Raw genomic sequence first — 56,329 nt, 5'->3', positions numbered from 1 at the left:
GTAGGAGATCGGGGATGCCAGCCGGCACGTAACGGATTTTCGTGCCGGCCGCCTCGGCATGCCAGCGCGCGAGCAAAGTGTGGTTGCGGTCGTTCGACCCTTCCTCGATCTCCAGGCTTTCGCGGATTTCGCCGGTCAGTCCCTCGTCCTGGCTGAGGCCGAGAAGCCAGTCGAGCGACACCTTGTGCTCGGCAGCGATGTTGAGCAGCGTTTCGGCCCTCGGCAGGCGGGTCGAGGCGCCGGCCAGCAGCTGGGACAATGCGGAGCGGTCGATGCCGACCGAGGCAGCGAAGGCGGACTGGTTGGCGCCGGAGCGCGTGAGAAGGATTTTGAGCCGCTCGCGGAACAGGGTGGAAAGGTCTCGCTTGTCCATTCGTCGGCCTTCCTGAAAGCTGGTCGTGCAGCCGGTCTAAACCCGCCAAAAGCGGTCGAAGCCGGCAAAATGTTAATTTTTACCCAAATATGTTCACTAAGTATAACATTTGCGACTTAAGGTGCGCAATATCAACACTTCAAGCGCATTGTCGCGTTGAATCTCCGCTTGCTTACTGACAACGTCTTGTCAGGAGCTTGGGGAAGCTCCAGCGATTCGGAAGGTCGTTGAGGTATATGGGATCGAAAGCAGACACAAAAAGACGCGGCGCCACGCCAAAGATCGAGTGGCCCACAATACTTCTCATCATCGCATGTTATGTGGCCTGGGCGGCGGCCGGTTTCCTGATCTGGCCTCACTATCCGATCACCGCGCTCGCCTTGCTGATTCTGACAATCGCGCTGCAATCGTCGCTGATGCACGAAGTGCTTCACGGGCATCCGACGCGCGATGCCCGGGTCAACGAGGCTTTCGTATTCCTGCCGATCGGCATCGTCTGGCCATTCCGCCGCTTCAAGACCATCCACCTCAGGCATCATGCCGACGAACGGCTGACCGACCCGCTCGACGATCCCGAAAGCTATTATCAAGCGATGTGGCAGCATGAAGAGCTGCCTGCGACGATGAAATGGCTGCTGCGCATCAACAACACCATGGTCGGGCGCTTCTTCATCGGTCCCTGGCTCTCGGTCGTCGGCTTCATCATCGACGACGCCAAGCTGATTGCCGCCGGCGACCGCACCATCCGCCAGGCATGGCTCGTGCACGCAGCGGGCCTGGCCGTTGTCATTCCCGTCGTCACCTATGGGTTCGGCATGCCGCTCTGGCTCTACGTGCTGGCGCCTGTCTGGTTCGGGCAGTCAATCATCGCCATCCGCACCTTCGCCGAACATCAGTGGTCTGAGAACCCGGAAGGGCGCACGATCATCGTCGAGCGCACGCCGCTGTCATTGCTTTTCCTCAACAACAACCTGCACTTCGTTCACCACAAGAGCCCGACGGTTGCCTGGTACAAGCTGCCGAAGCTCTTCCGCGAGCGCCGCGACGAATGGGTGCGGATGAACAACGGCTATGTGTTCCCGAATTACTTCGCGCTGCTGAAGAGCTTCGCCTTCCGCGCCAAGGAGCCGGTGGTGCATCCCGTGCTGCGGCGCACCCAGGAAGCGGGCCGGGCATTCCGGCCGCGGGTGCGCGGACATGCCTCGACCTACGGCGCCGGCACCGTGCCGGTTCCCGCCGAGCCGCCCAAGGAGTGAGAGACTGTCTGAAACAGGTGATGGCGGGCTGCAAATGGCAATTCCTGCGCTTCCGGTGCTCACGTACCCGAATGTACACTCCGCTCCGGTTCTCGAAATCACCATTTTCGCCACGCCCTGACCTGTTTCAGACAATCTCTGCGCGCCGCTTGCATTCTTCCGCGCAATCTCCAGATGTGACGGCATGACCGAATTTATCGCAGCGCTTCCCATGTATGAATGGCCGGAGACCGGTGCGGAGACCGACGCCGAATGGGCGCGGCTTCGCGGCGCCCTGCGGGACCACGGCATAGACGCACCGGCGCGGATCGTGCGGCGCAACGCCGACCTGCCGGCTGTGCCGGGCGGCATCCGCGATGCGAACGGCCGGGTGATCGCAGCCGACCCGGCGACGCTTGCGCCCGACGAACTCGATTTCCATGCGCTGTGGCTGCATCCGCAACTGCTGTTCACACAGACCTGCTGGGGGCCGATGGAGCTCGGCCTTGCCCGGCACGTGCAGGTGATCGGCCAGCCGAGCTACGGCGCGTTCGAGGGCGGGCAGGGGGAGTTTTACTCGAGCGCGCTAGTAATGCGGCGCAGGAATAGCCCTCCTGCGGGGGATGTAGCAGCGCCTGCGAACGGCAAGGCCGCGATCCCGCTCGATCTCCTGCGTGGCAAGCGCCTGGCCTACAACAGCCTCGATTCCATGTCGGGCATCATCGCGCTGACGCGCGACCTGGGGGCTACTGGCGAGAGCCTCGATATCTTCTCCGGAAAAATCGAGAGCGGCGGCCACCGGCAGTCGATCATGTCGGTGGCCGAAGGCAAGGCGGACGTCGCGGCAATCGACTGCCGCAGCTTCGCGCTGGCGCAGCGTTTCGAGCCGGCGGCGGCAAGGGTCGATGTCGTCGGCTGGACCGCCCGCCGCAAGGGCCTCCCCTACATCACCGCCCGTACGACGCCGGACGCGCTGGTGGCGAAACTGCGCGCCGCGGTTGCCAGCATATCTGAGGCCGAGGCTCTGGTAGGTTAAGGCGGACGCCCCGATCCTGAAGCGCATGGCGCTCCAGCTATTGAGCTGATGTTTCCAAGCTACTGCGCCGGCACGCCCTTTTCCCATTCCGCCCAGCCTTCGATCACCGCGTCGGCGAATTTCGAGCCGACCCGGTAGGCGTTGGCGGTGGCCGGTCCGAAGCCACCCGATTTGGCGCTGAGCGACTCAGCGGCGGTCATGCCCTCGGGCTCGCGGTCGAAGTTCGATGCGGTGCGCAAAAGTGCGATGCGGTCGAACTGGAGCAGCCCGGCCTCGGCGCCGCGCTGCAGCGACGTCAGCGTGGCGTTGTCCTCCATCTGGGTCGTGCAGTAGTTGCCGGCGCCTTCGGTCAGCAGCGACACCCAGTCGCCCATGCTCTTGGCGGTCATCGAGCCGTGCCAGTAGGTGTCGGTCGACAGGGTATCGCAGATGCTGACCGCCGGAGCGGCGTTGCCGGGCGCGGTCTTGTAGGCGGCGCGATAGGCCTTTGCCTCGTCGCTGTCGGCGAGTTCGACCTTGGCGGTCAGCGCCAATGCCTTGTTCGCAAGCTTTTCGTTGAGCTTGTAGATTTCCGTTGCCGAGCCCCAGCCGGCCTTTTCGCCCGGACGCTTGGCGCCGAGCGCGACGACGCCGTCCGGCCAGTCAGCCGGAATCTGGCGCGGGTCGATCTCATGGCGCAGCCCCCCATCGACCGCGAAACGCGCCCAATGCGCGGAGCCCAGCGTGCCGTCGGCCGGGTCGACGCCGGCAATGCCGGCAATCAGGATGTAGCTGTTCTCCAAGTCGAAAAGGCCGCTGTGGAGAACAGCCGAGACTGAGCTTGCCGCGTTGGCGTAGCCCATCGCAGTCGTCATCACGCAAAGCCCGGCGTCATCGCAGGCGACCTCGGGATACTCCTTGGGCAGGCCGGGTATCTCCACCTTGGTGTCGAGCTTGCGGCCTTCGAGCCAGGGTTTCGTCTCGCCGCCGAACATGGTGATGACCAGCACTTTCGGGGCCAGGGTTTCTTGCGCGAAAGCGGCGGGCGCTGCGAGGCTGGCTGCAAGCGCCAGGGCGGAAAAACCGATGCGGGAAATCTGTGACATTGTGTGGCTCAATCCGGGAGAGGGAGGAAGGGGCGCTATAAAGCACGTCCACTATCCGTATCAGCGGCGCGGAGGGCTACCGGCCAAAGCGCCGTTTCTACATTAAACCGATATGCCAGACGGCGAAAAGGCCGGAGAAAGCTCAGTCGGCCAGCAGCCTCGCATCCAGCGGATAGGCCGAAAGCTGCCTGTTGCCGGTTTCGGTGATCAGCACCTGCTCCTCGATCTTCACGCCTTCGTGGCCGCCGAGCCGGCCGATATAGCTCTCCACGCAGAGCACCATGCCGGGTTCGAGCACGCCATCCGGCGTGTCGGCGGTCCAGTCGGCGGCGTGCGGCAGCGTCGGGTATTCGTCGGCCAGCCCGACCCCATGATAGAGAACGCCGTAGCGGGCGGGAAAACAGTCCTCCGGCGGGTTCTTCGAGCGCTCGGCGAGTTCGCGGAAGCCGATGCCGGGCTGCATCAGGTCGGTGTTGTGGGCGATCTGGTCGGCCGCGATGCGGTAGAGGTCTCGCTGCTCGTTGCTCGGCTTGCCGTCACCGCAGAGCCAGGTGCGCGACAGGTCGGCGCAGAAGCCGTAAGGGCCGATGAGGTCGGTGTCGAACGCGACGAGGTCGCCGGCCTCGATTTTTCGCGCTGAGCACTCCTGGAACCAGGGATTGGTGCGCGGACCCGACGACAGCAGCCGCGTCTCGATCCACTCGCCGCCGCGCGCGATGTTGCCGCGGTGCAGTTCGGCCCACAGTTCGTTTTCGGAAATGCCGGGCTTCAGCGCGGCTTCCATTTCTCCCATCGCGGCCTCGCAGGCGACGATGGAGCGACGCATGGCAAGGATTTCGTCGGGCGACTTGATCAGCCGCGCGTTCTCCATCACGGCATCGCCGTTGCCGATGGTGATGCCCAGTCGGGCGAGTTCCTCGACGCCTTCAGCGTCGAGGTGGTCGACGGCGATGCGCCGGTTGCCGCCGCCATGCTCGCGCACGAGATCGGCAATGCCACCCGCCCAGCGCTTGACGCGCTGTTCGCTTAACTCGCCGCCGTAGAGATACATCCAAGATACGGCCGGTCGCACCTCGTCGACGACACCGGAATGGTCCGACAGGTGCTCGCAGGAGAAATAATCGAACAGCACCACCGGGCCTTCCGCCGCAACGAAGCAGTGGCGGGTCGGGTTGTGGGCGACCCACAGCTGCATGTTGGTGGAATCCGTGGCGTAGCGGATGTTGACCGGGTCGTAGAGCAGCGCGCCGGCATAGCCGCGGCGCTTCAGTTGGGCGCGGATGCGCTGCAGACGGTATTTCCGCATCGCCGGCAGGTCAGGCGCAGGGATGCCGGCGGCGGCCCATTCGGCCTCTGCGGCTTGCCCGTAGCCCAGAACATGCTGGTTGAGGGAGGCTGCCTTGTCGCGGGCGCTCTCGCGCAACTGCTCGACCGAGCCCGGCTCGAAAGGCATGATCTTGCGATGGCGCCCGAAATTGGAAGTCAACGTCGTCCACCCGATCTGCGCTTTGACTCGGTTGCGCTCTTCAGCTTGATACGCGGCGCCTTGCCTTCGGCATGGTCGACGTCGAACGTGCCGATGTCCCTCACGAGGTCGATCAGCTTGCGAAAGCCGTATGTGCGGGAGTCGAAATCCGGCGCGAGGTTGGCGAGGCTCTTTCCGACCGAACCAAGAAGCACCCAGCCGTCGCCGGACTCCAACTGCTCCACGACCTGCTCGACCGCCTTGCGCAGGATCGGAATGGCTTCCTTCGGCTCGACAAGGGGCTTCTTCGCGGCATCGGGCCTTGGTTGACCACCGGAAGCCGCCTGCAGCAAGTTTTCCGTGTAGATAAACCGCCTGCAGGCTTGGCGGAAACTCTCCGGCGTTTTTTGCTCACCGAAGCCGAACACGTCTATGCCATGCTCGCGAATTCTCGACGCCAGCCGCGTGAAATCGCTATCGGAAGACACGAGGCAGAAACCATCAAACCGGCCGCTGTGAAGAAGGTCCATCGCATCAATCACAAGCGTGATGTCGGAAGCGTTCTTTCCGCTCGTGTAGGCAAACTGCTGCTGGGGGATAATCGCGTGCTTTGCGAGAATGTCAGCCCAGGACTTCATTCGCGTGCTGGAGAAGTCGCCATAGATGCGCCGAACACTCGCTTCGCCGATCTTGGCGATCTCCTCGAAGAGGCCGTCCGCGATCTTTGCTGACGTATTGTCAGCGTCGATCAGGACCGCGAGCCTCGGTGAGCGGCTTTCAATCGCCAACGACATCAACCCCGCATCTTTTCGCCAGCAGGGTCGAAGGGTGGGGCGACGTTGATGCGGGCGGGGCGGCGGCGGCCGAGGATTTCGATCTCGAACAGGCCTTCGGCCTCGTTCTCGGCAAGCGCTGCCGGCACGTAGCCCTGCGCCATCGATTTCTCGACGTAATGCGCAAAGCCGCCGGAGGTGACCCAGCCGACGACGCGCCAGTCGCCGTCGACGATGCCGCGGATGCCGGAGGAATCGCTGCCGTTGGCGGCCTTCGAGCCGCTGACTTCCTTGCCACTCTCGTCGAAGCGCGGCGCGCCATAGCCGTGCGGCTTTTCCACCGTGCCGTAATCGGTCGGCACTTTCGCCCAGATCGGCTCGTCGCCCATCACGTCGGCATCCCTGGCGTCGACCAGGAAGGAGACGCGGCGCAGCTTCGGCCCGGCCTCCAGCTCCCTGGCTGCGGCATCGCGGCCGATGAAGTCGTTCTTCTCCATCTTGATGAAACGGTCCATCGAACCTTCGAAGACGCCATAGATGGGCCTCAGCTCGCGGAACCAGGTCGGGAAGTTCTTCTCCAGCCGCATCGACAACAAGGCGCGCATGCCGAAATCGACGATGCCGAATTCCTCGCCGGCCTGCTTGATCGCCGCATAAACCAGACGCTGGTAAGCCGGCGCCATCCAGATCTCGTAGCCGAGATCGCCGGTGTAGGTGATGCGGTTGACCATGCAGGGGGCGCCGCCGACCGCCATTTCGCGGAAATCCATGAAGCGGAAGGCTTTGGTCGAAACGTCCTCATCGACCAGCTTGGCAAGCAGCGCCTGCGCTTTCGGGCCGGCGATCGACAGGCCGACCAGCGTCTGGTCGAAGCGGTGGAGCCTGACGGAACCATCCTTCGGCAGCTGCTTTTCGAACCAGCGCATGTGGTATTTCTGCGCCGCCGAAGAACCCCAGATCATGAACTTCTCGTCGGCGGTCTTGGCGATGGTGAAATCGCCGATCAGGCGGCCGAATTCGTTGAGCATCGGGGTGAGCACCAGCCGGCCCTTTTTCGGCATGCGGTTGGTCATCAGCCGGTTGAGGAAATCTTCGGCACCTGGACCCGACACTTCATATTTGGCGAAGTTGGCGATCTCGGTGACGCCGACGCGTTCGCGCGTCGTCCGCACCTCGTTGCCGATATGCTCGAAATCGTTGGAGCGGTGGAAAGAGACAATGTCCTTCGGCTCGCTGCCCTTCGGCGCAAACCACAAAGGTGTCTCCAGGCCCCACGAGTCGCCCATGACGGCGTTGTTGGCGACCATCGTGTCGTAGAGCGGCGTGGTCTGCGCGGGCCTTGCCGCGGGCAGTTCCTCGTTGGGGAAGCGGATGGAAAAACGCCTGGAATAGTTTTCGCGCACCTTGGCGTTGGTGTAGCGCAGCGAGGCCCACTCGCCGAAGCGGGCGACGTCCATGCCCCAGACGTCGAAGCCGGGGTCGCCGTTGACCATCCAGTTGGACAGCGCCAGCCCGACGCCGCCGCCTTGGCTGAAGCCGGCCATGACCGCGCAGGCGCACCAGAAATTGGTGAGGCCCTGCACCGGGCCGACCAGCGGGTTGCCGTCCGGCGCAAAGGTGAAGGGGCCGTTGATGATCTGCTTGATGCCGGCCTTTTCGATGCCGGGGAAGTGGCGGAAGCCGACTTCCAGCGACGGCGCGATGCGGTCGATATCGGGCTGCAGCAATTCGTGGCCGAAGTTCCATGGAGTGTTGACCGGCGACCACGGCTTGGCGGCCTTTTCATAGGTGCCGAGCAGGATGCCGTTGCGCTCCTGGCGGGTGTAAATCTCGCCCTTGAAGTCGATGACGCCGATCATCTCGCGGCCGGTTTCCTTGTTGAAGGCCTCGACCTCCGGCATCGGCTCGGTGAGCAGGTACATGTGCTCCATGGCAAGCAGGGGCAGCTCAACGCCCACCATCCGGCCGACCTCGCGCGCCCACAGGCCGCCGCAGTTGACCACGTGCTCGGCTTTCACCGTGCCTTGCTCGGTGATGACGTTCCACGTGCCATCCGGATCCTGCGTCAATTCGACGACGCGGTTGCGCAATACTATCTCGGCGCCGAGGTTCTTCGCCGCCTTGGCGTAGGCATGGGTTGTGCCGGACGGGTCGAGATGGCCCTCGACCGGGTCCCACATGGCGCCGACGAAGTTTTTCTCGTCCATCAGCGGGAACATCGCCTTGGCCTCGGACGGGGTGATCAGCTCGGTTTCCATGCCGAGATAGCGACCCTTGGCGTGGCTGAGACGCAGGAAATCCATGCGCTCGGGCGTATCGGCCATCATCACGCCGCCGGTGAGGTGCAGGCCGCAGGATTGGCCGGAAAGCTCCTCGATCTCCTTGTAGAGCTGCACGGTATAGGCCTGCAGCTTGGCGACGTTGGGATCGCCGTTCAGCGTGTGGAAGCCGCCGGCGGCATGCCAGGACGAGCCGGAGGTGAGCTCCGAGCGCTCGATCAGCATGACGTCGGTCCAGCCGGCGCGGGCGAGGTGGAACAGCACCGAACAGCCGACGACGCCGCCGCCGATGACAACCGCTTTAACGTGGGATTTCATATGGTTATTTCTCGTTTATCAGAAGTTGATTCAATGGCCCGAAGCCCGGTCCTGCGATCGGCGGCGGGTTGGCTTGTGGGCTGTAGACAAATCGCAGGTCCGCTGCGGTAACGTCTTCGGCCAATCGCCCATCGAGCGCGGCCAGGATGGTTTCGCAGACGGAGACGCGGTGTTTCAGGACGTCGTGATTCCAGAAGCGAAGGGTCGAATAGCCTGCCAAGCGCATGAATTCGTCTCGGCGTCGATCGTAGGCGTTGTCGGCGTGCTGGCTGCCGTCGATTTCGACGACGAGGGATTTCTCCCGGCAAGCGAAGTCAGCGAAATATGGTCCGATCGGGAACTGACGCGTGAATTTGTAACCACCGAGTTGGCGACGCTTCAACTCGAGCCACAGCATTGCCTCAGCTTGGTTATCGCGCTGCCTGAGATCGCGCGCCCGGCCGGTAATACCTGGTTTGCGGCGGCTTCTGCTTTTGGAAAGGCCTTCCCCCACTCCGTCGCCGCTGCGCGGCGCCACCTCTCCCCCCTCCGGAGGGAGAGGAAGGATGCCAGGCGTCGTGAGTTCGCGCATTTCCTCTCCCCCGTCGAACGGGGGAGAGGTGGTCCGCGTAGCGGACCGGAGTGGGGGTCGATCCTTATCTGACATGACGGTCGACAACGCTCAAAAATCCGTCGGCGCTCCGCCTTCGGCGATGCGCTTGTCGACAAAGGCGTTGAGTTCCTCGCGGATCGCCGGGTCGATGTACGGCTCCTCGTAGGTTGCAAGCCGCTCCTTCCAGACGCGGTTGGCGCGGTCGATTGCGGTTGGCGAACCGGCCTCGGCCCAGGTCTCGAAATTGCGCCAGTCGGAGATGATCGGCGAATAGAAGGCTGTCTTGTAGCGGTCCTGGGTGTGCTGGGTGCCGAAGAAATGGCCGCCCGGGCCGACCGACTGGATGGCGTCGAAGCCCAAAGCCTCGTCGGAAAGATCGAGCGGCGTCAGGAATTCCGCCACCATCTGCAGGAGATCGATGTCGAGGATGGTTTTCTCGAAGGAGCAGCGCAGGCCGCCCTCGAGCCAGCCGGCGGCGTGCATCATCAGGTTGCCACCGCCCTGCACGGCGCCCCATAGCGAGAAGACGCTTTCATAGGCGGCCTGGGCGTCGACCGTGTTGGCGGCGCAGGTGTTCGAGGTGCGGTAGGGGATGTTGTAGCGGCGCGCCAGCTGGCCGCCGACAAGCTGCGCCTTCATGTATTCCGGCGTGCCGAAGGCGGGCGCGCCCGACTTCATGTCGACATTCGAGGTGAAGCCGCCGTAGCCGACCGGCGCGCCCTTGCGCACCATCTGCGAAAAGGCGATTCCGGCCAGCGCTTCGGCATTCTGCTGGACCAGCGCCCCGGCGATCGTCACCGGCGCCATGGCGCCAGACAGCGTGAAGGGGGTGACGATGACCACCTGGCCCATCGACGACATCTGGATGATGCCTTCCATCATCGGCACGTCGAGCTTGAGCGGCGAGTTGGTGTTGATGATGGTGAAGACCGACGGTTCGTCCATCAATTGCTCGCGGGAAATGCCGCGGGCGATGCGGGTGATCTCGATGCCGTCGACATTGCGCTCCTTACCGAGCGAATAGATGTGGAACACCTTGTCGGTGAGCAGCGCGAGGTCGCGTATGCATTCGAGGTGGCGGATCGACGGATGGATGTCGATCGGCTCGACGGGGTAGCCGCCCGTGCAGTTGAGAATGTTGTGCATCTGCGCGAGCTTGAGGAAATTGCGGTAGTCGACTTGGTTGCCGGGCCGGCGGCCACGGTCGACGTCGGAGCAGTTGGGCGCCGACGCCATCATCGAAATGATCAAATTGTCGCCGCCGAAGCGCACATTGTGGGCCGGGTTGCGGGCATGGATGGTGAATTCCGACGGGCAATGCGAAATCAGCTCCAGAATCATGTCGCTGTCGAAACGCACGCGCTCGGAACCGGCGCGCACGTCGGCGCCATGTTCCTTCATGATCTGGCGGGCGCCGTCATGCAGCACATCCACCCCGATTTCCCTGAGCACGCGCAGCGAGGCGAGGTGGATCGATTCCAGTTCGTCGTCTGAAACCAGCCTGGTCGGCTGCAGCGGATTTTTCAGCTGCCGGAACGCCGGCTGTTCGAAAGCCGCCGAACCGCCGGCGCGCTTTCCTGCACGGCCGCCGCGGCGGGCGCGATCGGTTGCCAGAACCGGCTCGGCGGGGTGCAGTGCAGCGGTCATGATAAGCCTCATGGGTCATGCGGAATGTCGGCAGCATATTGGACCGGCGGCAAATCCGGCATTGCGGACGTGACGACCACTAGGGCGAGCAAAGCGACATGACGCGGCGTGACTGGACCTGCGGTTCGGCGTGGCTGAAACCTGCCCCTGCGTGTGGCTGCTTGCCGGACTGCTCAACCCCTTCTAAGAGCCGTTTGGAAACTCTACTGCGGCGGCCAACTAACGGCGTTTTCTGCGCTTCGGGTGCTCACGTACCTATCCGTACGCTCCGGTTCTCGAAACGACCGCCATTGGCTCATCGCAGCGAGTTATCAAACAGCCTCCAATGCCTAAAACACCGGCCTCCAGCCTCAAAGAGCCGCAATGACGCCTTCCGCACCTGCCGCCGAACCGCCCCTGCAATGGGCAGCGCTTGCCGGCGTTACCGCGGCACTCGCCATGTTCGGCGCTGCGCAGGGTCTGAGCTATCCGCTGTTTACCCTGCTCATGCAGAAACAGGGCATGTCGCCGGGGCTGATCGGGCTTTCGGCGGCGATGATGCCGTTCGGGCTCATCCTGTCGGCCTCGCTGGTGCCGGCCGCCGTGCGGATCTTCGGCGCCCGCCGGCTGGCGGTCGGCTGTTCGCTGATCGGCGCGCTTTGCTTCTTCGCGATCGGCTATCTGCAGGACTGGGTCGGCTGGTTCGTGGTGCGTTTCATGCTGGGCGTGGTGATCAACCCGCTCTACGTGCTTGGCGAGGTGTGGGCGTTGTCGCTGGCGCCGGCATCGCGCCGGGGCAGGGTGATGGGCATATTCAACACGGTGCTGGGCGCCGGCTACGCGATGGGACCGCTGGTGCTGACCGCTGTCGGTACGGCCGGCTGGACGCCCTTCCTGATCGGGATCGCCGGTTTCGTCATCTGCGCCGTGATCCTGCGCGCCGTCTCGTCGAGCCTTGCCGGCTTCGAGGATGACGGCCAGCCTTCGGGCGGCGTCGCGGGTTTCGCCAGGCAGGCGCCGGCGCTGCTGCTGGCGGTTCTGGTCGCGGCGGCGGTCCAGCAGAGCACCTATTCGCTGATGCCGGTGTTCGGTTCCGCCTACGGGCTGGCGGAGGCCACGCTGGCGGCGCTGGTGATGGCGCTGTCGGCCGGCAACATCCTGTTCCAGGTTCCGCTCGGCCTAATGGCGGAACGGTTCGGCGGCCGGCTGATGATCCTGTTTTGCGCGACGATGACGGCTTTATGCGCGTTGCTGCTGCCGGTTCTCATCACGACGCCTGCCATCTGGCTGGTGCTGGTGGTGATGGGCGCGGTCGGCTACGGCGTCTACACGATGGCGCTGGTCGAGCTGGGAAGCCGGTTCAGAGGAACCGCGCTGGTGGCCGGCAATGCCGCATTCGCGCTGATGTGGGGCGCGGGCGGTGTCGTGGGACCGCCCGGCTCGGGCCTCTTGATGCAGGCGCTCGGGCCGCTCGGCCTGCCCACGGTTATCATCAGCCTCGACGTGGCGCTGATCGCATTCGCGATCTATCGCTCGCTGCAGCGACGCACGGCCTGATAAGCGCTGGCGCAAACGGTTTCCGCCGCCGGCGCTTTCGCCGATCCCCACTGACCGCTAAGGATTTGCGCTTCAAACCGGTGCGGACCATGACCCTGGCGGAAACCAACGGCGAAACGACGGCGACCAACTGGGCGGCGCTTGCCGGCATCATCGCGACCGTTTCGGTCTTCGCCATCGCGCAGGGGCTGGGTTACCCGCTGCTCAGTTTCATCCTGCAGCGGCAGGGGATGTCGCCCTCGATGATCGGCCTGTCAGCGGCGATGACGCCGCTCGGCTTCATCCTGTCGGCGCCGCTCATTCCCTTGCTTTCACGGCGTTTCGGGGCAGGGCGCACCGCACTTTCCTGCGCCGGCATTGCTGCCCTGCTGCTCGCCCTGATCGGCTGGCAGCAGAATGTCTGGCTGTGGTTCCCGCTGCGCTTCCTGCTCGGCTTCACGGTCAATCCGCTCTATGTGATCAGCGAAACATGGCTGATCTCACTGACGCCGCCGGCAAAGCGCGGCCGCATCATGGGTGTCTACACCTCGATCATCTCGGCGGGCTTTGCGCTTGGCCCGGTTACGCTGGCCTTCGTCGGTACGACCGGCTGGCCGCCCTTCCTGGTCGGCATCGGGGCTTTCTTGCTGTGCGGCCTCTGCCTGCTCAAGGTGTTGCCGAAGCTGCCCGACCTCCACGACGGCCACACGCAACAGGCCTCGGTCGGACGTTTCATGCCGCAGGCGCGGCTGCTGCTCTTCGCGGTGTTCGCGGCGGCGGCGTTCGAGCAGGTGGCGCTGGCGCTAATGTCTGTCTACGGAAAGGGCTATGGCAGCTCCGAAGCGAAGATATCGATGCTGCTTGCGGTTTTCGTTGCGGGGAATATCGCCTTGCAGATTCCTCTCGGCATGCTCGCCGAACGGCAGGGTGCGCACCGCGCCTTGCTGCTTTGCGCGCTGGCAACTGTGTTCGGCTGTCTGCTCCTGCCGTTGTCGTTCAATTCAATGCTCGTCTGGCCTGTCGTGTTCGTCTGGGGCGCCGTGTCGTTCGGCATCTACACGATGGCGCTGATCCAGCTTGGCGAACGCTTCTCCGGTTCCATGCTGATGGCGGGCAATGCGGCGTTCGCCATGGTCTGGGGCATCGGCGGCATTGCCGGCCCGCCTGTCACCGGGCTGATGATGGATATCGTCGGAATCCAGGGTTTTCCGCTGGCGCTCGGACTGCTCTGCCTGGCCCTGTTTGCGGCGCAGGCGGCCCGCGGCAAAACCTGACACGACACCGGCGCTGGCATGCATGGGAGTGGCCTTTCCCGGCTCGCTCGCTTGGCGCTTGAACTGGCCGAACAGCGCGGCCTAAGATGCGTGCATGACCAGAAGCATTGCATTTCCCGCGATCGCCGATGTCGCGTCGACGCCATCGGCGCGCACGCGGCATACGGAGTTGCTGCGGCTTTGCGCTCGCATCGGCTATTCGCCACCCGCCTTCCGTTGATTTCGCCGCCCGGCGGTTGCCGGACCGATTCAACTGGAAGGACCAAATCCATGACTTATCAAAACTATTCGCTGAAGCAGCTGCAGGCGATCGACGCCGCGCACCATCTCCACCCATTCACCGACCACAAGGAATTGCGCGGCATCGGATCGCGCATGATCACCCGCGCCGACGGGCCGTTCATCTATGATAGCGAGGGGAAGGAGATCCTCGACGGCATGGCCGGGCTGTGGTGCGTCAACATCGGCTATGGCCGCAGCGAACTTGCCGACGCGGCTCACGCGCAGATGAAGGAACTGCCCTACTACAACAACTTCTTCAAATGCTCGACGCCGACGCCGACGCTGCTGGCCAAGAAGATCGCCGAACTGGCGCCGAAGAACATCAACCAGGTTTTCTTCGGCTCATCGGGTTCCGAGGCCAACGACACGGCTGTGCGGCTGGTGCGCCACTACTGGGCGCTGGAGGGCAAGCCGCAGAAGAACCGCATCATCTCGCGCCAGATGGCCTACCACGGCTCGACCATCGCCGGCACCTCGCTCGGCGGCATGGAGGGCATGCACGGCCAGCTTGGCGGCGCGGTGCCCAATATCGTGCACGTGATGATGCCTTACGCCTACGAACTGGGACTGCCGGGCGAAAGCGACCACGATTTCGGCTTGCGCGCCGCAAAAGCCGTCGAGGACGCCATTCTCGAAGCAGGCGCGGAAAATGTCGCGGCTTTCATCGGCGAGCCGATCCAGGGCGCGGGCGGCGTGAAAATACCGCCGGCAAGCTACTGGCCGGAAATCCAGCGCATCTGCCGCAAATACGATGTGCTCCTGATGCTCGACGAGGTCATCACTGGTTACGGCCGCACCGGCGAATGGTTCGCCGCGCAGTCGATGGGTATCGAGGCGGACACCATCACCACGGCAAAGGCGCTGACCTCGGGATATCAGCCGCTGTCGGCGCTGCTGGTCGGCGACCGCATCGCCTCGACGCTGGTCGAGAAGGGCGGCGAGTTCTATCATGGCTATACCTATTCAGGGCATCCGGTCGCCTGCGCCGTCGCCCTGAAGAACCTCGAGATCATCGAGCGCGAAGGCATGGTCGAGCGGGTGAAGAACGACACCGGCCCGTATTTCGCCGAAAAGCTTCAGGCGCGCATCGCACCACATGGCCTGGTCGGCGAAGTCCGCACCTTCGGGTTCCTGGCGGCAATCGAGATCGTCAAGGACAAGAAGACGCGAGAGCGTTTCATGGAGCCGGGTTCGGCCGCAGTGACAATACGCGATCATGCGATTGCCAATGGCATGATGCTGCGCGCCACCGGCGACACGATGATCATGTCGCCGCCGCTGATCTGGACACGCGACACCATCGACATGGCCTGCGACCGCCTGCTGATGGCGCTTGACCTTGCCGAGGCGGACTTGCGCCGCAAACCCTGATGGAACTGAAACGAACCGGGCAGGGCGGCCTTCGCCCTGTCAACAAGCGGAGTGCACCATGACCGGAAAAGCCATCGTTCCCTTGATCGAATATGAAATGGCGGACGATGCGGTACGCGCCGTCTATGACGACATCATGCAGACCCGAAAGGTCGACTGGATCAACAATTTCTGGAAGGTGCTGGCGCATGATCCGGCGCTGTTGAAACGCACCTGGGAAACGCTGCGCGACGTCATGGCGCCCGGCGCGCTCGATCCCCTGGTCAAGGAAATGATCTATATCGCGGTGTCGGCGACCAATGGCTGCGAATATTGCACCTATTCGCACACCGCCGCGGCGCGCTCGAAGGGCTTGAGCGAGGCGCAACTGATGGAACTGCTGGCGGTGGTCGGCATGGCCAACGAAACCAACCGCCTGGCCAACGGGCTGCGCCCGCCGATCGACGTGCAGTTCGAACCGCACGGTTGAACGCGCATCCTTCACGAGGATGTGCTATCGGGCGGTCGGAACGTTCGGTTGCGCGGGGCGTTGGGATTGGTCCGGGTCTATCGGATTTTGAGGGAAAATTTTCATGACAAAACGACGCAGCCGCAGAGCGACGCGCGAAACCGCGACGATCGCCGGCAATCTGATGCTGGCGCCGATGGTGGCCGCAATGCGGCTGCCGCTGATGGCCAGCGAAAGCCGCGGTGACAATCCGTTCGGCATCGAGACGCAGCGCGCCATCGCCGAGAAGAACGCGGCGATCGCCGAAGGCATTCTCGCCGCGCAGATGTCGATGATCCAGTCGGCGTGGCGGTTCTGGCCGGAAGTGCTTTCCGGCCGCACGCCCTCGGTGCTCAACGGCGTCGCCGCCGAACGCTCGATGAACGCCGCACTGAAGCCGGCAAGCCGCCGGGTGAAGGCGAATTTCAAGCGGCTGGCGCGCAGCCCTCAGGGCTGAACCTCCCCGACGCGGGAGCTGGCGGTCGATCATTTCGGCTGGTCCGGAGCGGTTCCGGTTCGTTCAGAACCGAAAACTCGCTCTTACAGCGCGTCGCGCCGAATGGGATTCGGCGACCGCGCCGTAAATTCTTGTTGTGCATGTCGTTTCTCCCGAAACCGAGGACACTTTCGGGCGACATGCATTTAATATTTGTTTTGCCGCATTTATCGGACGCCAAATGTTCCATTCGGCTGCAAATGCTCTCAACGCAAAAACCGCGCCCCAGAGGGAACGCGGCTTTGCCAGTATACGCATGGCCCATCGCCGACTGTACAAGGCGAAGGTAACAGCTCCGGTACGCGAGACCTGATCCGGAGCGGAAGGCGGTTGCGATGACCGCCTTGCAATCTGTTTTAGACGGACATCGTTACCGCGTGGTTATCGAGAGCTTAAGCAAATCTAAATTTGCCGATTTTTGGGCGTCGAGCCCATTCCATCCCTGTTGAACCGGAATGGAGCTTCATCCCTTGGTGGAGCCTGGAGCGGTTGCGGTTCTTTCAGAACCGGCACCTCGCTCTAACTAATTGTTTTGCCGCATTTATGCGGACGCCAAATGATTCCATTTGGCTGCAAAATGCTCTACGTCGCGTCACCGCGCAGGAAGTTGATGATGCCGGAAAAGTCGGTTCCGGCGCCGCCCTGCGCATTGAACAACTGATAAAGCTGGGTCGCTTCCGCGCCGAGCGGGGTTGCAGCGCCGGCGCCTTGCGCTGCTTCCTGGGCGAGCTTGAGGTCTTTCAGCATCAGGGCTGCGGCGAAGCCCGGCTTGTAGTCGCGGTTGGCCGGCGATGCCGGCACCGGCCCCGGAACCGGGCAATAGGTGGTGAGCGACCAACACTGGCCGGACGACGTGGATGCCACGTCGAACAGCGCCTGATGCGACAGGCCGAGCTTTTCGGCCAACACGAAAGCCTCACTGACGCCGATCATCGAAATGCCGAGGATCATGTTGTTGCAGATCTTCGCCGCCTGGCCCGCACCTGCCTCGCCGCAATGCACGATGCGGCCGGCCATCGGTTTCAGGATCGGCTCGGCCTTTGCGAAAGCCTCCCTGGCGCCGCCGGCCATGAAGGTGAGGGTGCCAGCCGTTGCACCGCCAGTGCCGCCGGAAACCGGCGCGTCGATCGAGCCCAGCCCGTGCTTTGCCGCTATGGCATGGGCCTTTCGCGCCGATTCCACGTCGATCGTCGAGGAATCGATGAAAAGCGCACCTTTTCCTGCCTTTGGCGCGATATCTTCATAGACCGAGAGCACATGCTTGCCGGCCGGTAGCATGGTGATCACCACCTCGGCGTCCTTGATGGCGGCGGGCGCATTGGCCATTACCACCACGCCATTGTCCTTGGCCACCGTCAGATTTTCTGGAACGAGATCGAACCCGTGCACCGTGTGACCCGCCTTGACGAGATTGGCAGCCATCGGGTTGCCCATATTGCCGAGGCCGATGAAGGCGATGGTGGTCATGTGGTAGTTCCTCCGGAATGTAGGGCGGTAGGCAGTAGGCAGTAGGCAGTGGGCAGTGGGCAGTGGGCAGTAGGCGAAGTTCCTTCTCGGCTTTTGCTTGGCTAGATCGCGCATTGCGACTGCCGACTGCCTAATACCGACTGCCCTATTCGCTACCTTCCAATCAAATGCCTAGCGATGATGACGCGCATGATCTCGTTGGTGCCTTCGAGAATCTGGTGGACGCGCAGGTCGCGCACCAGTTTTTCTACGCCGTAGTCGTGGAGATAGCCGTAGCCGCCGAAAATCTGCAACGCGTCGTTGGCGATGTCGAAGCCGGTGTCGGTGACAAAGCGCTTGGCCATCGCCGACCATTTGCCGGCATCGGGCGCCTTGCGGTCGAGCTTCGAGGCTGCCGTGTAGAGCAGCATGCGCGATGCCTGCAACTCGGTTTCCATGTCAGCCAGTTTGAACTGCAAGGCCTGGAACTGGTTGATCTTCTGGCCAAACGCCTTGCGCTCGTCGGCATAACCCAGCGCCTTGTCGAATGCCGACTGCGCGCCGCCCAGCGAACAGGCGGCGATGTTGAGGCGGCCCCCGTCGAGGCCGGCCATGGCGATGCGGAAGCCGGCGCCTTCGCCGGTCAAAAGGTTCTCTGCCGGCACCTTGCAATCCTCGAAGATGACCTGACGGGTCGATTGCATGTGCCAGCCCATCTTGTTTTCCACCGCGCCGAAGGACAGCCCCGGCGCGTCCTTGGGGATGACCAGGGTGGAAATGCCCTTCGGGCCGTCCTCGCCGGTGCGCACCATGGTGACGTAGACATCGCTGTCGCCGGCGCCGGAAATGAACTGCTTGGCGCCGTTCAGCACATAATCGCTGCCATTGCCGCCGGAACGCACGGCACGGGTCTTCAGCGCGGCGGCGTCGGAGCCGGAGCCGGGTTCGGTCAGGCAATAGCTGCCCAGCAGTTCCATCGAGGTCAGTTTCGGCAGGAAACGCTGGCGCTGTTCCTCATTGCCGAACACGTCGATCATCCACGACGCCATGTTGTGGATGGAAATGAAGGACGCGAAGGCCGGGCAGGCCTGCGACAGCGCCTCGAAAATGAGCACCGCATCGAGCCGGCCGAGGCCGGAGCCGCCGACATCGTCGCTGATATAGATGCCGCCGAGGCCGAGCGGGCCAGTCTCGCGGATCACATCGTCGGGAAAATGCCGTTTCTTGTCCCATTCCAGCGCGTTGGGAGCAACGCGATCGGCCGCGAAGGCGCGAGCCATGTCCTGGATGGCGCGCTGGTCTTCGTTGAGTTCGAATTGACCGGCGGTTCCGACAACGGCGTCCATGGCGTCCTCCCTGAAGGTACGTTGAGGTTCAGGTGATGCCGGCCTGCAAATGGCGGCTTTCTCCGCTTCCGGTGCTCACGTACTCGAATGTACGCTGCGCTCCGGTTCTCGAAATCCACCCTTTTCGGCTCGGCCTGACCTGAATCTCGACGTACCCTAACAAATGTATGGTTCCAGTGGAGCTTTGAATTTGACATTCGCACCGTGCGCGTGATGTCAAATGGGATGCGAATATCAAATTCGCTCCACTAGGCGCGAGCCTCAATCTAGACCAATGATGCCGCCGCGCAACCCGATGCTGGACAGAGCGGTTGTGCGCCAATGCATGCGCGGGACACGACGTGGCGACAATTTTTGACGAACTGCTGCAGGCTTTCCGCATCTATCTGATGCGGGCGGATGCACCGCCCGTGCGCGATTTTCTCGGCGGCATCGATTGGGAGATGCCGGAGCGCAAGCTGCACGCAAACGGGCTGGACTGCTTGAAACATCTGCGCCAAGCGGTTGAACTCACGGCACCGGGCGAACGCGAGCTTGCGATGCGTTTAATGCAGCAGGCAAATGCGCTGCGCTGGGGCCAGACCTACACCGCGGCGGATTTCGGCCACCATTTCATCGATAATTACGGCTGGGTCGAACTGTTCGGCACGCGCGGCCACTTCCGCAACGAACGGGTTGCGGCGGGCTTTCTGATCCTCGGCCCCGGCGTGGTCTATCCTGATCATCATCACGTTGCCGAGGAGGTCTACATTCCGCTGACCGGCACTGCCGAGTGGCGCATGGGCGACGGAGGTTTCCGCCGCAGGCGCGGCGGCGAAGTCATCCACCATGCTTCCAACGTCAGCCACGCAATGCGCACCGGCGGCGAACCGCTTCTGGCTCTCTATCTGTGGCGCGGCGGCGACCTGGCGCAAAAGTCGACGATTGCCGCTGCCGGACAGGGAGCCGGCTGATCATGGCCAAAGCGATCATGCTGCAGGGCACCGGCTCGGATGTCGGCAAGACGGTGCTGGTGGCAGGGCTTTGCCGTGCCGCCAGAAACCGCGGCATGGCGGTGCGCCCGTTCAAGCCGCAGAACATGTCGAACAATGCAGCCGTCGCCGACATTCCGGGTGACGCCTCGGGTGGCGAGATCGGCCGCGCGCAATGGTTGCAGGCGATCGCCTGCGGCGTGCCGCCGTCGATCCACATGAACCCGGTTCTGCTGAAGCCGCAGAGCGACATCGGCGCGCAAGTCGTCGTGCAGGGAAAGGTGTTCGGGCAAGCCAAGGCGCGCGACTATCAGGCGCTGAAGCCGAAGCTCGCCGAAGCGGTGATGGATTCGTGGCGCAAGCTCGGGGAGGGCGCCGATCTGGTCGTCGTGGAAGGTGCGGGCTCGCCGGCCGAGATCAATCTCAGGCCGCGCGACATCGCCAACATGGGCTTTGCCACCCGCGCCGACGTGCCGGTGATCCTCGTCGGCGACATCGACCGCGGCGGCGTCATCGCCTCGATCGCCGGCACCCACCTGATCCTGCCGGAGGAGGACCGGCGCATGATCGCCGGCTACCTCATCAACAAATTCCGCGGCGATATCTCGCTGTTCGACGACGGCATCGCCGCGATCCACCGCTTCACCGGCTGGCGCTGCTTCGGCGTGGTGCCGTGGCTCAGGGAAGCCGCACTTCTGCCCTCGGAGGATTCGGTCATCCTCGAGCGGCTGGCATCGGGCGAGAAGAAGGCGCTGAAGGTTGCGGTGCCGATGCTCGGCCGCATCGCGAATTTCGACGATCTCGACCCGCTGCGGGCTGAACCGCAAGTCGAGGTGGTGTTCGTGCCACCCGGAAAGCAACTGCCAGCGGATGCCGGGCTGGTGGTCATCCCCGGTTCGAAATCGACCATCGGCGACCTTCTGAAATTCCGCGAAAACGGCTGGCACCGGGACCTTGCCGACCACCGGCGGCGGGGCGGGCATGTGGTGGGCATCTGCGGCGGCTACCAGATGCTCGGCCGCACGGTGCGCGACCCGGACGGCATCGAAGGAACCGTGACAGAGGCCGAAGGGCTCGGACTGCTCGACATCGAGACGGTCATGGAGCCGGAAAAGACGGTGAGGAATGTATCGGCGCATTCGGTGCCGTTCGGGACGCCGCTTTCCGGCTACGAAATCCATCTCGGCCGTACATCCGGGCCGGATTGCCTGCGTCCCTCGGCGGTTATCAACGGCGTCGACGACGGAGCGACCTCGGCCGATGGAAAAGTGTTCGGCACCTACCTGCACGGCCTGTTCGGTGCCGACACGTTTCGCGCGCGCTTCCTCGAATCGCTGGGCATAACCGGCGGCGGCGTCGACTATCGCGCCGAGGTGGAGCGGGCGCTCGATGCTATTGCCGCCCATCTTGAAAAGCATCTCGACTGCGATGCGATTTTTGGCCTGGCGCGTTAGGGCGTGCTGATATTCAGGTGATGCCGGCCTGCAAATGGCGGCTTTCTCCGCTTCCGGTGCTTACGTACACAAATGTGCGCTGCGCTGCGGTTCCCGAAATCCGCCGTGACGCCGCTCTATCTGCTCCGCTTCGCCTGCCGGAACCAGTCGACAATGGCCGGCATGTTCTGTTCGAAGCCGCCGGGGATGAAGACGTTGAGCAGGCCCGCCCGTTCGCCGCTGCGGTTCTCGAAATCATGGGTGACGCCAGCCGGAATGCGGAAGAAGGCACCGCGCGACGCTGTGATCCATTCATCGCCGACACGCAGGCTGGGCGTGCCTTCGATGACGTAGAAGATCTCGTCGTTGGCGTCGTGGTGGTGCGCGCCCGGTCCGGCCGTGTGCGGCTCCAGCCACCATTCCGAAACGGAATAGCGGTTGCCGGTCTCGTCGCCGTCGGCCTTGAAGACGGCACTCATACTACCGAGATCGTAGGTTCGGCCGGCTTCCGGGGCGAGCAGGATCACGCCGGGTTCAACTGGCGAGCGGGGCATTTCACTCGGCTTTTTCATGGGCTTTCGGCCAGTAGGTTCCAAATGACCAGATGTTGCCTTCGGGGTCGCGGCAGATGAAGTCGCGGCTGCCGTAGTCGCGGTTCGTCGGCTCCTCTTCGACGACCGCGCCGGCGGCTTTGGCGCGTGCGAAGAGCGCGTCGGCGTCGTCGCACACCACGTATGTGGACTTGCCGCCATCGGCCGGTCCGCCGACCATCTTGCCGTAGTCGTCGTCGCGCACCGAGCCCAGCATGATCATCGAGGAGCCGAACGCCAGCTGGGCGTGGGAAACGAAGGCGCCGTCCATGTATTTGGCGTGGACGGTGAAGCCGAATGCGTCGCACAGGAAGTCGATCATCTTAGGGGCGTCGCGGTAGCGGAAGGTGGGATAGATGCGCGGCGCTTCCATGGGTGCGTTGGCGGCCATTTTCGCTCTCCGGGATTGTTTCGATAGCCGCGAGGATGGCAGCTGCCGGCGCCGGCGTCTTGAAGAAATGTTACCGAGGGAGATTCAGGTGATGCCGGCCTGCAAATGGCGGCTTTCTCCGCTTCCGGTGCTCACGTACCCAAATGTACGCTGCGCTCCGGTTCTCGAAATCCACCATTTTCGGCTCGGCCTGACCTGAATCTCAACCCCCTAGGCCAGTCGTGCGGCCCAGGCGGTCGGGGGTTCGCCGGCGAATTCTGAGAATTCGCGGACGAGATGCGCCTGGTCGGCGTAGCCGCATTCGGCGGCGATGTCCGCCCAGCCGCCGGCGGTGCGAGTTCGCGCCAGCCCGAGCGCCCGGTTGAAGCGCGCCATCCGGCCGACCGCCTTGGGCGCCAGGCCGATTTCGGCCCGGAATTTCTCCACCAGATGCTTGCGGCTCCAGTCGAGTTTTTCGGCGATTGTCTCGATGCGCCTGGTGCCCCCGCTGCGCAAAAGCTCGGCATAGGCCCAGGCGGTCGCGGATGACGGCTTTTCGTGGCCGGCCAGGCGGTCTTCGACGAAAGCCTCGATCAGGTCGAAGCGCCGGTCCCAGTCCGGCTCTTCGCCAAGCCGGTCGCGCAGCACAATAGCTTCGCTGCCATAGAGGTCGTCCAGCGCCACCATGCGGTCGGCCAGTTCGTGCATGGGCAGGCCGAAGAAGCGGTAGGCGCCGGGCGGTGAAAAATTCACCTGGATGCAGCAGGACGAGCCGAAGGAATCGATGATGACCGGACCGCCATAGAGCCCGGCTGCGAAACTGCCGAAGAAATCGTTGCGGCCGGGCAAGCGCCCGAGCCCGATGGCGAAGGGGTCACCGAAACTGACGATCAGCGGCACGATGAGCGAGGCCAGTTCGATCTGGCGGAAATGTCCAGGCAGCTGTTCATGGTAGCCGATGATGTCGATGACGGCATCGCGCAGCGCGGGTTTCGGCTCCCGGCGCACCATCATGAACCCGCCCTCGACAGGCGGGAGCGGCCCAGCCGCTGTCTCGACCCAAGGCGTCATCGCGGGGTCATCATAGGCGATGTGACGGCTGCCTCAAAGATGCAAGCGTGGAGGGCTGGAGCCTGTTCCATTCCGATTGGGTCGGAATGGGGCTCCATTTCTTGTTGGAGCATGATCTTTCCGAAAACCGGTTTCCACTTTTCGGGATCATGCTCAGGATCAGATGCCGATCATGACGCGCAGCGGATGCGCGGGGTCGATCAGCAGGCGCGCAGCCAGTGCGAGGCAGACGATTACCAGCAGAGGCTTGATCAACCTTGCGCCGATCTTCATCGCCAGGCCCGCTCCGGCGCGGGCGCCGAGGAACTGAGCCACGCCCATGACAAGGCCGACTTTCCAGGACACCGCGCCAACCGCTGCAAAAAGGGCGAGTCCGCCGATGTTGGAGCCGAAGTTCAGGAATTTCGTGTGGGCAGTCGCCTTGAGGACGCCGTAGCCTGCGAGCGTGACGAAAGCCAGCATGAAGAACGAACCGGCGCCGGGACCGAACATGCCGTCATAAAAGCCGATCAGCGGCACGATCGTCAGTCCGAACAGAAAAGGCGACAAGCGCTCCGCGCGATCGACATCGTTCATGTTGGGCTTAAAGGCGAAGTAGAGCCCGATGGCGATGAGCAGGAAGGGCAGGGCAATGCGCAACAGCTCGCCGGGCAGGACGGTTGCCACGAATGCGCCGATCACCGAGCCGGCGCAGGAAAGGGCTGCCGCAGGCAATTGCCGGCGGATATCGACAAGCCCCTTCGAGGCATAGGCGAGGGTCGCCGAACCGGAGCCGAACAGGCCTTGCAGCTTGTTGGTGCCAAGCGCCTCGACCGGGGCGTAGCCTGCCAGCAGCAAGGCAGGGATGGTGATCAGCCCGCCGCCACCGGCAATGGAATCGATGAACCCGGCGCAAAATGCGGCCAGGCCGAGCAACAGCAGAACATCGGTTGCGGGATCGATCATCGGGAGGCGGTAGGGTACCTGTGGCGGGCGGGTTGCTTCGACCACAGCCAGGCCGCTGGCGCAAGCCGGATTTCCGTTTGTCCGTCCGCATTTGTGTGACACGAGGCGATTCCACCTGGCTGCAAAATGCTTTACGGTCCCTGCGACCGAGTCAGGGGATTGCCGATGCTTGATAGTGTTCTTGCCAAGGTGCGCATGATGATCGAGGGCGATCCAGGTGTGCGCAAGGTCGCCGACGATCCGTTGCTTTCGGCCGAGTTGCTGCTGCTGTTCCGGATGATCCTTGCCGACGGCAAGGTGGACGACAACGAGATGGCGACGTTCCGGCGTATCTGCCGGGACGCCTTCGGCATCGAGGGCGAAAGCGTCGACGCCGTCATCGAATATCTCGACGACTTCGGCTACGAGACCAGCGGCACGCAGGCGGTCGACCTTTTCCGAGGGCTCGACCTCGAACGCCGCAAGACGCTGGCGCGGCGCATGGCAGCGATCGCCAAGGCGGACACCCAGCTCGCCGAGCAGGAAATCCAGCTGTTGAAGCGTACGCTCGAACTGTTGGGTGTCGATCCGAACGATCTGGTGCAGGCAAAGCACTAGGATATGGCAGGTCACCACCGGATCGCCGAAGGAGAGGCGAGGCAGCGCTACATGCGATCGACGAAAGCAGCTCCCTCAACTTGATCGCGCATCTTGAATGAACTCGCACATGAGCGCCGCGCACTCTTGATGGTGCGTCTCGAGCAGGAGGTGCGCCGCGTCGTATATGTGCATGTCGAGCCGGTCGAGTTCGCGGGCATAGGCGAGCACCTCTTCGATCTCGAAATAGGGGTCGTGCCGCCCCCAAAGCATTAGCGAGGGTGGCTGATGATCGCGATGATAGGCCGAAATCTCGGGGAAACGGGCGACGTAGCGGCCGTAGTCTTCGAAGATGCGGAACTGGATCTCGACAAGCCCCGGCCGGCTCATCCGCTCCCAGTCGAGATGCCAGCCGTCGGGCGCGAACAGCGGCTTGAGCCGATCCGGGATGTCGCCGACATAGGTGTGTCGTACCCCCTCGAAGTTCAGCCACTGCGGAAGTCTGGCGCGGTTCTCCGGGGTGGGGTCGGCCCAGTAGGCCTTGTTGGGTTCCCAATCCGGGCCGAGGCCCTCTTCATGGGCATTGCCGTTCTGGATGATAAGCCCTAGCACACGATCGGGACGCGCCAGCGCCAGATAGTAGGCGACGGGCGCCCCAAAATCGTGGACATATAGGAAGAACCGTTCCAGCCCGATCTCCCGCGTTAAAGCGTCAACCGTCCGCGCCATAGCCTCGAACGTATACTCGTAGTCTTCGGACGCCTCCGTGAAGCCGAACCCGGGAAGATCGGGCGCAACGACCCACGCCACCTCGGCCAAGGGGCTCATGACGTCACGGAAGCTATACGATGAACTGGGCTGGCCATGGAGAAGCAGCACGCCGGACGCGGCGCGCCGTCCCGCCTCGCGATAGAACAGCTTCACCCCATCTACTTCGACCGTGCGGTGCTTGGCTTTATGAACGTTCAGCATGCTGCTTTCCTTCTTCGCTTTTGTCGGCGAAGGAACCTGATAAATTGAGTGGTCCGGTACGCGCCGTAACTGTCCAACGACCTCTTAGAGATTACGTTCCCTATCGCGCGATCACACGGGATGGGATGCCGGCGCACTTCATAGGCAGTAACCCCGCCCTCAGCACGTCGCGCCGAATGGGATTCGGCCGTCGCACCGCAGCTTCTTGTTTATGCATGTCGCTTGTCCCGAAACCGGGGACACTTTCGGGCGACATGCATTAGCTCAACCCTGCTCCTGCAGCCGCCGCGCGATGGCGCGGTGGAGGTCTGGTGCGGCCGCGACCAGGGCTTTCGCCGCATCCGACTGCGGGTGGTCGAGCACTTCGGCCGTCGGTCCGCGCTCCACGATCCTGCCCTCATGCATCACCATCACGTCGTCGGTGATGGCGCGCGCCACCGTCAAATCGTGGGTGATGAAGAGATAGGCGACGCCGAGCCGGCTGTTCAGATCGGCGAAGAGATCGAGGATCTGGGCGCGGATGGAAACGTCGAGCGCCGACACCGGTTCGTCGGCGACGACGAGTTTGGGCCTGGTGATGATGGCGCGCGCGATCGACAGGCGCTGGCGCTGGCCGCCGGAGAATTCGTGCGGATATTTATCCATGTCGCGAGGGCTGAGACCCACTTCGTGCAGGGCGGCGGCGACCTTGTCGCGTCGTTCTTTCGCGGACGGTTTTTCTTCCATGAGATGCAACGGCTCGGCGATGAGGCGCTCTACCTTGTGGCGCGGGTCGAACGAGCCGTAGGGATCCTGGAACACCACCTGCATGTTGCGGCGGGCGGATTTCAGCGCGGCTTCGTCCTTGCCGGTCAGCGCTTCGCCGATGAAGCGGATTTCCCCGTCCGTCGGCCGGTCGAGCGCCAGGATCATGCGGGCAAGCGTCGATTTTCCGCAGCCGGAGCGGCCGACGAGCGCGGTCGACTGGCCGGGCTGCATCGAGAAGGAAACGCCGTCGACGGCGCGGACCGGCTCGGGCTTGCGGAACAGCGAAGTGCGGCGGCCGGGATAGTCGCGGACGATGTTTTCCACGGAGAGGAGAGCGGACTGATTTTTCCCCCAATCCGCCTTCCCTTCGACAAGCTCAGGGTCGGCATCTCTCCCCCGTTCCGGGGTAGCGGATGGGCGTCCAGCTTGGGTTCGATCGCTACCCCCACCCGCGCCTGCAGCGCGGTCTCCCCACGACGGGGAGGCAAATGGCTTGCGCTGCGGCACATGCATCGATGCCTGCGCCAGTTGCCTGGTGTAGGGGTGCAGCTGTCGCGACAGGGTGCGCGCGGTCTCGCCGCCTTCCATCACCTCGCCGTGGCGCATCACCGTGATGCGGTCGGACATGTCGGTCACCACGGCCAGGTCGTGCGAGATCAACAGCAGGCCCATGCGGTTCTCGTCGACGAGGTCGCGCAGCAGTTCGAGTATCTGCTTCTGCAGCACCACGTCTAGCGCCGTCGTCGGCTCGTCGGCGATCAGCAGCTTCGGCTTCAGCGCGCAGGCGATGGCGATGACGACACGCTGGCGCTGGCCGCCCGACAGTTGGTGCGGGTAGACCGACAGCGGAAATTTCGCTTCGGGCAGGCCGACACGGTCGAGGATTTTGCGCGCATGGGCTTCGGCATCGGCCCTGGTGGCGCGGGTGTGCCAGCGGATACCTTCCGCGACCTGTTCGCCGATTGTCTTGACCGGGTTGAGCGCCGTCATCGGCTCCTGGAAAACCATACCGATGTCGTCGCCGCGCAGCGCACACATCTGGTCCTCCGTGGCGGCAAGGATATCGATGCCGCCGAAGGAAACCCGGCCGGCGGCGCGGGCGGCAAACGGCAGCAACCCCATGACGGCGAGCGCTGTCATCGACTTGCCCGAGCCGCTTTCGCCGACCAGCCCCATCACCTCGCCCTGGTCGATGGTCAGGTCGACGCCCTTGAGGATCGGTGTGCCGTCGATCTCGACCGACAGGTTTTCTATTTCAAGCAGGCTCAACGCTGGCGCCTCAGTTTCGGATCGAGCACGTCGGAGAGGCCATCGCCGAGCAGGTTGAGGCCGAGCACGGTGAAGACGATGGCAAAGCCCGGGAAGATGGCGAGGTAGGGCGCCACGATCATGCGGGTCTGCGCGTCGAACAGCATGCGGCCCCAGCTCGGCATCGGCGGCTGGGCGCCGAGCCCGACATAGGAGAGCCCGGCTTCGGCCAGAATGCCCAGCGCGAACTGGATGGTGCCTTGCACCAGAAGCAGGTTGGCGATGTTGGGCAGGATGTGCTCGACGGTGATCAGCGCCTTGCCCTTGCCGGCGGCGCGGGCGGCGAGAATGAACTCGCGCGGCCATAGCGCCAGCGATCCGGCGCGGGCGACGCGGGCAAACACCGGGATGTTGAAGATGCCGATGGCGATGATGGCATTGATCGCCCCCGGTCCGAAAATCGCGGTGATCATGATTGCCGACAAAAGGGCGGGGAAGGCGAAGACGAGATCGTTGAAACGCATCAGGATTTCGTCGGCAAGGCCGCCGCGCGCCGCGGCCCAGCAGCCAAGCGGCACGCCAAGCCCCATGCCGATGCCGACGGCGACCAGCGCCACGGCAATCGAATTGCGCGCCCCGACCATGATCATGGAGAGCACGTCGCGGCCGAAATGGTCGGTGCCGAACAGATGCGCGGCCGATGGCGCCTGCATGCGGTCGGCGACGATCAGTTTCGTCACGTCGTACGGCGTCCAAAGGAAGGACACCAGCGCCATCACCGCAATCAGCGTGGTGATGATGAAGCCGGCCAGAAACGAGCGGTTGGCGAAGGCTTTGGCGGCAAAACTGGCGGCCGTTTCGCCGTGGATGTCGGCGCTGTCGCTCATCGGTTCGCCCTCAGGCGGGGGTCGACCAGCGCGTAGGAGAGATCGACCAGCAGGTTGACGACGATCACCGCCGCCACCAGCAGCATGACGACGCCCTCGACGACGATGAGGTCGCGCTGGGTGATCGCCTGGAACACCAGCCGGCCGAGGCCCGGCAGGTAGAAGACGTTCTCGATGATGATGGTGCCGGCAAGCAGGAAGGCGAATTGCAGGCCGAGAATGGTGACCACTGGGATCAACGCGTTTCGCAAGGCGTGGCGCCACAGCACATGGCGATATGGTATGCCCTTGGCGCGCGCCGTGCGGATATAGTCCTCGCCAAGCACTTCGAGCAGCGACGACCGGGTGACGCGGGCGAGGATGGCGGCCTGCGGCAGCGCCAGCGCCACCGCCGGCAGGATCAGCGCCGTCAGCGCCGGCCAGACGCCGGCGCTCCAGCCGGGAAAGCCGCCCGCCGGCACCAGGCGCAGCCACACCGCGAAGATGTAGATCAAGAGCAGCGCGAACCAGAAGTTGGGCACAGCGACGCCGAACTGTGTTGCCCCCATCGAGATGGTGTCGGCGGGGCGGCCGCGCCGCGATGCCGAGAAGACGCCAACCGGAATGGCGATTGCCGTGGACATCACGAGCGCGATGACAGCAAGCGGCAGCGATACGACGATGCGCTCGGCGATGAGGTCGATGACCGGCACCGAATAGGTGTAGGAGCGGCCGAAATCGAGGGTGAGCAGCCCGCTGGCCCATTCGAGGTAGCGCCAGACGAGTGGCTGGTCGAGGCCCATCTGCTGGCGCAGCGCCTGCAGCGCGTCGTCGGTGGCGTTAATGCCGAGCATCAGGCGCGCCGGGTCGCCGGGCACGATCTCCAGCATGGAAAAGACGACGACCGAGGCGACGACAAGTGTCGCGATGCCGATGAGCAAGCGTTTGAGGATGTAGGCGGTCATGGACGCATGACGTGCGAAATAGGCAGGCTAATGCAGCGCTCGACGTTGCTCACTCCGCCCATTTCACCTTGGTCAGGTCGGTGGCCTGGATCGGCGCGTTTTCCCACATTCCCTCGAGCTTGGCGTCCCACACTCCGATCTTGGGCAGTTCGAACAGGAAGACCGCCGGCACGTCGTGGGCGAGAATCTTCTGCGCGGCGGCCAGGATTTCCTTGCGCTTGGCGTCGTCATTGGTGACGCCGAGCTCTTCGATCAGCTTGTTGAATTCCGGGTTCTCGTACTGGAAGTAGTAGCCGGGGCGCGAAAAGATATCGATGTCGTTCGGCTCGGTATGCGAGACGATGGTGAGATCGTAATCCTTGTCGGTGAACACCTTGCTCAGCCAGTCAGCCCATTCGACCGGGATGATTTCCAGGTTGACGCCGATCTCGCGCAGCTGCGCGGCGATCACCTCGCCGCCAAGCCGCGCATAGGCCGGCGGCGGTAGCTTGATGGTGGCGTTGAAGCCGTTTTCCAGCCCCGCCGCCTTTAGATATTCCTTGGCCTTGGCGACATCCTGCGGGTAGGTCCCGGTCAGGTCGACATAGGCCGGATTGGCGGGCGACATGAAGGAGCCGATCGGCTGGCCGAGGCCGTTGGAGGCGGCGTCGATAACGGCCTTGCGGTCGATCGCCGAAGCGATGGCCTGCCGCACCTCCAGCTTGTCGAAGGGCGGCTTCTTGTTGTTGATCGACAGCACCGTTTCGCCTTCGGTCGAACCGATAACCACTTTCAGACGCGGATCGGACTGCAACTGCGCCAGCGCATCGCCGACCGGGGCGTTCGGAAACGCCTGCACGTCACCGGAAAGCAGCGCCGGTATAGATGCGGCGGCGTCGGGAATGATCCGGAACTCGACCTTTTCGAGTGCTACCGGATCGCCCCAATAACCTTGCGCCTTGGAAAGCTTGATCGAGGAGCCCTTGGCCCAGCTGTCGAATTTGAACGGGCCGGTGCCGATCGGCTTTTCCTTGTTGCCGTCAGCCGATTCCGGCGCGACGATCACGGCGTCGCCGACGCCCATATTGTAGAGAAACAGGCCTTGCGGGTTTTTCAGCGTCACCTTCACGGTGGCGGGATCGACGACCTCAACCGTGTCGATCGCGGCGAACAGGCCCTTCTGCGCGTTGGTGGAACCTTCGGCGCGGGCCCGGTCGAGCGAGAACTTCACGTCGTCGGCGGTGAAATCGGTACCGTCGTGAAACTTCACGCCGGTATGGAGCTTGAACGTATAGGACTTGCCGTCGTCCGATACGGTCCAGCTTTCAGCCAGATCCGGCAGCACCTCGCCTTGCGCGCTGATGCGGGTCAGGCCCTCGAAGACGTTGGCGTAGAGAACTTCGTCGATCGCGGCTGCAGCACCTGCGGTCGGGTCGAGATGTGGCGGTTCCAAAACCACGCCCACAACGAGATCGGTTCTCGCCGCCATCGCCCCCGTGCTTGAAGCCAGTGCGAGCGCGGTCGCTGCGAGAATTTTCGTCCACATCTGCATGGTTTTCCTCCGCTGTCTCGAAATCATCGGGATAGAAGCGGGAATTCGCACCAAAGGCAATTCCGTTTGTTGCGTTTATGGGGGAGGCGAGGAAATGTCCGGTTCGTGTCCTGGCAGATCGCAAAAAACACGTCAAAGCGCGGATCCCTGGGGCGGCACGATCGGCGCACTGGCCTTGACGGCTTGCAAGCCGTCGAGCGATCTCACCCACTCATAGTAGACGCCCTTGGCATGAGCGAGTTCCGCACCAAACCCTGCCGCGCGTCGCAAGCCGAGTTCATGCTCTTCTCCCGGCGCCGCCGTGGCATCGCTGACAACTGCAACCCGAAAGCCGTTCTGAAGAAGTCCAACCGCGCTGTGCAGTACGCAGACGTCGGTCTCCAGGCCGACGAGCACCGCCGTTCGTCGGCGATGGGCAAGGATCGCCTCGCGCAGGTCGTCCTGTCCGCAGAGGCCGAACACGTTCTTTTCCCAATCGGGGACACCCGGCCCGAGCAAGGCACGCAGGACCGGTATTGTCGGCCCGTTCACATCGGGCTCCTCCACGGTCACGAAAATCGGGATTGTCATACACAGCGCCGCCTCGATCAGAAAACGGCATCGGTCCACCATTGGATCGCGTCGGGCGGGCTCCAGCTTCTTTAGAAAGCCCTCCTGCACGTCGATGACGACAAGGATGGAATCATCGGGCTCGATCATGCCGGCCGAGGCAAGTGGAAGGCCTTCGCCGCTCATCGGGCTGCGCCCAGCAACAGCGCCTCCAGCCCGATCGCCATCACCTTCGCCGATTCGACCATGTCGGATATGCCGACCCATTCGTCAGGGCGGTGCGCCAGGTCGAGAATGCCTGGGCCATAGGCGATGCAGTCATGCAGATGGCCGATGCGCGAAATGTGCTTCTGGTCGTAAGTGCCGGGGGAAATGACGTAGTCCGGTTCCTTGCCGAAGATTTCGCGGATGCCCTGGGCCACAGCGGTCACCACGGGCGCGTCGCGCTCGGTCATCAGCGGCAAAACTTCCATCAGGTCGCGGATCTCGTAGTCGAATTTCGGGCGATCGCGTTTCAGCCGGTCGAGGATTTTCGTCACCTCGCCCTTCACGTCATCCAGATTCTCTTCCAGCAGGAAGCGGCGGTCGATCACCATCTTCGCCGAATCCGGCACGTTGGGAGAGGGCAGGCCGGGAAAGAAATCGTCGGTCTGGCCGCCATGGATCGAATTGATGTTCATGGTCGAGCGCTTGGCACCTTCCGGCACTACCGGCATTTTCGTCCGCTTGCGGTCAAGTGCCGGAAACAACTCGTTCTCGAAGGCGTTCAGCACCGCGCCCATGTGGCGCACCGCGCAATCGCCGAGGAACGGCATCGAGCCGTGCGCGATCTCGCCCTTGGTCTCGATCTCGGCCCACCACACGCCGCGATGGCCGAGGCAGATGCGGTCCTTGTTCAGCGGTTCGGGGATGATCACATGGTCGACGCGCGGCTTGGAGAAGAAACCCTTGCGAGCAAGATAGGCGACGCCGCCGAAGCCGCCGGATTCCTCGTCGACGGTGCCGGAAATCTCGATCGCACCGGGGAAATCCGGGTAGACGTCCATGAACGCCTCCGCAGCAATGATCGAGGCGGCTAGACCGCCCTTCATGTCGCAGGCGCCGCGCCCGAAAACCTTGCCGTCCCTCACCACGCCGGCAAACGGGTCGACGCTCCAGCCATCGCCGGCCTCAACCACGTCGATGTGCGAATTGAAGTGCACGGTGGCGCCGCTGGAGCGGCCGTCGAATCGCGCCACCACGTTGACGCGCGGATAGCGGTCGGTGTCGCCGGGTGCGCCCTCGGCGCGGATGAACTGGGTTTCGAAGCGCCGCTTCTTCAGCCGCGCGGCTATGTATTCGGCACAGGGCGCATAAGCTTCGCCGGGCGGGTTGATCGTGGGGAAGCGGATCAGCTCCGCCGTCAGCGCGACCAGGTCTTCGACGCGCTCGTCGATCGTCGTCATCAGTTTTTCGTTCATCGGCGGATTGAGCAGGCAAGCAGGGCGTTTGGCAAGACGGCACAGTTGGGCCAAAGGGCGTCGTACCGAAGCCGGGAACAGTTTCGGGCACCCGGGGCCAGTCGCGCCGTTGCGCGCCGGCAACATTCACAAACAAGTGTTCTGTAAACGATGGCCATAATCAGAGAATTTTTAAGAAACTAATGTAACGTCGTTGCATCTGCATTGAAGAAGGCCAAGTCTAGTTGGTCGAAATTTGCAGGTCTTGGGTCGCTTTCATGAGAATATTAGTCCTTGCTACAATAACTTTCGTCACAATGCTGCTTGGTGCGACTGGACAGGGGTGGGCGGCAGGCCTCGTCGCCCGCATCGACATCAGCAACCAGACGATGACCGTCAGCAAGCAGGGGCGGGTGATTTACACCTGGCGGGTTTCGACGGCACGCAAAGGATATTGGACGCCGCGCGGCACCTACAGGCCAACCCGCCTCCACAGGATGTGGTACTCGCGCAAATACGACATGTCGCCGATGCCGTATTCGGTGTTCTTCCGCGGCGGTTACGCCATCCACGGCACCGGCTATGTGAAGCAACTGGGACGCCCCGCATCGCATGGCTGCGTGCGGCTGGCGACCGGCAATGCCGCGCTTTTCTATTCGCTGGTCAAGCAGGTCGGGCGGAAGAACACGCGGATCGTGCTCGTCAACTAGGGTGTGCTGATATTCAGGTGATGCCGGCCTGTAAATGGCGGCTTTCTGCGCTTCCGGTGCTCACGTACCCAAATGTACGCTGCGCTCCGGTTCTCGAAATCCGTCATTCTCGGCTCGGCCTGACCTGAATCTCAACACACCCTGATCACACCGCAGTGGACCGATGGCCGAGGGAGGCTCGGCTATAAGTCTATGCAGGATTAGAACAAATTGCCCTGAAAAGAGGATGGAAGGCATTTCTTTTCCCACGGCTGCCCGATAGGACTCCGCGTAGGGAGCCCAATCGATGAAGTCCTCGCCGCGAGTCGCGCTGTCGAAGCCGGTAGCCGACGAAGTCCGCAAGACCACATGCTACATGTGCGCCTGCCGGTGCGGCATCAACGTCCACATCAAGGACGGCAAGATCCGCTACATCGAGGGCAACCGCGACCACCCGGTCAACAAGGGTGTTCTGTGCGCCAAGGGATCCGCCGGCATCATGCAGCACTACGCCCCGGCGCGGCTTCGCGCGCCGCTGCTGCGTACCGGGCCGCGGGGTTCGGGCGAGTTCAGGGAAATCTCCTGGGACGAGGCGCTGGAGCTTGCAGCAGGTTGGCTCGGCCATGTCCGCGAAACCGATCCGAAGAAGCTTGCCTTCTTCACCGGCCGCGACCAGTCGCAGTCGCTTACCGGCTTCTGGGCGCAGCAGTTCGGCACGCCCAATTATGCCGCGCATGGCGGCTTCTGCTCGGTCAACATGGCGGCTGCCGGCATCATGACCATCGGCGGCGCTTTCTGGGAGTTCGGCGCGCCGGATTGGGAGCGCACGAAGCTCTTCGTCATGTTCGGCGTGGCGGAAGACCACGATTCCAACCCGCTGAAGATGGGCATCGCCAAGGTCAAGAAAAACGGCGCCCGCTTCGTTTCGGTCAATCCCGTCCGCACCGGTTATTCGGCGGTGGCCGACAACTGGATCGGCATCAGGCCGGGCACCGACGGGCTGCTTATCCTGGCCGTGGTGCACGAGCTGCTGAAAGCGCGGAAGATCGACGTCGATTACCTCATGCGCTATTCCAACGCGCCCTGGCTGGTCATCGATGCGCCGGGCACCGCCGAGCACGGGCTGTTCGCCCGCGACGCGGAAGGCAAGGCGATGGTGTTCGAGACGGTCACCGAGCGACCGGTGCCGGAGGGCACCAAGGGCGCTCGGCCGGCGCTTTCAGGCCGCTTCCAGCTCGACGATGGTCGCTTCGCCGTGCCGTCCTTCCAGCTTCTTGCCGAAAAGTACCTCGACCCGAAATACGCGCCGGAGGCGGCAGCCCGGGAGACCGGCGTTGCGCCCGACATCATTCGCGGCCTCGCTTCGGAGATTGCCCGTGTCGCCTTCGACGAGGCGATCAGCATCGACCAGCCATGGACCGACATGCATGGCGAGCGTCACGAGAGTTTCGTCGGCCGGCCGGTTTCGTTCCACGCGATGCGCGGGCTTTCGGCCCATTCCAACGGCTTCCAGACGGCGCGCGCGCTGCACATGCTGCAGGTGCTGATCGGCGCGGTCGATTGCCCCGGCGCCTTCCGCTACGAGCCGCCTTATCCCAAGCCAGTCGAGGCGCATCCGACACCGCATGGCCGCGCCGAACATTTCGGCTCCAACAAGCCGCTGTCGGGCCCGCATCTCGGTTTTCCGCGCGGGCCGGAAGACATGCTGATCGACGCAGACGGCAGGCCGAACCGCATCGACAAGGCGTTTTCGTGGGACGCGCCGTTTGCCGTGCATGGCGCCATGCACATGGTGATCGCCAACGCGCATGCCGGCGATCCCTATCCCGTCGACGTGCTGTTCCTCTACATGGCCAACATGGCATGGAATTCGTCGATGAACACTGCCGGCGTCATCAAGATGCTGGAAGACAAGGACCCGGCCACTGGCGACTACAAGATCCCCAAAATCATCTATTCCGACGCCTATGCCTCGGAAATGGTGGCTTATGCCGACCTCGTGCTGCCCGACACCACCTATCTCGAACGCCACGACTGCATCTCGCTGCTCGACAGGCCGATCTCTGAACCCGACGCCGTGCAGGATGCGATCCGCTGGCCGGTGGTCGAGCCCGACCGCGACGTGCGCGGCTTCCAGACCGTGCTGCTCGATCTTGCCGCGCGGCTGAAGCTCAACGGTTTCGTCGACCATCGCGGCAAGGCGCTCTACAAGGACTATGCCGACTATATCGTGCGCCACGAGCGGCGGCCGGGCATCGGGCCGCTGGCCGGATTCCGCGGCGTCGACGGCGACCGCACGGGCAGGGGAGCGGTCAATCCCGACCAGCTGAAACGCTACATCGAAAACGGGTCGTTCTTCTCGGCCCACATCCCCATGGAGGCGCAGTTCTTCAAGCACGCCAACAAGGCGTATCAGGATTTCGCCGTGCGCATGGGCTTCTTCGACCAGCCGAAGCCGGTGACCTTCCAGCTCTATCAGGAATCGCTGCAGAAGTTCCGCCTTTCCGCTGAAGGTTTGCGCGAACCGAAGGCGCCTGAAACCCACCGCCAGCGCATTCTCGACACGTTCTGGCCGTTGCCCGACTGGTACCGGCCGTTCGAGGAAGCCGCTGTCGAGCGCCAGGAGTTTCCCTATCACGCGATCACCCAGCGGCCGGCGGCGATGTATCATTCCTGGGGTTCGATGAATGCCTGGCTGCGGCAAATCCACACCCGGAACCCGCTCTATGTGCCGGGGCCTATCTGCGATGAAATGGGGCTGTCGGACGGGGACTGGATCTGGGTGATTTCCAGCCATGGCCGCATCAAGGTGGAAATCGCGCGCAGCGAGGCGGTCAACCGCGATACCATTTGGACCTGGAACGCTATCGGCAAGCGCGCCGGCGCCTGGGGCCTGGACAGCGATGTTCCGGAAGCCAAAAAAGGCTTCCTGATGAACCACTTGATCAACGAACTTCTACCGCCGAAGGGCGACGGCATGCGCTGGTCGAACTCCGATCCGATCACCGGACAGGCGGCCTGGTACGATTTGCGCGTGCGCATCGAGAAAGCGGAGCGGGCGGAGATGAGCGAGCCGCATTTCGCGGCGGTGGTGGAGCCGGGCAGGGCGCATGCCGAGGTGGAGCAGCTTCGTTACGGGCAGGAGTGGGCGAAGTGAGGGCGATGATGCCGCTGAGGCTGCCACCAGATTTCCTCTCCCCGTTCACGGGGAGAGGATGCCGGCAGGCAGGTGAGGGGCGGCGCGAAGCTTCGACATCGGCGCTGCCCCTCATCCGGCCCTACGGGCCACCTTCTCCCCGTCAACGGGGAGAAGGAAGGGAGCGGCGATGACCAGCCTCCCCACACAGCCGACCGCAAAAAAGCTCGGGCTGGTCATCGATCTCGACGTCTGCGTCGGCTGCCACGCCTGCGTCGTCAACTGCAAGGAATGGAACACCGGCGGCTACGGCTCGGCGCTGTCGGACCAGGACCCGTACGGCGCCGATGTTTCCGGCGCCTGGCTGAACCGCGTCCACACATTCGAGGTGATGCCGCAGGGTGGGGAGATTGTCGGCGAGGCCGGCGAAGCGCGCATCGTGCATTTCCCCAAATCATGTTTGCACTGCGAGGACGCGCCCTGCGTCACCGTCTGCCCGACCGGCGCCTCCTACAAGCGCGCCGAGGATGGCATCGTGCTGGTCGACGAGGACAAGTGCATCGGCTGCGGGCTATGCGCCTGGGCCTGTCCCTATGGCGCGCGGGAGATGGATCTTGCTGCCGGCGTCATGAAAAAATGCACGCTGTGCATCGACCGCATCTACAACGAGACCATGGAAGAGGTCGATCGCCAGCCGGCCTGCGTGCGCACCTGCCCGGCGAATGCGCGGCATTTCGGCGATTTTTCCGACCCGCAATCGGCGGTGTCGATCATGGTCATGGAACGCGGCGGCATGGACCTGATGCCGGAGCAGGGCACGCGGCCGGTCAACAAATACCTGCCGCCGCGTCCGCGCAAAAGCCTGGCCGCCAGTGCTGCGGCGTCGCCCCTGGCCGAGGATACGGAAGGGGCGAAAGGGTTCTTCGCCTGGCTCGACGGGGTGCTGGACCGGATTTGATGTTGCTATCGATGCTGGCGCCCTACGTTGCCCCCCTCTGTGCTGCCGGAAATCTCCCCCTCAAGGGGGGAGATTGGCCGGCCGCTTTCCCATCGCTAACCTTCAACGTTGCCGAAAGAGCGGCAATGCCGAAGCCATCGATCTCCCCCCTTGTGGGGGAGATGTCCGGCAGGACAGAGGGGGGCGCGACAAAATGCGATGCTCTTTCCTTTGCCACCCATGCCGGCGTTGAGCGTCGACCCTCCCTACACGGGGAAGGTTAAGCCTCCATGCATCCCGCGCCTTCCATCATCGTCTTCACCACGCTGTCCGGTCTCGGCTATGGGCTTGCCGCGCTGCTTGGGCTCGGCGTGCTCGACCCGTCGCTTGTGGCCACCAAGATCGCGCATGTGCTGGCGCTGCTGCTGATCGCCGCCGGCCTCGCCTCGTCGACGTTGCACCTCGGCAACCCGCAGCGCGCCTGGCGGGCATTGTCGCAATGGCGTTCCAGCTGGCTGTCGCGCGAAGGCGTGATGGCGATACTGACGTTCGTGCCACTTTTGTGGTCAGCCTGGGCAGCGGTGATCGAAAGCCGGTACCTGATGCTGCCCGGACTGCTCGGAACCCTGTTTGCCGGCATCACCGTCTACTGCACGGCGATGATCTATGCCTCGCTGAAATCGGTGCAGGCCTGGCACACACCGCTGACGCCGCTTTGCTATTTGCTCTTTGCAGCCTCCGGCGGCGCGTTGCTCGGCCTGTTTTTTGCCGCGTCTAGCGGGGGTCCGCTGCTTTTATTGTCCGTGATGGCCGTTGTCTTCACCGCCGCCGCCTGGACGGCGAAGCTCGCATGGCGCCGCAACATGGACGCGATGGCGCCGCTGTCGACACCCGAAAGCGCCACCGGCCTTGGCGACATCGGCAAGGTGCGCCTGTTCGAACGGCCGCATATGACCGAAAACTACCTCACCCGCGAAATGGGCTTTCGCATCGCCCGCAAGCATGCAGGCAAGCTGCGCCAACTCTCATTGCTGTCGGGAGGCGTCGTGCCGGCGGTTATCGCGCTCGTCCTGCCGATCGCGGGTTCCGATGGTGGGTTGATTGCAGCGCTGGCAATGGCGCTAGCGGTTGCCGCGCATGTCCTTGGCATGCTCGCTGAACGCTGGCTGTTCTTCGCCGAGGCGCGGCACGCGGTGATGAACTATTACGGGGGTTAGTGTCTGATCCAAAAGTCGCCATGCCGGGCTGCAAATTACGGCTTTCTGCGCTTCCGGTGCTCACATACCCAAATGTACGCTGCGCTCCGGTTCTCGAAATCCGCCACTTTCGCCACGGCATGCCGCATTTTTGATTCAGACACTTACGCCGTTCGTATCGCCCGGTTGGCCTTCGGCGGCATGATGTTCCAGCGCTTGTGGAACCACATCCACTGGCCGGGATCCTCGCGCACCCAGCGCTCGACCACGTCGGTCAGGAGCTGCGCGGTCGCCGCCACGTCGATCTGGCCGTCTTCCGCAAGCGGCAGTTCAAGCTTGTCTTCAAGAATCAGGCGGAACTTGTTGCCAGGCAGGCGAATGCAGCGGGCGGGATAGACATCGCAGCCATATTGCTTGGCGAGTTTCGGCACCAGGGGGCTCGTCTCGCATTCGCGGTTGAAGAACTTCGTGCGGATGCCGTACTGGAATTTCTGGTCGACCAGCACGCCGATGTTGCCGCCAGCCTCAAGGATGCGGGCGAGAGCGAAGGCAGCGCCCGCGCGCGAGGCCAGCAACCCGCCCATCTTCGATTGCCGCGTCGAGAACACGTATTTCGCGATGTAGGGGTTGTTCGGCGGTCGGAACATCGCGGTGACATGCAGCCCGAAGGCCGCACCCGCCACCGGCAGCAGTTCGAAATTGCCGAGATGGCCGGTGAAGATGATGTGCGGCGTGTCTTTTTCCGCCGCCAACTTGAGGAACGTCTCCTTGCCGGAAACGTCGATGCGGCCGTCGGTGCGGACGTCCGGCACATAGTCGAACAGCCGGTCGAGGAAGATGTATTCGGCGCCGAGCCTTGCCATGTTGCCCCACATGTCGAGGGCGATCGCTTCGATCTCGGCTTCCGTCTTTTCCGGATAAGCCTTGCGCAGATTGTCGAGCGCGACGCGATGGCGGCCGATCCATGGGCCAACCTTGCGGGCTGCGCGGTCGGCGAAATTCAGCGCCTTGTCCGGCGGCAACAGGCGCAGCACCGTCAGCATGGCCAGAACGAGCTGCGCGATCAGCCAGTAATTGAGCTGTTTCAGGCCCTGCAGCAGGCGCGCGATAACCTGCCGCATAAAGCTCCGAGCCTCGATCATGGTTTCAGTCGACCTGCAGGATGATCTTGCCGAAGACGTCGCGGCCTTCCATGCGCTTGAGCGCCGTGTCGATGTCGTCGAAACCGGCTTGCGTATCGATCACCGGGCTGACGATGCCGGCAGCCATCTTCTGCATGGCGTCGGCCATGTTCTCCATGCGGCAGCCGAACGAACCGAGGATCTTCAGCTGCTGCTGGAAAAGCTGCATCAGGTTCATCTGGGTGGAAACGCCGGAGGTGGAACCGCAGGTAACCAGCCGTCCGCCGCGCTTCATGCACAGCATGGAACCGGCCCAGGTGTCGGCGCCGACATGCTCGAAGACGACATCGACGCCCTTCTTCTTCGTCAACTTGCGCACGACACCCTCGAAGCGGTCCTCGCGGTAGTTGATGACGTGGTCGGCCCCCAGCGCCTTGGCTTTCTCGATCTTGGCGTCGGAGCCGACCGTGGTGATGACCGTGCAGCCCATGCGCTTGGCGAGCTGGATCGCGGCCGAGCCGATACCCGAGCCGCCGGCATGGACGAGGATCGTTTCGCCGGGCTGGAGCTTGGCATTGTCGAACAGCATGTGCTCGACGGTGCCGAAGGTCACGGGTGCTACCGCCGCGCCCACGGCGTCGACGCCGGGCGGTGCGGGGACCAGCAAGCGCGCCGGAAGGTTTATCTTCTCCTGCGCAAACCCGTCGAGGTGGAAGCCGTGTACGCCCGAAACATGTTCGCACAGATTGTCACGGCCTTCGCGGCACGGGCGGCAGAGGCCGCAGGTGCGCGCACCGTAGATCGAAACCAGTTGCCCGGGCATCAGATTGGAGACGCCGGCGCCGACCGCGTCGACTTCGCCCGACGCCTCCGCGCCGATCACCAGTGGCATCTTGCGCTTGGCGAACGCCATGCCGCGCCAGCCCCACACGTCGATGTGGTTGAGCGCCACCGCCTTGATGCGCAGCGTGACCTCGCCGCGTGCGGGCGGCGGTGGCGGGGCCAGGTCGACGATCTCGAGCTTGCGGTCGTCGACGAGTTGCAGTGCGCGCATCGTTATTCCCTGTCAGTAAGGCATTGTTTTCCGCAATTCCGGACGGAAAACCGGTATCCACTTTTCCTGGAATTGCTCTGGAGCCGGTCGCTTAGACCGGTTCTCGCGCCATGACAAGGCAGGTGTTCTGGCCGCCAAAGCCGAAGGAATTGGAAAGCACGGTGCGAACCTCAGCTTCCCGTTTCACATTCGGCACCACGTCGAGCTCGATCGCGGGATCGGGATTGTCGTAGTTGATGGTCGGCGGAATGACGCCTTCACGCATGGTCATCAGCGAAAAGGCGGCTTCGATCGCGCCGGCGGCAGACAGTGTGTGGCCGATCATCGACTTGTTCGACGACACGGGCATGGAGCGGATGCGGTCGCCGAACACGGTCGACAGCGACAGATGTTCCATCTTGTCGTTTTCAGGCGTCGAGGTGCCGTGCGCGTTGACGTAGTCGATCTCGTCGTCGCGCAACCCAGCGTCGGCGAGGGCTGCCTTCACCGCCGCGATCGCCGGCGAACCATCGGGCTTGGAGCGGGTACGATGGAAATCGTCGGCCTTTTCGCCACAGCCGCTGAGGACGCCAAGAATTGTCGCGCCGCGCGCCATCGCGCTTTCCAGCGATTCCAGCACAAGGGCTGCCGAACCTTCGGCCAGAACGAAGCCGTCGCGGTCCTTGGAGAACGGCTTGGACGCCTTTTCGGGATTGTCGTTGCTGGTCGACAGCGCCGACAGCAGCGAAAAACGAATCAGCGCCTCGGCGGTCGCCGAACCATCGGCGCCGATGGCGACGGCGCGCTCGGCTTCGCCGCGCTGGATCGCCTCGACGCCGAGCTGGATCGCGGTGGCGCCGGAGGCGCAGGCCGTGGAAAGCGTCACCGGCAGGCCCTGCGTGCCGAAACGGTCGGCCAGCCGGTCGGCGATGGAGCCAAATTGCGCCGTCTCGAAAATGTCCTGCGTCTTCAGGCTGCGGCCGACGGTCAGGAGGCGCTGATAGCCTTCCGGTTCCTTCACCGAATTGTAGAGCGAGAAGCGGTCATGCCAGTCCATTTCGACCGGCGGCGAGGCGAGGAACAGGGGGCCGGAGAAATGGCCGTTGGTGAAACCTGCCTCGTCGAGCGCTTCACGCGCCGCGGTTTCGGCCAGCTCGTAGGTGAGGGCGGCAGCCCCCTTGTCGCTAGAGCCAAGGAAATCGACGGTGCCGGCGATGCGGGTGTTCAGGTGATCGACCGGGAATCGGGTGATCGGATGGATGCCGGAGCGCCCCGAGGTAAGGGCTGCCCAATTGTCCTTCTTGCCGACGCCGAGCGAGGTGACGACACCGATGCCGGTGACCGCGACGACCGGCCTGCCGAGATGGTCTTTGGTTCCTGCCATGACCCTTTTCCCTTTGCGCCTACGCCCGGGTGACGAGCGCCGCGCCTTCGAAGCGATGATAGCCGATGGCGGTGGCGAGCGCAGCCTCCGGCACGCCTTCATATGACGGCTCGTTGGCCGCATCGAAGGCCGGATATCCCGCACCGTTCTTCACCGCGAGCGCTGCCAGCGCGATGGCGAACGGAAACTGCGCCTCCTTCAGATGGCCGGTGATAGTCGAAACACCCCGCACTGCGAGATCGCCGGCCTCGGCGAGTGCTGTCTTTTCCGCCGCTGTCGCGGCGTGCGCCCCGGAAGCGCCTGACAGCGCCAGCAGCCGGCCAGCTGGAATGCCCGTCGCCTTGACGAGTTCCGTCACAGCCGCAGCAAGTCCGTTGCCGGAACGATTGTTGCGGGCGCCGGCGACCGGGCCGAGTGCGGCATAGACAGTGCGGCCGCGCTTCTCGGCATGTTCGCGCGATTCCAGCACCAGGAACGCTGCACCAGAGCCGGTGACGACGCCGCCACCTGCCGCGCCCTGGCGATCCCAAACGGATTTCCACGCGCCGCGATGCAGGTAGCCGGCGAGTTCGTAGGCAAGCAGCATGTCGGAATGTTCGGTCTGGAAAGCTCCGCCCACCAAGGCGTGGGTCGACTGGCCGGAGCGGATGCGCGCTGCCGCTGTCTCGACCGCCGAGATGCCGGCGCCTTCTTCACCCATGAAGGTGCGCGAGGAGCCGGTGACCTTGTGGACGATGGAGATGTTGCCGGCGAGCAGATTGGAAAGCTGCGCCAGGAAAAGGGTCGGACGAAGCTCGGTGGTGAGTTTTTCGTTGAGCAGCACTTCGCGGTCGTTGCGGGTCGCCGAGGCGTCGAGAATCGTCTGATCCACCGCCTCGTCACGCTCGCCGCCCCCCGCCGCCACGATCATGTCCATGGTCGAGCAGAGCGCTTCATCACCCTTCATGCCGGCGTCGTCGAGCGCCAGACCGGCCGTATAGGTGCCTAGCCGCTGCCAGTTTTCCATCTGGCGCTGGTCGCCGCGCTTGGCGATCTGCAGGCTCCAGTCGATCTCCGGAAGCGGATGCACGCAATAGGGCGCATAGCGCGCCTCGTCGACCACCGGCTTGATGCCCGGCGCCGACAGTTTCTGCCAGTGCGCCTCGGCACCTTCGCCCAGCGAGGAGACGAGGCCGATGCCGGTGATGACGACGTCGCGAGCGCTCATGGGTGTCCGATTGCTGCCGGCCGGATCAGGCGGCGTTCTTGGCCGCGACGAGGTCGTCGATCTTGGCGCAGAGGTTCTTCATGACGAAGTATTCTTCCGTCGAAACCTTGCCGTCATTGACTTCCTGCGTCCACTTCTCAAGCGGCACCTTGATGCCGAATTCCTTGTCGATGGCGAACACGATGTCGAGGAAATCCAGGCTGTCGATGCCGAGGTCGTCGATCGTATGGCTTTCCGGCGTGATCGAATCGATGTCGATTTCACTGGTGTCGGCAATGATTTTCGCAACTTTTTCAAATGTGGTCGGCACGGGTAATTCCCTCGGTCGGGTCAGATTCAGTGGCGGAGTTTGTCGGGCTCTCTAATCGGTTTTGCCTTGCAGGAAAAGGGCTAAACCGTTCGCCATGGCTGCTGCGGCGTTTCCGGGACCCTCGATATCCGGCCTTCAGTTGAAGATGATGCGGCCGAGCACGCGCAGTTTTTCGCCGTCGACGCCGACGATCACCGCTTCGCCTTCGCGAGCGCCGGCGCCGGTGAGCGCCATAATGTTCTCGAGATGGGTGACCAGAACGAGGTTGCCATCGCCGGTGAAATCGCTGATTTCCTTCACCACCGCGGCGTTCTGCCCGGCTGCGACGGCGGGGTCCTTGGAGAGCAGGTCGAGCGGTTCGAATTTCTCGGCCTCGTTGTACTCGAAAGCGATTGTCGCGGTATCGAATGCCCGGCAATAGCGGCTGGACAGCACGCGGTCGATGGGTGCGGCGCGGGCCGCGAACAGCGCGCCGATCTTGCGCGCCTGCTGTTTGCCGCGCTCCGAAAGCTTCTGCTGGGTGGCGCATTTTTCGATGTTGAACCCGGCGGGATCGCCACCTCCGGTGACCATGGCGTGGCGGATCAGCACGGCCCGGCCGCCATCGCGCAACAAGGCCCAGCCCAACTCGGTGGCCTGCGCGGGGCTCAGGAGAAGTAGCGCGAACAGGGCCGCGGCCAGTCGAAGCATCAAATTCCTCCGGTTCCAGGATATAGGGATGGGAAAGCGCGGGGAAAAACAACCCGCCTGCGAAACGGCGGTTTCCACTTTTCGGGATCATGCATCTAGAGCCCGTTCCATTCCGATGCATCGGAATGGGGCTCTATCTCTTTGTTGGAGCGTGATCTTTTCCGAAAACCGGTTTCCACTTTTCGGGATCATGCTCTAAGAGCGCAGCATGTCTCCGCTCATCGAAACAGTGCTGTTCGTCTTCGGCCTCGTCGCGCTCGGCTATCTCGCCGGACTGACCGGCTATCTCAAGACCGAGGTTGGCGATGCGCTCTCGGCTTTCGCGGTCGGGGTGGCGCTGCCGCTGCTGCTCTTCCGCACGATGGTCAACGCCGACTTCCATGGCACGGCGCCCTGGGCGCTGTGGGCGACCTATTTCACCGCCGTCATCGTCGCCTGGACGGCTGGGCACCTCACTATTACTCGCATTTTCGGCAGGGACGGGCAGGCGGGCGTGGTCGGCGGCGTGGCAACTTCGTTCTCCAACCTGGTGCTGCTCGGTGCGCCGTTCATGCTCGGCGTCTTCGGTCCGCAAGGTTTCGAGATCTTGTCACTGATCATCGCGGTGCACCTGCCGACAATGCTGATGGCGTCGATCATCCTGTTCGAGGTGTTCGGGCGGCGGAAAAACGGCGGCGTGCACCTGTCGGCCATGATCCGCGACTTCCTGCGCAAGATCGGCGCCAACCCGCTGGTCATCGGCATTGTGTGCGGCTGGCTGTGGCGGGCGACCGGCATTGCCTTGCCGAACCTGGCCGAGCATTTTGTCGATGCGCTGGCCGACATCGCGGCGCCGCTGGCGCTGTTCGCCATGGGGCTGGGCTTGAGGAAATTTGGCATTTCCGGGCATGTCGCGCCGGCTGTGGTGCTGTCTTTCATGAAACTCTTCCTGATGCCGGCCGTGGCGCTCGGGATGGCCTGGCTGCTCGGCCTGCCGCCGCTGCCGGCCAAGGTGGCGGTCGCGGCCGCCGCACTGCCGTCCGGCGTCAACTCCTACCTGATCGCCACGCAGTTCGGCACCGGCCAGGCATTGGCATCGAACCAGATGACGATCGCCACCGCGTTCGCGGTGGTCTCCACCGCGTTCTGGCTGGCGGTTGGACAAGCGGTATTTGGTTAGAGCCTCTCGCTGGCCCATTCACAATCCCATGATCGCGGTTGCTTGAACGGCGCATCGTAAGGTAAGAGCTTGCGCGTGGCGCGCGGGAGGCTTTCCCTGCCTGTGAGCGCGTTTGTCGATCAAAATTCACGCGCCCTCGCGGCGCCCGCCAGGAGGCAGAAAAATGCTCCAGAAAACCAGCCATTTCATGAAACAGGCCAACCTCATCAACGGTGAGTGGGTGCAGGCCGATACCGGCGCGACGATCGACGTCATCAATCCCGCCACGGGCCTTAAGATCGGTACGGTGCCGAAATCGGGCGCTGCCGAGACCCGCCGCGCCATCGAAGCCGCCGACAAGGCGTTCCTGACCTGGAGGAAGACGTCGGCGCTCGAGCGCTCGAAGCTTCTGCGCAAGCTGCACGACGCCATCATGGACAACCAGGATGTGCTCGCCGAACTCTTGACCACCGAGCAGGGCAAGTCGCTGTTCGAGGCGCGCGGCGAGGTCGGCATGTCGGCCGCATATGTTCTGTGGTTTGCCGAGGAAGGCCGCCGCACCTATGGCGACGTGGTGCCGTCTCCGTGGGCCGACCGCCGCATCATCGTGACCAAGGAGCCGGTGGGCGTCATCGCGGCGATAACGCCTTGGAATTTCCCGTCCTCCATGCTCGCCCGCAAGCTCGGGCCGGCACTTGCCGCCGGCTGCACCTCGGTCGTGAAGCCGGCGACGCAGACGCCTTATTCGGCACTCGCCTGGGGCGTGCTGGCCGAGGAGGTGGGCATCCCGAAAGGCGTCATCAACATCGTGACCGGTTCTCCCGGCGAGATCGGCGACGAAATCTGCGCCAACCCGCTGGTCAAGAAGATCACGTTCACCGGCTCGACGCCGGTCGGAAAGATGCTGATCCAGAAGTCGGCCACGACGGTGAAGAAGGTTTCGATGGAGCTTGGCGGTAACGCGCCCTTCATCGTGTTCGACGACGCCGATCTGGACCGCGCGGTGGAAGGCGCCATGGTCGCGAAGTTCCGCAATTCCGGCCAGACCTGCGTGTGCACCAACCGCTTCTTCGTGCAGGCCGGCATCCATGACAAGTTCGTGGAGCGGCTGGCGGAAGCGACCGAGAAGCTGAAGGTCGGCTCCGGGCTGGAGGAAGGCACCCAGCAGGGCCCGCTGATCGACGAGAAGGCGGCACAGAAGACGGAAGAATTCGTCGCCGACGCCAAGGCGAAAGGCGCGACTGTCGTCACCGGCGGCAAGCGGCACGCGCTCGGCGGCTCGTTCTTCGAGCCGACGGTGATTTCCGGCGCCAAGCCGGACATGATGTTCATGAAGGAAGAAATTTTCGGGCCGGTCGCCCCGGTGTTCGAGTTCAAGAGCGAAGAAGAGGCGGTGCGGCTGGCAAACGACACCGAGTTCGGCCTCGCCTGCTATTTCTACACCGGCGACCTCGGCCGCGCCTTCCGGGTCATGGAAGGGCTGAAATATGGCATGGTGGGCGTCAACGAAGGGCTGATCACCACGCCGGAAGCTCCGTTTGGCGGCGTCAAGGAATCCGGTCTCGGCAAGGAAGGCGGGCATCAGGGCATCGAGGATTATCTCGATACCAAATATGTCTGCCTCGGCGGCCTGGGCCTCTAGGACGCCGACTTTCAGATGAGGCCGGCCTGAAAGGGCCGGTCCCGACCTGTAGTTCGAGATGTCTTGAGGGGCGGTTGCGATGCGCATGGGCGGGGAGATCTTCGGCAGCACCACGGGGGAAGGCGAGGCCGTCGAACGCTTCACGATAGCGGGCGGCGGGCTTACCGCAGAGGTGATGACCTGGGGCGCGGTGCTCCAGGATCTACGGCTCGCCGGCCACGAGCCGCCGCTGGTGCTAGGCTACGATCGCTTCGAGGACTATCCCGCGCATTCACCCTATTTTGGCGCGACGGTCGGGCGTTACGCCAACCGCATCCGTGGCGGCCGCTTCACCATCGCGGGAAAACGCTACCAGGCCGATACCAATTTCCTCGGAAAGCATGCGCTCCATGGCGGTGCGAAGGGATTCGGCAAGCGGGTTTGGGACGTGGCGCTGCACGGCAGCGATTATGTGACGTTTTCGCTGCGTTCGGCCGATGGCGACATGGGTTTTCCCGGCACGATCGATGTGACCTGCACCTACCGGCTCAAAATTCCCGGCACGCTTTCGATCGAATACACGGCGACGACCGACGAGCCGACACTGTGCAACCTGGCGCACCATTCCTATTTCAATCTCGATGATGGGGGCAGCGGCGATATCCTTGATCACCGGCTGATGCTGAATACTGCCGCCTATCTGCCGGTCGACGACGAGTTGATCCCGACCGGCGTCGTGCAGCCGGTGGACGGCACGCCGTTCGATTTCCGTCTGGCGCGCCAGATCCGCATGGAGACCGAGGGCGAACAACTGCTTTACGATCACAATTTCTGCCTCGCCGCGGCGCGCGGGCCGCTGCACCAGGCGGCGTGGGCGCAGGGTGCTGCCTCTGGCGTCGAGATGGAAGTGTGGACGACCGAGCCCGGGGTGCAGTTTTACGCCGGCCACAAGCTGGGCGGACGAGACGCGCTGGGACATGGCGGAAGGCGTTACCAGGCGCATGCTGGTTTTGCACTGGAGCCGCAGGTGTGGCCGGATTCGCCGAACCGGCCGTATTTTCCGCAAGCCGTGCTGTGGCCCGGCGAAATCTACCGCCAGACGACCGAATATCGGTTCAAGCTGCCCTGAGGGGGAAACTCAGCGGTCGAACGCGGTGCGAAGAAAGTCGAACGGAGCCAGAGCGCCGCGCACCTGGACGACGGCGCCGGCGACCCGGTGAGCGCGCCGCACAGCCTCGGCAGGTGGAATGCCAAGCAGCCTTGCGGACAGATAGGCGCCGTTGAAGGAATCGCCGGCCCCGGTGGTATCGAGCGGTGCGGCGATATGGGTTGCCGGCACGCTCTCCAGCTTTTCGTAGTGCGAAATCAGCGCCGGCTGGTCGCCGTTCTTGACAACGATTTCGGCGACGCCGGCGCGCTCCAGCCGCCGCGCCGTGTCTTCGGGAGAGGCGTCGCCATAGAGCATTTCTTCGTCGGGGAAGGTGGGCAGCGCTATGTCGGTGACTTCCAGCGCCTCGGCGATTACGCCACGGGCGGCGGCCGCATCCGCCCACAAGCGCGGCCGGTAATTGGGATCGAAAGCGATGTGGCAGCCTTTTGCACGCTCGGCGGCGATGGCGTTGAGCAAGGTCAGGCGGGCTTGCGTAGAGAGAATTGCCAAAGTGATTCCGGAAAAGTAGACAAGCGCCCTGTTTTCAAGGCTTTTTTCCAGTTTGGCAGGGTCGCTGGCAAGCTGGCGGGCTGCCGCGTCGGAACGCCAGTAGGTAAAGGAGCGTTCGGCGCCGGTCAGGGTGATGGCGTAGAGGCCGGGGCGGGCGCCGGGAATGACCGGGCTTTGCGCTGTGCCGATGTTATGGTCGCGGAAAAAGGCGATCTGAGCTTGCGAAAAAGGGTCATCGCCGAACGCCGAGACGTAATCGACGTGGTGGCCGGGCGACAGCGCACGCATCGCCCACAGCGTGTTGAAGGTATCGCCGGCATAGCCCATTCGCCAGCTCGATCCGGCCTGGCCGGAGAGTTCCAGCATGCATTCGCCGATCGCGGCTATTCCCTCAGCCATCCCGCCGCTCCTCCTCTGTCGGACACTTCGTCTATAGTGTACGGCGCTATCGCGCCATGGCAAAGCTTCGGGAAGCTGTGGGTTAATGGCGGCGTTTATGGTTGAACCGGGTGGCCGTCCTCAGGCCGCTCGCAAATGGACGGCAGAGAAGAGAGCCAACGGTGGGGAACCCGCTTTAGGCAATGACGGACGAGGCTGCATTCGCATGAAAAGAACACACTGGATCCTGATCGCGGCAGCAGCCGTGGTCGTCGCGATCGCCGCGGTTGCGGTCCACATGATGATGGCGCCGCCCGACGATCTCGACATGGCTCGCTCAAAGCTTAGCGAACAGAAGTTCTATCTGGCGACGGTGGCGCCGGAACAGGAACCGCTGCGGCAAGGCGAACTGCACGCATGGGTGCTGACGCTGGCGACGCCGGACAACAAGCCGGTCGAAGGCGCGACGATCGCGGTCGACGGCGGCATGCCGCAGCACGGGCATGGATTGCCGACCAGCCCGCAGATGACCTCCTATCTGGGCGAGGGCCGCTACAGGATCGAAGGGGTAAAATTCAACATGGCCGGCTGGTGGGAGCTGAAATTCGCGATTTCGGCGCCGCCCGGCGACGACCGCGTCACCTTCAACCTGGTGCTGTGAGGCGGCGATGCGCGCCGCCTCAACCCGCTTTCGGCTAGGCGCATTCGTTGCGGTGTCGATGCTGGTGACCGGCTGCCAGCCGACAGAGTTCAGCGACGCCGAAAAACAGACGATCGCCTCGCTGGCGCTGAGCGCCTTGCCGCCGTTGCCGGACGATCCGACCAACAAGGTGGCCAACGATCCGGCGGCGGCGGCACTTGGCGCCACGCTATTCTTCGACACACGCATGAGCGCCAACGGCGCCGTTTCCTGCTCGACCTGCCACCTGATCGACCGGCAGTTCCAGGACGACCTGCCGCTGGCAAAGGGTATCGGCACCACCAATCGCCGCACCATGCCACTCGCCGGCGTCGCCTGGAGCCCGTGGTTCTTCTGGGACGGACGCCGCGACAGCCTTTGGGCGCAGGCGCTGGTGCCGATGGAGAACCCGGTCGAGCATGGCGGAAACCGCGCGGCTTTCGCGCATTTCATCGCGGCCAATTTCCATGACCGTTACGAGCGGATTTTCGGGCCGCTGCCCGATCTTTCCGGCGTGCCGGCAAATGCCGGCCCGCTCGGCGACGCTGCCGAAAAGGCCGCGTGGGATACCATGACCGATGCCCAGCGCGGCGACGTCGACCGGATTTTTTCCAACATCGGCAAGATGATCGCCACGTTCGAACGCTCGATCGCGCCAAAGGAAACGCGGTTCGACCGTTTTGCAGCGGCACTCGCGGCAGGCAAGGAGCCGCAAGGCGACGCCGCGTTCTCCAATGAAGAAATGCTCGGGCTGAAACTCTTCATCGGCAAGGCCAACTGCGTGACCTGCCACAACGGCGCGCGCTTCACCGACAACCATTTCCACAACACCGGCGTGCCCGTGGTTGCCGGATTACCCGAGGATCTCGGCCGCGAGACGGCGGTGAAAGAGGTCGCCGCCGATCCGTTCAACTGCCTGGGAAAATTCAGCGATGCCGGACCTGCCGCCTGCGGGGAACTGCGCTTCATGGTGACGGCTGGCGAGGCGCTGACACGCGCCTACAAGACGCCTTCGCTCAGGGGCGCCGCGGATCGCCCGCCTTACATGCATGCCGGGCAGATCGAGACGCTGGAAGCGGTGCTCGACCATTATGCCACGGCGCCGGCCGCGCCCAGCGGCACGTCTGAAGTGCACCCGGTGACGCTTTCGGAGCGGGAACGGGGTGCGCTGATCGCGTTCTTGAGGGCGCTGTCGGGTTAAACCCGTTGTCCTGCGGAAGGACGGATCGGACATAGGGTTTTTGGGGCGCAGGTTCGGCAATGCATGGATGCGGCGCGACGCTACTGGGGTCTGCGTAGGGTAGGGAACACTGGAGCAATTTCAGTACTAGACCCGATACCTTCTCGGGAAAATTTTGGGCAAACTCGCCCCGGATGGTGGCCCTCAAGGACGTAACCGATATTATCCCCATCGCGTCCCCAAGGCCGCTTTCGCATGCAGGAGGCTGGACGACCATGATGCCGTCGACACGCGCAGCCGCTCTGGCGGGCGCTTTTTTCCTCTCCGGGTCTCTTTTCGATACTGCAGTGGCGCAGGATACCGAACACCTGGCGAAGCAACTGTCCAACCCGGTTGCCTCGCTGATCAGCGTGCCCTTCCAGTTCAACTATGACAGCGGCTTTGGGCCGAACGACGGCGACAAGTCCTACGTGAACATCCAGCCGGTTATCCCGTTTTCGCTGAACGAAAACTGGAACGTCATTTCTCGAACCATCCTCCCGGTGATCTGGCAAAACGACATTGCCGGCTCGTCTGGCTACCAGTTCGGCCTCGGCGACATCACCCAGAGCTTCTTCTTCTCTCCGAAGAATCCAGGGCCAGGTGGCATCATCTGGGGTGCAGGCCCGGTCTTCCTGGTTCCAACCGCGACGGATGATCTGCTCGGCGGCGAGAAATGGGGCGCCGGGCCGACCGGCGTGGCGCTGAAGCAGGCCGGGCCGTGGACTGTCGGCATCCTGGCCAATCACATCTGGTCGTTTGCCGGCGACGACAATCGTTCCGATATCAGCTCGACCTTCCTGCAGCCCTTCGTTTCCTACACCACCAAGGACGCCTGGACCTTCGGGATCAATACCGAGAGCACCTACAATTGGGAAACTGAGGAATGGTCGGTGCCGATCAACTTCACCGTGGCGAAGTTGGTCACCCTCGGCAAGCAACCTGTAAGCTTCACGGTTGGCGCGCGCTACTGGGCGGAAAGCCCTGAGAGCGGCCCTGACGGTTGGGGCTTTCGCGGCGTCGTGACTTTCCTGTTTCCAAAATAAGGGTGGGTCGGACTCCCCAACACATTCAACAGCCGAGGAAACTCTCATGATTATCAATCGAGGAAAGTTTCTGCTCCCCGCGCTCGTGCTGGCCCTTGGCGCGACAACGGCGGCTTTCGCCCAGTCCAGCCGCTACGACGAGCTGGCCGCCATGCCCTACGAGCGGGGCTATCTCTCGGACGCCGACAGCAAGACCCTGCTCGATGAACTGACGTTCCAGCGCGCCGTGCAGACCTATCTGTGGGCGCTGCCCGCGCTCAACATGTACGGCATGAAGGAAGGGTCGGAAGCCAAGTTCGGCAAGGGATACAACGTGCTGCCGATCTTCAAGAAGCGGCTCAACGCCAAGACGCTGATCACCACGCCGAATTCAGACGTGATCTATGCGCTGGGTTATCTCGACCTCAAGGAAGACGGCCCGATGGTGATCGAGGTGCCGCCTGGCCTGCAGGGCATCATCGACGATTTCTGGCAGCGGCCGATTCCGTCCGAGGGCGAGATCGACGGCAAGCGCTGGGCCGGCGATGTCGGCCTTCCCGGCCCGGATGCGGGTAAGGGCGGCAAGTACCTGGTGCTGCCGCCTGATTATACCGGCGATGTGCCGGAAGGCTACTTCCCCTATCGTTCGGGCACCTACGGAGTGTTCGTGTTCTGGCGCGGTTTCTTCAAGGATCCCAACGCGCTGGAAGAGCCGGTCAAGGTGATGGAGCAGACGAAGATCTATCCACTCGGCAAACAGGATTCCGCCAAGCCGATGGAATTCCCGGATGCGTCCGACGTGCCGGTCAACATGCTGTTCCCGCAGGACGGTACGGCGTTCGATATGTTCGCGCGGTTTATCGACCACGAATACGTCGACCCGAGGGACTTCGAGATGCGCGGCATCGCCGCCTCTCTTGGTATCGTGAAGGGAAAACCGTTCACGCCGGACGAGGCAACCAAGAAGCTGCTGGATGCTGCTGCCAAGACCGCCGCGCGCATGGGACACATATTGCCGGCCATGAACCCGAAGTATTACGAGGACCGGCAGTGGCTTAATCCTTTCCCCGGCGGCAGCGCCGAGTTCCGAAGCGACACCTACAACGAAGTCGATCGCCGAACCGGGTTTTTCACCAGCGCCTATTCGACCAGCCCCGGCATGGCCGTGAACATGGAGAATGTCGGGGCCAAATATCCCAACTCATTCAAGGATGCCGATGGGGATTTCCTGTCGGGCGACCGCAACTACAAACTTACCCTGCCGCCGAATATTCCTGCCGCGATCTTCTGGTCGCTGACGCTCTACGACCCGGTGACCGCGTCTGGCCTCGACAACGGGCAGCCGTTCCCGTCGCTCAACACCATGGACAAGCCTGTCACCAACGCAGATGGCTCGGTCGACATTTATGTCGGGCCGACGTCGCCCGGAGAAGGCAAGAACTGGTTGGCCACCGTGCCGGGCAAAGGCTTTTTCACGGCTCTGCGCCTCTATGGCCCGAAGAAGGCGTTCTTCGACCAGACATGGAAGCCGGGGGATTTGGAAAAGGTGAATTGAAGCCGGCAGCGCTAGACGGCCAGGTACAGGGATGAACGTCCGCAATGTGTTGAGGCATTCCGACCGCTCTCGGCGATGAGCCGCTATCGGTCCTTTACCGTTTCCATGGCCACGAAGGTCGAGGTCTGGGCGACGTGGGGCAGGGCGGAAATGCGCTCGCCGAGCACGCGGCGATAGGCGGCGATATCGCGGGTGCGCACCTTCAGGAGATAGTCGAAGCTCGCCGCCATCATGTGACACTGCTCGATCTCCGGCACGGCCTGGACGGCTCGGTTGAATTCGCCGAGCGCCAGCGAGCGGGTGTCGGAGAGTTTCACCTGCACGAAGGCGACATGGCCTTCGCCCATGCGCTCGCGGTCGATGACGGCGGAGTAGCCCCTGATGTAGCCTTCCTTCTCCAGCCGGCGCACGCGCGCCTGCACCGGCGTCTTCGACAGGCCGACTTTTGCGCCGAGTTCAGCCATCGACAACCGCCCGTCGCTCGCCAGGGCAGCAAGCACGTTGCGGTCGATGCGGTCCAATTGGTCTGTATTCATTCGGTTTGCAGCCCGAAGCACTTGATAGATGGCATCATCATAGATCGAACGGTCCATGATTTCCAGTTTTTCGGTGCTTCGCGAAAATGCGTCCATGCTATAGGCACGGCAACGGTCCGGCTTGCCGCGCGGCGGATTCAGGACCACTCTCACTTCGATCAACGGGGGCAAGAATGCCAGCGCAGAAACTCGACAGCATCCGCCAGCAGCTCCGCGCCAATTACCTGCCCGATGAGGCGGAAGCGCTGAAGCGGCTGGCCAAGGCGGCCGGACTTTCCGCCGGCGACCGCAAGGCGATCTCGAAACGCGCCGCAGACCTGGTGCGCGCCGTGCGTTCCTCGTCCGACCCGCGCCTGATGGAGGTGTTTCTCTCCGCCTACGGCCTGTCGACCAAGGAGGGCGTGGCGCTGATGTGCCTTGCCGAGGCGCTGCTGCGCGTGCCCGACGCGGGAACGATGGACGAGCTCATCCGCGACAAGATCGCGCCGCATGACTGGTCGGCGCATTCGGGCGGTTCGTCGTCGATCTTCGTCAACGCATCGACCTGGGCGTTGATGCTGACCGGCAAGGTTCTGGACGAGGGCGAAGGCGGCATCGAAGGCACGTTGCGCGCCATGGTGCGGCGGCTCGGCGAACCGGTGATCCGCACGGCGGTGGCAGCCGCGATGCGCGAAATGGGCGAGCAGTTCGTGCTTGGCCGCAGCATCGACGAGGCGGTGAAGCGCGGCAAGCCGTTCACCCAAAAGGGCTATCTCTATTCCTACGACATGCTGGGCGAGGCGGCGCGCACGGAAGCCGACGCGCTGCGGTATCTGCGGGCCTACGCCGAGGCCATCGCAGCTCTGAAGCGTTTTTCCAAGGGCGACGACATCCGCCGCAACCCCGGCATCTCGGTGAAGCTGTCGGCGATCCATCCACGCTACGAGGTGGCGCAGAAGGAGACCATGCTGCCGGTGATGGCCGAGCGGCTGCTCGGCCTGTGCATCGCGGCGCGCGACGCCCGCATGGGGCTCAACATCGACGCGGAGGAAGCGGACCGGCTCGACCTTTCGCTCGACGTCATCGAAAGGGTGCTCGCCAGCTCCGAACTTGAGGGCTGGGATGGGTTCGGCGTCGTCGTCCAGGCCTATGGGCCGCGCGCGGCCTTTGCCATCGACTGGCTCCATGCGCTGGCCGAAAAGCTCGACCGCAGGATCATGGTGCGCCTCGTCAAGGGCGCGTATTGGGATACGGAGATCAAGCGCGCCCAGACGATGGGGCTTGCTGGCTATCCCGTCTTCACCCGCAAGGCCAATACCGACGTTTCCTACATCGCCAATGCCAGGAAGCTGCTGGGGATGACCGACCGCATCTATCCGCAGTTCGCCACGCACAACGCGCATACGGTGGCGGCGGTGCTGGCGATGGCGCCGGACCGCGACTGCTTCGAATTCCAGCGCCTGCACGGCATGGGCGAAGCGCTGCACGAGACGGTGCGCAAGGCGGAAGGTTCGCGCTGCCGCATCTATGCGCCGGTCGGCGC

51 protein-coding genes (2 of these 51 only partly in view) are annotated in these 56,329 nt (G+C 63.5%); 23 read left to right on the top strand and 28 right to left on the bottom strand.

Annotated elements, in window-relative coordinates:
- Nucleotides 1-373, bottom strand: partial view of a helix-turn-helix domain-containing protein gene (locus F3H98_RS01095; RefSeq protein WP_149757410.1) — the 5' portion only. It extends 485 nt beyond the left edge of the window; 373 of the gene's 858 nt are visible here — the first part of the coding sequence; it begins with the start codon at nt 371-373; the stop codon falls past the left edge of the window.
- A 236-nt stretch (nt 374-609) separates the two neighbouring features.
- On the opposite strand from F3H98_RS01095, the gene F3H98_RS01090 reads away from it, so the two are divergent.
- Together F3H98_RS01090 and F3H98_RS01085 are read left to right on the top strand one after the other, a co-directional pair.
- Nucleotides 610-1,629, top strand: a complete 1,020-nt coding sequence (locus F3H98_RS01090; RefSeq protein WP_149757408.1) for a fatty acid desaturase — start codon at nt 610-612, stop codon at nt 1,627-1,629.
- A 184-nt stretch (nt 1,630-1,813) separates the two neighbouring features.
- Nucleotides 1,814-2,644, top strand: coding sequence for a phosphate/phosphite/phosphonate ABC transporter substrate-binding protein (locus tag F3H98_RS01085; RefSeq protein WP_149757406.1), 831 nt, complete (start codon nt 1,814-1,816; stop codon nt 2,642-2,644).
- Nucleotides 2,645-2,703: 59 nt separating this feature from the next.
- Here the strand turns inward: F3H98_RS01085 and F3H98_RS01080 are convergent, their stop codons facing one another.
- The 6 genes from F3H98_RS01080 to F3H98_RS01055 all read right to left on the bottom strand — a co-directional run bounded on the left by F3H98_RS01080 (nt 2,704) and on the right by F3H98_RS01055 (nt 10,803).
- Complete coding sequence (locus tag F3H98_RS01080) at nt 2,704-3,729, bottom strand: purine-nucleoside phosphorylase (protein ID WP_149757404.1); 1,026 nt, start codon at nt 3,727-3,729, stop codon at nt 2,704-2,706.
- 142 nt (nt 3,730-3,871) lie between these two features.
- Nucleotides 3,872-5,182, bottom strand: a complete 1,311-nt coding sequence (locus F3H98_RS01075) for a M24 family metallopeptidase (RefSeq protein ID WP_149758324.1) — start codon at nt 5,180-5,182, stop codon at nt 3,872-3,874.
- Between the two features lie 29 nt (nt 5,183-5,211).
- On the bottom strand, nt 5,212-5,982 hold the full coding sequence (locus F3H98_RS01070) for an NYN domain-containing protein (RefSeq protein ID WP_149757402.1): 771 nt from the start codon (nt 5,980-5,982) through the stop codon (nt 5,212-5,214).
- Between the two features lie 5 nt (nt 5,983-5,987).
- Entirely contained in the window at nt 5,988-8,564 is a 2,577-nt protein-coding gene (locus F3H98_RS01065) for a GcvT family protein (RefSeq protein WP_149757400.1), read from the bottom strand.
- A 4-nt stretch (nt 8,565-8,568) separates the two neighbouring features.
- Nucleotides 8,569-9,081 (bottom strand): endonuclease domain-containing protein, encoded by a 513-nt coding sequence (locus F3H98_RS01060; protein WP_244621594.1) that lies wholly within the window; start codon nt 9,079-9,081, stop codon nt 8,569-8,571.
- Between the two features lie 144 nt (nt 9,082-9,225).
- Nucleotides 9,226-10,803, bottom strand: a complete 1,578-nt coding sequence (locus F3H98_RS01055) for a trimethylamine methyltransferase family protein (protein ID WP_149757396.1) — start codon at nt 10,801-10,803, stop codon at nt 9,226-9,228.
- A gap of 363 nt (nt 10,804-11,166) precedes the next feature.
- On the opposite strand from F3H98_RS01055, the gene F3H98_RS01050 reads away from it, so the two are divergent.
- The 6 genes from F3H98_RS01050 to F3H98_RS01030 all read left to right on the top strand — a co-directional run bounded on the left by F3H98_RS01050 (nt 11,167) and on the right by F3H98_RS01030 (nt 16,189).
- Entirely contained in the window at nt 11,167-12,339 is a 1,173-nt protein-coding gene (locus tag F3H98_RS01050; protein WP_149757394.1) for an MFS transporter, read from the top strand.
- Between the two features lie 89 nt (nt 12,340-12,428).
- Complete coding sequence (locus F3H98_RS01045) at nt 12,429-13,592, top strand: MFS transporter (protein WP_149757392.1); 1,164 nt, start codon at nt 12,429-12,431, stop codon at nt 13,590-13,592.
- 94 nt (nt 13,593-13,686) lie between these two features.
- A complete protein-coding gene (locus F3H98_RS32255; protein WP_280177956.1) occupies nt 13,687-13,812 on the top strand; it encodes a hypothetical protein in 126 nt (41 codons plus the stop codon).
- A gap of 50 nt (nt 13,813-13,862) precedes the next feature.
- Nucleotides 13,863-15,245, top strand: coding sequence for an aspartate aminotransferase family protein (locus F3H98_RS01040; RefSeq protein WP_149757390.1), 1,383 nt, complete (start codon nt 13,863-13,865; stop codon nt 15,243-15,245).
- Between the two features lie 58 nt (nt 15,246-15,303).
- On the top strand, nt 15,304-15,714 hold the full coding sequence (locus F3H98_RS01035; RefSeq protein ID WP_149757388.1) for a carboxymuconolactone decarboxylase family protein: 411 nt from the start codon (nt 15,304-15,306) through the stop codon (nt 15,712-15,714).
- A gap of 103 nt (nt 15,715-15,817) precedes the next feature.
- Nucleotides 15,818-16,189 carry a hypothetical protein gene (locus tag F3H98_RS01030; protein WP_149757386.1) on the top strand — a complete coding sequence of 124 codons (372 nt, stop codon included), beginning with the start codon at nt 15,818-15,820 and terminating at the stop codon, nt 16,187-16,189.
- A gap of 621 nt (nt 16,190-16,810) precedes the next feature.
- Here F3H98_RS01030 and mmsB read toward each other — a convergent pair.
- Together mmsB and F3H98_RS01020 are read right to left on the bottom strand one after the other, a co-directional pair.
- Nucleotides 16,811-17,695, bottom strand: a complete 885-nt coding sequence (gene mmsB / locus F3H98_RS01025; protein ID WP_149757384.1) for a 3-hydroxyisobutyrate dehydrogenase — start codon at nt 17,693-17,695, stop codon at nt 16,811-16,813.
- A 152-nt stretch (nt 17,696-17,847) separates the two neighbouring features.
- Nucleotides 17,848-19,020, bottom strand: coding sequence for an isobutyryl-CoA dehydrogenase (locus F3H98_RS01020; protein WP_149757382.1), 1,173 nt, complete (start codon nt 19,018-19,020; stop codon nt 17,848-17,850).
- Nucleotides 19,021-19,361: 341 nt separating this feature from the next.
- Between F3H98_RS01020 and F3H98_RS01015 the strand changes: the two genes are divergently transcribed.
- Both F3H98_RS01015 and F3H98_RS01010 read left to right on the top strand, forming a co-directional pair.
- On the top strand, nt 19,362-19,973 hold the full coding sequence (locus F3H98_RS01015) for a dimethylsulfonioproprionate lyase family protein (RefSeq protein WP_149757380.1): 612 nt from the start codon (nt 19,362-19,364) through the stop codon (nt 19,971-19,973).
- 2 nt (nt 19,974-19,975) lie between these two features.
- The gene (locus F3H98_RS01010; protein WP_149757378.1) at nt 19,976-21,445 is read left to right on the top strand and encodes a cobyric acid synthase; all 1,470 of its coding nucleotides are present in this window, start codon (nt 19,976-19,978) and stop codon (nt 21,443-21,445) included.
- A 116-nt stretch (nt 21,446-21,561) separates the two neighbouring features.
- Here the strand turns inward: F3H98_RS01010 and F3H98_RS01005 are convergent, their stop codons facing one another.
- From F3H98_RS01005 to F3H98_RS00990, 4 genes are all read right to left on the bottom strand, one after another.
- Complete coding sequence (locus tag F3H98_RS01005) at nt 21,562-21,996, bottom strand: cupin domain-containing protein (protein ID WP_244621552.1); 435 nt, start codon at nt 21,994-21,996, stop codon at nt 21,562-21,564.
- A complete protein-coding gene (locus tag F3H98_RS01000) occupies nt 21,980-22,405 on the bottom strand; it encodes a VOC family protein (protein ID WP_149757376.1) in 426 nt (141 codons plus the stop codon). The genes F3H98_RS01005 and F3H98_RS01000 overlap by 17 nt, the downstream gene beginning before the upstream one ends.
- A 210-nt stretch (nt 22,406-22,615) precedes the next feature.
- Entirely contained in the window at nt 22,616-23,455 is an 840-nt protein-coding gene (locus F3H98_RS00995) for a helix-turn-helix domain-containing protein (protein WP_149757374.1), read from the bottom strand.
- A 159-nt stretch (nt 23,456-23,614) separates the two neighbouring features.
- On the bottom strand, nt 23,615-24,400 hold the full coding sequence (locus F3H98_RS00990; RefSeq protein ID WP_149758319.1) for a TSUP family transporter: 786 nt from the start codon (nt 24,398-24,400) through the stop codon (nt 23,615-23,617).
- Nucleotides 24,401-24,565: 165 nt separating this feature from the next.
- Between F3H98_RS00990 and F3H98_RS00985 the strand changes: the two genes are divergently transcribed.
- Complete coding sequence (locus F3H98_RS00985; RefSeq protein WP_149757372.1) at nt 24,566-24,997, top strand: tellurite resistance TerB family protein; 432 nt, start codon at nt 24,566-24,568, stop codon at nt 24,995-24,997.
- A 75-nt stretch (nt 24,998-25,072) separates the two neighbouring features.
- Here F3H98_RS00985 and F3H98_RS00980 read toward each other — a convergent pair whose 3' ends face one another.
- The 7 genes from F3H98_RS00980 to F3H98_RS00950 all read right to left on the bottom strand — a co-directional run bounded on the left by F3H98_RS00980 (nt 25,073) and on the right by F3H98_RS00950 (nt 33,314).
- On the bottom strand, nt 25,073-25,948 hold the full coding sequence (locus F3H98_RS00980; RefSeq protein WP_149757370.1) for an alpha/beta fold hydrolase: 876 nt from the start codon (nt 25,946-25,948) through the stop codon (nt 25,073-25,075).
- Between the two features lie 264 nt (nt 25,949-26,212).
- Nucleotides 26,213-27,964: an ABC transporter ATP-binding protein gene (locus tag F3H98_RS00975; protein ID WP_149757368.1), complete on the bottom strand. Its 1,752-nt coding sequence runs from the start codon at nt 27,962-27,964 to the stop codon at nt 26,213-26,215.
- Nucleotides 27,961-28,830 carry an ABC transporter permease gene (locus tag F3H98_RS00970; protein WP_149757365.1) on the bottom strand — a complete coding sequence of 290 codons (870 nt, stop codon included), beginning with the start codon at nt 28,828-28,830 and terminating at the stop codon, nt 27,961-27,963. The genes F3H98_RS00975 and F3H98_RS00970 overlap by 4 nt, the downstream gene beginning before the upstream one ends.
- Nucleotides 28,827-29,774 (bottom strand): ABC transporter permease, encoded by a 948-nt coding sequence (locus tag F3H98_RS00965; protein ID WP_149757363.1) that lies wholly within the window; start codon nt 29,772-29,774, stop codon nt 28,827-28,829. The genes F3H98_RS00970 and F3H98_RS00965 overlap by 4 nt, the downstream gene beginning before the upstream one ends.
- A 49-nt stretch (nt 29,775-29,823) precedes the next feature.
- Nucleotides 29,824-31,305 (bottom strand): ABC transporter substrate-binding protein, encoded by a 1,482-nt coding sequence (locus F3H98_RS00960; RefSeq protein WP_149757361.1) that lies wholly within the window; start codon nt 31,303-31,305, stop codon nt 29,824-29,826.
- 132 nt (nt 31,306-31,437) lie between these two features.
- The gene (locus F3H98_RS00955; RefSeq protein ID WP_188130297.1) at nt 31,438-32,040 is read right to left on the bottom strand and encodes an isochorismatase family protein; all 603 of its coding nucleotides are present in this window, start codon (nt 32,038-32,040) and stop codon (nt 31,438-31,440) included.
- The gene (locus F3H98_RS00950; RefSeq protein WP_149757357.1) at nt 32,037-33,314 is read right to left on the bottom strand and encodes an acetylornithine deacetylase/succinyl-diaminopimelate desuccinylase family protein; all 1,278 of its coding nucleotides are present in this window, start codon (nt 33,312-33,314) and stop codon (nt 32,037-32,039) included. Before F3H98_RS00950 ends, F3H98_RS00955 begins: the two co-directional genes overlap by 4 nt.
- A 296-nt stretch (nt 33,315-33,610) precedes the next feature.
- Here F3H98_RS00950 and F3H98_RS00945 point away from each other — a divergent pair, with 296 nt between their 5' ends.
- The 4 genes from F3H98_RS00945 (at nt 33,611) to F3H98_RS00920 (ending at nt 39,272) form a co-directional block, all read left to right on the top strand.
- On the top strand, nt 33,611-34,003 hold the full coding sequence (locus F3H98_RS00945) for a L,D-transpeptidase (protein WP_244621593.1): 393 nt from the start codon (nt 33,611-33,613) through the stop codon (nt 34,001-34,003).
- A 286-nt stretch (nt 34,004-34,289) separates the two neighbouring features.
- Entirely contained in the window at nt 34,290-37,139 is a 2,850-nt protein-coding gene (locus F3H98_RS00940; RefSeq protein ID WP_149757353.1) for a molybdopterin oxidoreductase family protein, read from the top strand.
- Nucleotides 37,140-37,308: 169 nt separating this feature from the next.
- Complete coding sequence (locus tag F3H98_RS00930; RefSeq protein ID WP_149757349.1) at nt 37,309-38,076, top strand: 4Fe-4S dicluster domain-containing protein; 768 nt, start codon at nt 37,309-37,311, stop codon at nt 38,074-38,076.
- 269 nt (nt 38,077-38,345) lie between these two features.
- The gene (locus F3H98_RS00920) at nt 38,346-39,272 is read left to right on the top strand and encodes a dimethyl sulfoxide reductase anchor subunit family protein (RefSeq protein ID WP_149757347.1); all 927 of its coding nucleotides are present in this window, start codon (nt 38,346-38,348) and stop codon (nt 39,270-39,272) included.
- Between the two features lie 143 nt (nt 39,273-39,415).
- Here the strand turns inward: F3H98_RS00920 and F3H98_RS00915 are convergent, their stop codons facing one another.
- From F3H98_RS00915 to F3H98_RS00890, 6 genes are all read right to left on the bottom strand, one after another.
- Nucleotides 39,416-40,372, bottom strand: coding sequence for a lipid A biosynthesis lauroyl acyltransferase (locus F3H98_RS00915; RefSeq protein WP_149757345.1), 957 nt, complete (start codon nt 40,370-40,372; stop codon nt 39,416-39,418).
- 25 nt (nt 40,373-40,397) lie between these two features.
- Nucleotides 40,398-41,426 (bottom strand): zinc-binding dehydrogenase, encoded by a 1,029-nt coding sequence (locus F3H98_RS00910; protein WP_149757343.1) that lies wholly within the window; start codon nt 41,424-41,426, stop codon nt 40,398-40,400.
- A gap of 91 nt (nt 41,427-41,517) precedes the next feature.
- A complete protein-coding gene (locus F3H98_RS00905; RefSeq protein ID WP_149757341.1) occupies nt 41,518-42,789 on the bottom strand; it encodes a beta-ketoacyl-ACP synthase in 1,272 nt (423 codons plus the stop codon).
- Between the two features lie 19 nt (nt 42,790-42,808).
- Nucleotides 42,809-43,996, bottom strand: coding sequence for a beta-ketoacyl-ACP synthase (locus F3H98_RS00900; RefSeq protein ID WP_149757339.1), 1,188 nt, complete (start codon nt 43,994-43,996; stop codon nt 42,809-42,811).
- 25 nt (nt 43,997-44,021) lie between these two features.
- Entirely contained in the window at nt 44,022-44,306 is a 285-nt protein-coding gene (locus F3H98_RS00895) for an acyl carrier protein (protein ID WP_149757337.1), read from the bottom strand.
- A gap of 135 nt (nt 44,307-44,441) precedes the next feature.
- On the bottom strand, nt 44,442-44,996 hold the full coding sequence (locus F3H98_RS00890; protein WP_149757335.1) for a histidine phosphatase family protein: 555 nt from the start codon (nt 44,994-44,996) through the stop codon (nt 44,442-44,444).
- 208 nt (nt 44,997-45,204) lie between these two features.
- Between F3H98_RS00890 and F3H98_RS00885 the strand changes: the two genes are divergently transcribed.
- The 3 genes from F3H98_RS00885 (at nt 45,205) to F3H98_RS00875 (ending at nt 48,884) form a co-directional block, all read left to right on the top strand.
- Nucleotides 45,205-46,155: an AEC family transporter gene (locus F3H98_RS00885; protein WP_149757333.1), complete on the top strand. Its 951-nt coding sequence runs from the start codon at nt 45,205-45,207 to the stop codon at nt 46,153-46,155.
- A 163-nt stretch (nt 46,156-46,318) separates the two neighbouring features.
- Nucleotides 46,319-47,776, top strand: a complete 1,458-nt coding sequence (locus tag F3H98_RS00880) for an NAD-dependent succinate-semialdehyde dehydrogenase (protein WP_149757331.1) — start codon at nt 46,319-46,321, stop codon at nt 47,774-47,776.
- 85 nt (nt 47,777-47,861) lie between these two features.
- A complete protein-coding gene (locus F3H98_RS00875) occupies nt 47,862-48,884 on the top strand; it encodes an aldose epimerase family protein (RefSeq protein ID WP_188130308.1) in 1,023 nt (340 codons plus the stop codon).
- A 9-nt stretch (nt 48,885-48,893) separates the two neighbouring features.
- On the opposite strand, the gene F3H98_RS00870 is transcribed toward F3H98_RS00875, so the two are convergent.
- On the bottom strand, nt 48,894-49,814 hold the full coding sequence (locus tag F3H98_RS00870) for a sugar kinase (RefSeq protein WP_149757327.1): 921 nt from the start codon (nt 49,812-49,814) through the stop codon (nt 48,894-48,896).
- Nucleotides 49,815-50,019: 205 nt separating this feature from the next.
- Between F3H98_RS00870 and F3H98_RS00865 the strand changes: the two genes are divergently transcribed.
- The 4 genes from F3H98_RS00865 to F3H98_RS00850 all read left to right on the top strand — a co-directional run bounded on the left by F3H98_RS00865 (nt 50,020) and on the right by F3H98_RS00850 (nt 54,271).
- Nucleotides 50,020-50,454, top strand: a complete 435-nt coding sequence (locus tag F3H98_RS00865; RefSeq protein ID WP_149757325.1) for a FixH family protein — start codon at nt 50,020-50,022, stop codon at nt 50,452-50,454.
- 7 nt (nt 50,455-50,461) lie between these two features.
- The gene (locus F3H98_RS00860) at nt 50,462-51,673 is read left to right on the top strand and encodes a cytochrome-c peroxidase (protein WP_149757323.1); all 1,212 of its coding nucleotides are present in this window, start codon (nt 50,462-50,464) and stop codon (nt 51,671-51,673) included.
- 254 nt (nt 51,674-51,927) lie between these two features.
- Entirely contained in the window at nt 51,928-52,737 is an 810-nt protein-coding gene (locus F3H98_RS00855) for a transporter (RefSeq protein WP_425294796.1), read from the top strand.
- A gap of 46 nt (nt 52,738-52,783) precedes the next feature.
- Nucleotides 52,784-54,271, top strand: a complete 1,488-nt coding sequence (locus F3H98_RS00850; RefSeq protein ID WP_188130296.1) for a DUF1254 domain-containing protein — start codon at nt 52,784-52,786, stop codon at nt 54,269-54,271.
- Nucleotides 54,272-54,354: 83 nt separating this feature from the next.
- Here F3H98_RS00850 and F3H98_RS00845 read toward each other — a convergent pair whose 3' ends face one another.
- On the bottom strand, nt 54,355-54,807 hold the full coding sequence (locus F3H98_RS00845; protein WP_149757321.1) for an Lrp/AsnC family transcriptional regulator: 453 nt from the start codon (nt 54,805-54,807) through the stop codon (nt 54,355-54,357).
- Nucleotides 54,808-54,980: 173 nt separating this feature from the next.
- Here F3H98_RS00845 and putA point away from each other — a divergent pair, with 173 nt between their 5' ends.
- On the top strand, nt 54,981-56,329 hold the 5' end (the start) of the coding sequence (gene putA, locus F3H98_RS00840) for a bifunctional proline dehydrogenase/L-glutamate gamma-semialdehyde dehydrogenase PutA (RefSeq protein ID WP_149757319.1). The gene runs 2,305 nt beyond the window's last position; the window shows 1,349 of its 3,654 coding nt (coding positions 1-1,349); its start codon is at nt 54,981-54,983; its stop codon lies off the right edge, out of view.

It is taken from the genome of Neomesorhizobium albiziae (assembly GCF_900114255.1).
GTDB lineage: Bacteria > Pseudomonadota > Alphaproteobacteria > Rhizobiales > Rhizobiaceae > Neomesorhizobium > Neomesorhizobium albiziae.
Note: the sequence above shows the minus strand (reverse complement) of the source record. Positions and strands in the feature narration are given on the sequence as shown.

Excerpts from the sequence above, each read along its gene's own strand:
- F3H98_RS00860 (WP_149757323.1), top strand. The coding sequence starts at position 50,462 with ATGCGCGCCGCCTCAACCCGCTTTCGGCTAGGCGCATTCGTTGCGGTG.
- F3H98_RS00985 (WP_149757372.1), top strand. The coding sequence starts at position 24,566 with ATGCTTGATAGTGTTCTTGCCAAGGTGCGCATGATGATCGAGGGCGAT.
- F3H98_RS00910 (WP_149757343.1), bottom strand. The coding sequence starts at position 41,426 with ATGCGCGCACTGCAACTCGTCGACGACCGCAAGCTCGAGATCGTCGAC.
- F3H98_RS01040 (WP_149757390.1), top strand. The coding sequence starts at position 13,863 with ATGACTTATCAAAACTATTCGCTGAAGCAGCTGCAGGCGATCGACGCC.
- F3H98_RS01075 (WP_149758324.1), bottom strand. The coding sequence starts at position 5,182 with ATGCCTTTCGAGCCGGGCTCGGTCGAGCAGTTGCGCGAGAGCGCCCGC.
- F3H98_RS00945 (WP_244621593.1), top strand. The coding sequence starts at position 33,611 with ATGCTGCTTGGTGCGACTGGACAGGGGTGGGCGGCAGGCCTCGTCGCC.
- F3H98_RS00880 (WP_149757331.1), top strand. The coding sequence starts at position 46,319 with ATGCTCCAGAAAACCAGCCATTTCATGAAACAGGCCAACCTCATCAAC.
- F3H98_RS00885 (WP_149757333.1), top strand. The coding sequence starts at position 45,205 with ATGTCTCCGCTCATCGAAACAGTGCTGTTCGTCTTCGGCCTCGTCGCG.
- F3H98_RS32255 (WP_280177956.1), top strand. The coding sequence starts at position 13,687 with ATGACCAGAAGCATTGCATTTCCCGCGATCGCCGATGTCGCGTCGACG.
- F3H98_RS00850 (WP_188130296.1), top strand. The coding sequence starts at position 52,784 with ATGATTATCAATCGAGGAAAGTTTCTGCTCCCCGCGCTCGTGCTGGCC.
- F3H98_RS01045 (WP_149757392.1), top strand. The coding sequence starts at position 12,429 with ATGACCCTGGCGGAAACCAACGGCGAAACGACGGCGACCAACTGGGCG.
- F3H98_RS00865 (WP_149757325.1), top strand. The coding sequence starts at position 50,020 with ATGAAAAGAACACACTGGATCCTGATCGCGGCAGCAGCCGTGGTCGTC.
- F3H98_RS00855 (WP_425294796.1), top strand. The coding sequence starts at position 51,928 with ATGATGCCGTCGACACGCGCAGCCGCTCTGGCGGGCGCTTTTTTCCTC.
- F3H98_RS01035 (WP_149757388.1), top strand. The coding sequence starts at position 15,304 with ATGACCGGAAAAGCCATCGTTCCCTTGATCGAATATGAAATGGCGGAC.
- F3H98_RS00870 (WP_149757327.1), bottom strand. The coding sequence starts at position 49,814 with ATGGCTGAGGGAATAGCCGCGATCGGCGAATGCATGCTGGAACTCTCC.
- F3H98_RS00900 (WP_149757339.1), bottom strand. The coding sequence starts at position 43,996 with ATGAGCGCTCGCGACGTCGTCATCACCGGCATCGGCCTCGTCTCCTCG.
- F3H98_RS00980 (WP_149757370.1), bottom strand. The coding sequence starts at position 25,948 with ATGCTGAACGTTCATAAAGCCAAGCACCGCACGGTCGAAGTAGATGGG.
- F3H98_RS00970 (WP_149757365.1), bottom strand. The coding sequence starts at position 28,830 with ATGAGCGACAGCGCCGACATCCACGGCGAAACGGCCGCCAGTTTTGCC.
- F3H98_RS01005 (WP_244621552.1), bottom strand. The coding sequence starts at position 21,996 with ATGAAAAAGCCGAGTGAAATGCCCCGCTCGCCAGTTGAACCCGGCGTG.
- F3H98_RS01010 (WP_149757378.1), top strand. The coding sequence starts at position 19,976 with ATGGCCAAAGCGATCATGCTGCAGGGCACCGGCTCGGATGTCGGCAAG.
- F3H98_RS00940 (WP_149757353.1), top strand. The coding sequence starts at position 34,290 with ATGAAGTCCTCGCCGCGAGTCGCGCTGTCGAAGCCGGTAGCCGACGAA.
- F3H98_RS00920 (WP_149757347.1), top strand. The coding sequence starts at position 38,346 with ATGCATCCCGCGCCTTCCATCATCGTCTTCACCACGCTGTCCGGTCTC.
- F3H98_RS00930 (WP_149757349.1), top strand. The coding sequence starts at position 37,309 with ATGACCAGCCTCCCCACACAGCCGACCGCAAAAAAGCTCGGGCTGGTC.
- F3H98_RS01050 (WP_149757394.1), top strand. The coding sequence starts at position 11,167 with ATGACGCCTTCCGCACCTGCCGCCGAACCGCCCCTGCAATGGGCAGCG.
- F3H98_RS00960 (WP_149757361.1), bottom strand. The coding sequence starts at position 31,305 with ATGCAGATGTGGACGAAAATTCTCGCAGCGACCGCGCTCGCACTGGCT.
- F3H98_RS00995 (WP_149757374.1), bottom strand. The coding sequence starts at position 23,455 with ATGACGCCTTGGGTCGAGACAGCGGCTGGGCCGCTCCCGCCTGTCGAG.
- F3H98_RS00965 (WP_149757363.1), bottom strand. The coding sequence starts at position 29,774 with ATGACCGCCTACATCCTCAAACGCTTGCTCATCGGCATCGCGACACTT.
- mmsB (WP_149757384.1), bottom strand. The coding sequence starts at position 17,695 with ATGACCACCATCGCCTTCATCGGCCTCGGCAATATGGGCAACCCGATG.
- F3H98_RS01090 (WP_149757408.1), top strand. The coding sequence starts at position 610 with ATGGGATCGAAAGCAGACACAAAAAGACGCGGCGCCACGCCAAAGATC.
- F3H98_RS01065 (WP_149757400.1), bottom strand. The coding sequence starts at position 8,564 with ATGAAATCCCACGTTAAAGCGGTTGTCATCGGCGGCGGCGTCGTCGGC.
- F3H98_RS00890 (WP_149757335.1), bottom strand. The coding sequence starts at position 44,996 with ATGCTTCGACTGGCCGCGGCCCTGTTCGCGCTACTTCTCCTGAGCCCC.
- F3H98_RS01020 (WP_149757382.1), bottom strand. The coding sequence starts at position 19,020 with ATGGACGCCGTTGTCGGAACCGCCGGTCAATTCGAACTCAACGAAGAC.
- F3H98_RS00845 (WP_149757321.1), bottom strand. The coding sequence starts at position 54,807 with ATGAATACAGACCAATTGGACCGCATCGACCGCAACGTGCTTGCTGCC.
- F3H98_RS00915 (WP_149757345.1), bottom strand. The coding sequence starts at position 40,372 with ATGCGGCAGGTTATCGCGCGCCTGCTGCAGGGCCTGAAACAGCTCAAT.
- F3H98_RS01055 (WP_149757396.1), bottom strand. The coding sequence starts at position 10,803 with ATGACCGCTGCACTGCACCCCGCCGAGCCGGTTCTGGCAACCGATCGC.
- F3H98_RS00875 (WP_188130308.1), top strand. The coding sequence starts at position 47,862 with ATGGGCGGGGAGATCTTCGGCAGCACCACGGGGGAAGGCGAGGCCGTC.
- F3H98_RS01080 (WP_149757404.1), bottom strand. The coding sequence starts at position 3,729 with ATGTCACAGATTTCCCGCATCGGTTTTTCCGCCCTGGCGCTTGCAGCC.
- F3H98_RS00950 (WP_149757357.1), bottom strand. The coding sequence starts at position 33,314 with ATGAACGAAAAACTGATGACGACGATCGACGAGCGCGTCGAAGACCTG.
- F3H98_RS00905 (WP_149757341.1), bottom strand. The coding sequence starts at position 42,789 with ATGGCAGGAACCAAAGACCATCTCGGCAGGCCGGTCGTCGCGGTCACC.
- F3H98_RS01000 (WP_149757376.1), bottom strand. The coding sequence starts at position 22,405 with ATGGCCGCCAACGCACCCATGGAAGCGCCGCGCATCTATCCCACCTTC.
- F3H98_RS00955 (WP_188130297.1), bottom strand. The coding sequence starts at position 32,040 with ATGAGCGGCGAAGGCCTTCCACTTGCCTCGGCCGGCATGATCGAGCCC.
- F3H98_RS01030 (WP_149757386.1), top strand. The coding sequence starts at position 15,818 with ATGACAAAACGACGCAGCCGCAGAGCGACGCGCGAAACCGCGACGATC.
- F3H98_RS00990 (WP_149758319.1), bottom strand. The coding sequence starts at position 24,400 with ATGATCGATCCCGCAACCGATGTTCTGCTGTTGCTCGGCCTGGCCGCA.
- F3H98_RS01085 (WP_149757406.1), top strand. The coding sequence starts at position 1,814 with ATGACCGAATTTATCGCAGCGCTTCCCATGTATGAATGGCCGGAGACC.